Consider the following 57,671-nt stretch of genomic DNA (forward strand, 5'->3'; position numbering starts at 1 on the left):
GAGATGAGATTTCCCACAGAGTTAATCTGGTAAGACCCCTCATAGACGATGAGGTTGATAGGTTCGGTGTGGAAGCGCGGTAACGCGTGGAGCTGACGAATACTAATCGGTCGAGGGCTTATCCACAACAATCCATAGCAATGACTTGCGTATCCAGTTTTGAAGGAACAACCGGAAGCCATCTTGATGAAGATGGGTTTTTTTTTGTATGTCAAAAGGAGCCTATGCCGAGCGGGAGCATGAAAATATGAAGAATGGTTTCGAATGTGCAGAGACAATGAAGTGGTAATAGGCTGGTGGCAACGTTTAGATAATGGGCAGGATAATCCCATTAGGTGATGGAATATGTTGGATTCAATATGAAACCTTGGGAGGATCTAGTACATGTTGGAATCCATAAAGGAAGACTATCTTTTATCCAATAAGAAAAGTTGGGATGAAGTGGCTCCACGATTTTTTGGCAGGACTGCCCTTCCGGTTTACGGCCCATTCGCGCCTACAGAGAATGAATTAAATCTGTTTGGTGATGTAGTGGATAAGAAGGTCCTGGAAATCGGTTGCGGGAGTGGTCATTCTCTAAAATACATGGCGGCTCGTGGAGCCTCAGAGCTTTGGGGGATTGATTTATCCGATACTCAAATAGAGACTGCACGGGAATTACTTTCAGCACATAGATCAAAATTGAATCTTTTCCAAGGTCCAATGGAAAAGAACCCCGGAATTCCGAATGAGTATTTTGATATCGTTTATTCCATCTACGCAATTGGTTGGACCGTGGACTTGCCAATGACATTACAGCAAGTGTTCAGCTACTTAAAACCTGGTGGGACTTTTATTTTTAGCTGGGAGCACCCGCTACATAGCCGAATTGTACAGGAAGATACACAGTTGGTTGTTAAAAAATCTTACCATGATGAAGGTCTTCAACAATGTGAACCATGGAACTTGCCAGCTATGATGAATCAATTAAAACTCAGTACATATATAAATGAATTAATTAAATCTGGCTTTCAAATTGAGAGAGTGATTGAAGATGTTGTTATCACAGAGGAGATAAAATCAGCAGATTCTGCAGTATGGTACACACACCAAAAGGCATCATTAATTCCTGCTACATTCATTATAAAATGCACGAAAAAATATGGAGACCAGTGTTAGATAGTAATGCTTATTCAAATGGATATTGTCAATGTGCGGCTAGGTTGAGTTAGCTGGTATCTTGGGTGGGTTATTTTGATTCACCTCGAACATTTTCATTATAAAGATCGAAATTAAGGTAGTTGATATAGAAAAGAGTGGCGATTTTTATGTTGACTGAAAAAGCACGAGAGATAATTGTTGAATTCGAACGATTGTCTGATGAAGACAAAAGTCACTTATCTGTAACCTTTATGAATATTTACGGCAAACAAATTTTCTTTTCGTTGGATCAATTATGTGAGCTGGAGTATCAAGACCTAGAAACAATTAAATCAATGATAGGTGGCATAATTCTTACCAGAGAATACGTACCAGATATTCAAAACGCATATGAAGGATTAAAAGATAATGATTGGCCATCCACGATATCATTTGGATACTTGAATCTGCCTAAATAGAGAGACCGATCAATTAGATAGTAGACATGAACAAAACAAACGCCAGAACGGAGGAATTTCATTGAATGACTATATAAAAACGATGAGAAAACTAGTGGGAACAGAAACACTAGTAACTGTAGGCTGCGGCGCAATCATTGAGGATGAGAAAGGTAGAATTCTTTTACAGAGACGAAAGGATCAGAACAATTGGTGTCTTCCGGGAGGCGTAATGGAAATCGGTGAAACCTTTCTTGAAACGGTTATCCGTGAGGTTGAAGAAGAAACGAATTTGGTTATCTATCAACCAGAATTGTTCGGAATCTACTCAGGTCCTAGCTGCTTTAAAGAGTACCCGAACGGAGATAAAGTTTTTAGTGTCCAAGTCATTTTTCGCGTAAAACAATATTCTGGAGATTTAAAACAAGAGGGGCCAGAAAGTTTTGAGCATACATTCTTTTTGAATAATGAACTGCCGTCCCCACTTAATTCCAATCAAGCAGCCTTTATCTTGGATTGGGCAGAGAATCGAGCAATACCTGTAATAAAGTAATGGGGCATTATTTGTAAGCCCTCCCCCAATCATTCGAAAGCCGATCGTTTCCCAAACTGTCACAGACCATGGCACCAGGATATGGTTAAATAGGTCTATCACTTGCAGAGGCGAAAAAAGATGATTTTATGGGGGAAACCATAGAGATGGCGGAAAAAAAGATATTAATTGTAGATGACCAATACGGCATCCGTACCTTGCTGACTGAAGTGATGCAGCGTGACGGCTTTCACGTGCTGGATGCGAGCGATGGGAGCACAGCGCTGGACTTGTATCGACAGCATCGGCCCACCGTCATCCTGGTAGACATCCGCATACCGAATATGGACGGAATCGAGGTGATCGAGGCAATCCGGAATGAAGATCAGCATGTGCATTCCTTGGCGATGACGGCGTTTGACCTGACCGAACAGGAAACGGACAAATTACGTGAGCTGGGTGTTAGCACGATCTATCGGAAGCCATTCGACCTCGACAACCTTCGGGAGGATATCACCGGCCGTTTTCAAGAGATGACAACCCATGTATACAATAAACTGGTCAGAGATCGGATTCCACAGATCATCGAGGAGAAGGGGAAAACGTGCTCGATCAAAATTTTGGACGATGCCGCCTACCATCGCGAATTACGCAAAAAATTGCAGGAGGAGTGGCAGGAGTATTTAGCAGCAAGCCATGATGAGGAACGGTTGGAAGAGCTGGCAGATATGCTGGAAGTAATCTATGCGCTGGCAAATGAACACGGGGCCTCGCACGGCATGCTTGAGGAGCTGCGCCATAGGAAAGCCGAAATGAACGGTGCGTTCGCTGAAAAGCTTCTCTTGCTCGAAGTTGTGGAGAGGGGAAAACAACCGAACGAATAATCAACGAAGAAACAAAATGTTTGCAGACCTGCAACAGCACCAAGGGCCACCTCATGATTCGCCATTCCTCCTGATCGTTCATTGCTAACCGTTCGGCACCTGCAATGCAAAACAAGGCAAGCGAAGGCTCTATGCGGCCCACGCTTGCCTTGTATCTTTACAGCGTCAGTGCTGTCTCCGAGACGACGACGCCATCTTCATCCGCATAAGCGTAGTGTCCGGGCGTCCAGGTGATCCCGCCAAAAGTGAGCGGCACATCTCGTTCGCCCAAACCGTTTTTGGCGCTTTTTTTCGGCATGGTGCCCAGAGCAAAAATTCCCACGTTGGTCTGAGCGAGCTCTGCCGCGTCACGAACGCATCCATGGATGATCACCCCGGCCAACTTACGATCTGCTGCAATGCCCGCAAGCCGGTCACCAAGAAGCGCACATTGCCGGGACCCGTCGCCATCTACGACGAGCACGCTGCCAGCAGGGATGTCCTCCAGCGCCTGCAGGACAAGCACATTGTCGTCTATTACCTTGACGGTCCGAATCGGCCCATTAAAAGCGGGAATGCTGCCAAACGAGCGAAACGTAGTGGTGCAAATGTGCAAATGTTCCGAATGCTTATCACATAAGTCTGCGGTTTTCAAAAGCTTTTCCCCCTTCATAACAAAAAAATCGCTGATGATGACGCCACTGATTGCGAAGATTGGCATGATGTCGGTTTTGCTGAAGTTTAGTAGTATTTTACTATGAAGCAGATACAACTGACTAGCCTTTCTGCCGCTAGACACGAAGAAACGGCCGCCAGCAAGGCTGACAGCCGTATGATCTGATGTTGTACGTTTATCCGATGAACTCTTGTACCCAGTAGCCGTTGTAATAGCCGATGCCGATTTTCGTAAAGTTGGCATTCAAAATATTTTCACGGTGTCCTTGGCTGTTCATCCATTGCGTCATGACTTCCTGTGGGCTTGTTTGTCCCATAGCGATGTTTTCGCCGGCCGAGCTGAACTGAATGCCGTACTGCTGCATCATGTCGAATGGAGAGCCATAGGTTGGGCTCGTATGGTCAAAATAATGGTTGTTCGCCATGTCTTTCGCTTTGTCCAAAGCGACGGTCGAAAGCTTGGAGTCGAACGTCAGCGCTTTGAGGCCCGCTTTTGCGCGCTCTTGGTTAACCAGCGTCAGCACTTGATTTGCGTATGCGGAAGCGCTAGTTTGGTTTTGCTGCGCCTGATTTTGGTTATTGCTCGGTTTGGTCACTTGACCTTGGTTCCCGTTATTCACTGGCTTTGTGCTAGGCGGATTCACAGGCTTTTTCACCGGAGCAGTTGGTTGGTAAGGGATTGGCTGCTTGGCCGGCACCATGCCTTGTGTTGGATATTGAAATTTCTGGAAATTGAATTGGTTCGAATTCAGCATTTTTTCAAAATCCGCCCAAGAGATTGGTCCGTTTTGACCCGGCATATACACATACACGCCAGAGTATGCAGCCGGAGATTGGTAACCAAACGACCCTTGCGTAAACGGGCACTGCTGGTTGGCATTAGCTTGGGCTTGTACAGAAACAGGCGCAGCCGTTGCCGCGAATGCGGAAGTGGACAAGCTGGTAACGCCAATTCCCATGGCTAAAGCGAACAAAGATTTTGTGATTTTCTTCAAATCATTCAGCTCCTTTTGTATGATCCTACGAGGTTAGTTGTCGGGTTCGGATTAAGGATTCAACCTACGCGTTTTACTAGCGATTCACCCCAAACAGCCGAGCGCTTAGCGCTTTTGGCCGTAGTAAAGCGTCCCCCGCACCTCCTACTTACTTGGAGGTTTCGGCCCAAATAGCATATCGAATGTCGGAACGATTGAAAAGGAAAAGAATATGGGACTGTTTCTATAATTACCCAAATTGCGGCTATCTTCTATGTATTTGCCCGAAACACGAGTGCTTCGAGCAAGACCAAGGATTGGGTACAACGTAGAGAATTTCTTTCAGCTAGCATAACGGTGCTTCCAAAGAGTTAATTAATTGCAGCAGTGGCGTCTGCAAAAATTGCATGCTCTGCGGTCACCGGTAGCAGCGCAGCGAGAGCAGTTGGCGCAGCAAGGGTCGCAAACGTTGGAAGGTACTTGATTAAACGGACTGACGATCGGCGGTGGAACGGGTGGCCGGTTGAATGGACTGACAATCGGCTTTGGCGGGCACGGCCGGGCAGGTGCTTGGTTGAACGGGCTGACAATCGGTTTTGGCGGGCACGGCCGAGCTGGCGCTTGGGTAAACGGGCTGACGATCGGGCGCTGTGGCGCGGGCCCTTGACTAAAAGGGCTCACAATCGGTGGCGGCGTAGGAACCGGAATCGGCAGCGGATAAGGATAAATGTTGGACGGCAGCTGCTGTTGTGGAGGGATGCATGGCTGGCGTAATGGTCGGGCGCATCTCTGTTTCGGGCAGCATCTCCTGCGTCTCCGGGGGCGGCAGCATTCTGCGCTGGAGGAGGAGCTGCTTTCGCGGGCGCATGAAGAGACCAATCGCCCCTTTACGTTTATGAGGTCGTTATTCTTCTTATTTCTCAAAGTAACCACTCCCATAGGTAGAATGTACAATATGTATATGCACAGAATAGCCATGCGAATGGACGGATGCTTGTATGCGGACGTCTATTTTTCTACTGAATCGCAAACAAATCAAAACAGATGTGCAAATAGAATGAAAAGTAAGGAAACGACCTATTGACAGCAAAGATCAAAACGTTTAGTATTTTGCTTACAATCCAAATTCACTCCTAGAAAGATTACCTCTTTCAAGATCAGTGAATTGTTCTTGAACTCGACAGGTAAAACTTTGACTGCTAAATCTATGCGACTCCGAGGAATCGGAGCGGGTAAGTAGATACAAGCCAGTCCGATCGTTTAGGCATGCGCCTTAATGATTCGGCTGGCTTTTTTACTTGGTTCGGGGAAAAGAGATCAATCATTTATCTAATCGGAGGGAAAAGACTATGACAATCGTAAAAGAAACCAATGCCAAGAAGTACGTGCAAAAACAGGAAAAATTCGAAGTAAAACCGCACCCGCAGCACAGCCGCATGTATCATATCGAGCTCGCGAACGACGTGATCCGCGATTTGATCGCCGCATTCCCTGATGTAGATTCGCAACGCTTGATTTACGTGCCATTCATGCGCTATGTGGTGGCAGGAAAATTGCGCGAATTGTTGGGTCAATCGTTCCAAGACACGCTGCGTGGAATTTTGCAGGAGCGCGAGACAGGCGGTTTCACTATCGGTGTCCAAGGGCAAACGAATGAAACGGAAGAATTCGTTCTGTTCTCGACCGCGATCTCGCACCTTGTCGGCAGCCCGAACTTCGATGCGATGACAGGCACCTTTTTTGCACGCTTCACGGTAAAAGATACGGATACCAGCGATTCTTACCTCCGCCAGGCGTATCGACTGTTCACGCTGCATACGGATGGAACATTTGTTGATGAGCCGACAGATTGGCTGCTCATGATGAAAATGCAAGAAGTCAATGCAGTCGGAGGCGAATCGCGTCTGCTGCACCTGGACGATTGGGAGGAGCTGGAGAAATTCAGCAAGCATCCGCTCGCATCGCACAAGTTCACCTACCGTGCGCCAGCCAGCAAAAACGTCGAGCAAATTGTGCATCGTCCGACTTTCTTCCAACAAAACAACGGTACGTGCATCTGCTTCATCGACCAATTTGCGTATCCAGAAAACGTCGAGCAAGCGGTATACTTGAAAGAACTGTCCGATTCGATGGAAAACAGCGAAAGCACCATCGCATTGAAGCTGCCTATCGGCGATCTGGTGATGCTGAACAATACATTCTGGCTGCATGGACGCGCTGCATTTGAGAAAAATCCTGACTTGTTCCGCGAGCTGATGAGACAGCGCGGCGAGTTTGCCAAGTAAGGTTGAAATAACTTCTGAGCGAGACAAACCCCCCTGCCGATGTAGCAGGGGGAAGGGTGGGTGACGATGTATGTATGATTTCGCGATTGTGGGAGGAGGGATTGTTGGCCTCTCAACGGCGATGGAGCTGGGGCGGCGATATCCCCATGCGCGCATTCTGGTAGTAGAAAAGGAAGATAGCTGGGCGAAGCATCAGACCGGCCATAACAGCGGTGTGATTCACTCTGGCATTTATTACAAACCGGGCAGCTTCAAGGCCAAATTCGCCCGGGCAGGCAGCAATTCCATGGTGCAGTTTTGCCAGGAGAACGATATCGAGCACGATATCTGTGGAAAGGTCATCGTAGCGACGAAGCAAGCAGAGCTTCCGCTCATGGACAATCTGTACGATCGCGGCCTGGCAAACGGGCTGGCTATCCACAAGATCAGTGCCGAAGAGCTGAAGGAAATCGAACCGCACGTCAACGGGCTGGGTGCCATTCGCGTGCCGATGGCCGGCATCGTCAACTACAAGCAAGTGTGTGAAACATTCGCGGCGATCATCGGGCGGCAAGGCGGCGATCTGCGGCTTTCCACCAAAGTTGTGGACATTCGGGAGAAGCGCGGGGAAGTGGAGCTGGAGACGACCCGAGGGACGTTCCATACGCGCTTTCTCATCAACTGTGCGGGGCTGCACAGCGACCGTATCGCCAAGCTGGGCGGGGCAAAAGCTGATCTGCAAATCGTGCCGTTCCGCGGCGAGTATTACGAATTGAAGCCGGAAAAACGCTATTTGGTCAAGCATCTGATCTATCCGGTGCCAAACCCGGCGTTCCCGTTTTTGGGCGTGCACTATACCCGTATGATCGGTGGTCATGTTGAGGCGGGGCCAAACGCAGTCTTGAGTCTCAAGCGCGAAGGGTACAAAAAAACCGATATCGACCTGAAGGATTTGGCTGAAGTCATGGCGTTTCCCGGCTTCTGGAAGCTGGCGGGGAAATTTTGGAAGGAAGGGATGGAGGAGTACATCCGCTCTTTCAGCAAGGCCGCTTTCGTCAAAAGCTTGCAAGAGCTAATCCCGGAAATCAGAAGCGAGGATCTAGAGCCGGCGCCAGCGGGCGTACGTGCACAAGCTTTGAAGCCGGATGGTAGTCTCGTTGATGATTTCCATATCATTCGTGGCGCGAGCAGCATCCATGTCTGCAACGCACCATCGCCGGCTGCGACCGCATCGATTGAGATCGGGAAAGCGATTGCCGAGCAAATCCCAGAACCGCAACTAGCAAAACCGCAAGCCATTTCCTAAGTAGAGGTGAAAGAAGTGACGTTGCAAACGGGCACGGTTGTCTATAAAAATTTGATCAACGGTCGCTGGGTAGAATCAACATCAGGCAAAGTGCATCCAAGTATCAATCCGGCCGATACCCGCGACATCGTCGGCTATGTGCAAATGTCGGTAGCGGGCGAGGTAGAAGCAGCGGTTCAATCAGCTAAGCAAGCATTCGCTTCGTGGCGTAAGCTCTCAGGGACTGCGCGCGGCGAGTATTTGCGTAAAACGGCGGACATTATGGAGCGCCGCACAGCGGAAATCGCGGAGACTATGACGCGCGAGATGGGCAAAACGCTGGCGGAAGCCATCGGTGAAACCGCACGCGGTGTAGCGATTTTACGCTACTATGCGGGCGAAGGACAGCGGGCCAACGGAGAAGTGATTCCGTCCGCGGACGCGGATGCGCTCTTGTTTACAAGTCGCGTGCCACTCGGCGTCGTCGGGCTGATTAACCCGTGGAATTTTCCTGTGGCCATCCCGATCTGGAAAATGGCGCCGGCACTGATCTACGGGAACACCGTCGTGATGAAAGCGGCGCTGGAAACGACAGTAACCGCCGTCAAGCTGGTGCAATGCTTCTTAGAAGCGGGCATACCGGCTGGGGTGGTCAATCTGGTCAGCGGCTCCGGCTCGCTGATCGGCAATATTTTGTGCGAGCATCCTGATGTGAAAGCGATCAGCTTCACCGGCTCCAACGAAGTGGGCAAACAGATCGCCATGAAGGCGCTTGCCCGCGGTGCGAAGTATCAGCTGGAGATGGGCGGCAAAAACCCGGTGATCGTCACCAAGCATGCAGATTTGGACATGGCAGCAGAGCTAACAGTATCCGGCAGCATGAAATCATCGGGACAAAAATGCACCGCGACAAGCCGGGCGATCGTCGTAAAAGACGTGTACGACGAGTTCCGGGCAAAAGTCATCGAGAAAATGAAGCAGATCAAAACGGGCAATGGCCTTGACAACGACACGTACATGGGACCTGTCGCGTCCGAAAATCAGCTGAAAGGCGTTTTGGCCGCGATCGAAAAAGGCGTCAACGAAGGTGCGACCTTGGTATTGGGCGGCAAGCAGCTGACCGAAGGCGAATATGCGCACGGCTTCTATGTGGAGCCAACCCTATTCGACGACGTTGACCCGTCCATGTATATTGCCCAAGAGGAGATTTTTGGGCCAGTGCTGGCACTCCTCAAAGCCGATTCGCTGGAACAGGCGCTGGTGATCGCCAATGATGCTCGCTACGGCTTATCCGCTTCCATCTTTACCAACCGCCTCGATGAGGTAATGACCTACATCCACGAGATGGAGGCGGGCATGATCCGCATCAATGGTGAAAGCTCCGGAGTTGAGCTGCAGGCGCCATTCGGCGGAATGAAGGAGTCCAGCTCCCACTCACGCGAACAAGGTAGAGCCGCGATGGAATTTTTCACGGCGGTCAAGACGGTTACGATCAAAGCATAAAGCTGGTTTTTTATAAAGAAAAATCCCCTTACCGCTCAGTGTGTGGAAATGCACTGGACTGGGAGGGGATTTTGTTGTAAAATATGGAAACTTGAACGAGAACGGAGGGTTACGTGTGGCAAATTAATTTTTCGATGATCTTTAAGCGAACGAGCGAGGCTTAAAGGCTGTGCAATGTGCAGAGCAATCGGAAAATGGTTTGCCATATGGTGACCTATTTTTAGTCGTACCCGAATCCTTCCTTTCTGGATTTTGGGTTCGTACAACTTGAGCGAGAATCAAAATGCGTTCCTTTTTGTCAGCCACCTTAATGCTGGCATGGGGGGAGTTGCATTCTTTTTCTTGTTCCCGATTGCGAGAAGCACAGGCGCGCTGCCTGTGTTTTTTTTTGAGCGAAAAGGGAGGAGAAACAGAAATGGGCGAAAGAATTGTACAAGTGGATGGAATCGAATTGTGCACGGAAAGCTTCGGAAAGCCGGCTGATCCAGCGGTATTGCTGATCATGGGGGCAACTGCCTCGATGGTGTGGTGGGAAGAAGCGTTTTGTAGGCAAATCGCCAATAACGGGAGATACGTGATCCGTTATGACAATCGTGATACGGGGCGTTCTACGGTGTATCCGCCGGGAAGTCCGGCCTACACGTTTGAGGATATGAGCGATGACGCAGTCCGCGTGCTCGATGCGTACGGGATCGAGAAAGCCCACATCGTGGGAATGTCCATGGGCGGGATGCTAGCGCAGATGATCGCGCTGAAGCATGCAGATCGCGTGCTGACCGTCACCCTGACCGCCACGTCCAATTTCGCTCCGGAGCTTCCACCGATGGAAGAGAAGGTCGTGGCGTTTTTCGAGAATGCAGGCGCGGTGGAATGGACGAACGATCAGGCGGTGGCTGACTTCGCGGTGGAGAAGTGGCGCGTATTAGCAGGGAGCAGATACGACTTCCCGGAGGAGCGAATCAGGCAGTTGGCGGTAGAGGAAGTGCGGAGAGCCGCGAATCCGGCGAGCATGAACAATCATGGGCTCGTTTCCGGAGGCGAGACGTACTTGACCAGAACGCACGAAATCGCAGCTCCAGCCCTGGTGATCCATGGGACGGCCGACCCGATTATTCCATACCCACATGGGCAAGCGCTCGCCAAAGCGATTCCGGGTGCGAAGTTGCTTACGTTACACGAAACGGGTCATGAGCTGGCGCATGGCGACTGGGATGTGATCGTTACAGCGATCGCGGAGCATACCGCCAGCCCTGCCGAAAGATGAGGAACAGGAAAAAGGCAGCCGATGTAACACAACGGCTGCTTTTCTTTCAATTTTCATAGGGCACTTTACCACATGAAAGCCCTGTAATAATCATCCATTTCTTTTTTCATCTTCATTTTTTCCTGATCCAGCATGTGGCGGATCGCTTGCCAGTCCGTCTCTGCCGAGTCGGTATACGAGATCCCCTTGGCAGCCATAAAATTGTGGAGCATCTCTTGGTCGTTCCCTGATTCGTACATTTCGTGCCCGCCCCCGATTACCCGCAGATCATGCAGCGTCTGCTTGATGTCTTGTGGAATCATGATGGAATTCACTCCCTCAAACGGATCGTCATCTCAGTGTCTCCGTTTGGTCTCAAATTTATCCAGCTGCTTTGGGGAGACAAATTGACAAATAAAAACGAGAAGCCGATGATGAAAGATACGGTACAGTTTGGAAAAGAAAAGGAATGAATCGCATGCACAAATATGCCCGTTTGCTTACGGAGATCGAGCAGCGCATTGAGGCGGGGGAGTGGAAGGATGGCGAACGCCTTCCGTCTATTCGGGAATTCGCGAAAACACATCACGTGAGCAACAGCACGGTCATTCAGGCGTATGCGGAATTGGAGCGTCGCCATCTCATTTACGCGATCCCCAAAAGCGGTTATCGTGTGGTCAAGCAGACTAGAGAAAGGCAGCCCGATCAACACGCCCCGCTCGATTTTGCCTCTGCATCGCCTGATCCTGCCGTGTTTCCATACCTCGATTTTCAGCATTGCATCAACAAAGCGATCGACACGTATCAAAACGATCTGTTCACCTATGGCACAGCGTCAGGCTTGCCGTCGCTCGTGGCTGCGCTGCCCTCGCTTTTGGCCGATGACCAGGTGTTTACCAAGCCCCAGCGAATTGCGATCACTTCTGGCGTACAGCAAGCACTATCGTTGCTCGTAACCATGCCGTTTCCGAACAAGAAGCAGACGGTTTTGATCGAACAGCCGAGCTATCACTTGCTGATCAAGCTGCTTGCGATGTATAACATTCCGGTCATCGGGATCGAGCGAACAGCAGCCGGTATCGACTTGGATGAGCTGGAGAAGATTTTTCAAACGGAACCGATCAAATTTTTTTATACGATGCCGCGCTTTCACAACCCGCTAGGTACGTCGCTTTCCGCCAAACAAAAGAAAGCGATCGTCGAGCTTGCGCGTGCGTACGAGGTTTATTTGGTCGAGGATGATTATGTGGCTGACTTTGAGACGGATGCCAAAGTCGACCCGATGTACGCCTACAGCCCGAATGACACCGTCATTTATCTGAAAAGCTATTCCAAAATCTTGTTTCCCGGCTTGCGGGTGGGTGTAGCGGTTTTGCCTGAGGAGCTGTGCGAAATATTCGCCACACATAAACAGCTGCACGATATCGACAGCTCCATGCTGTCGCAGGCGGCGCTTGAGATCTATTACAAAAGCGGGATGTTCGCCCGGCACAAAGAGAAGATCCGCAGCAGCTATTCTAGTCGCAGCGAGCGATTGCGCAAGGCACTGGCCAAACAAGCGCATGATGGCGCCATCAGCATGCCTTTGCCGCATTTTGTGCATACATGCCTTTCGCTTGAAAAAGCTGGGGCCGTTTCGGCAGCGATCCAACGCTTGCGCAAACGCGGCGTGATCGCAAACAGCGCCGATGAATGTTTTTTGGCCGCAGGCTCGTCCAAGCCGTTGCTTCGTTTAAATGTATCACGAGTGCCGGAGGAGGCGATTGCGAGGGGTGTCGAAGAAATTTTTGCAGTGCTGGGCAATAAGCGTTAGAGGCGCAACGGCACGATCGAGAGAGGGAGAAACACGCGGATGAACACACAGGAAATGGTGCAGAAGCTATGGAATCTGTGTCACATCCTCCGCGATGACGGATTAACTATCACGAATATGTGACAGAGCGGGCAGTGGGCTTGCTCGGGGAAGTGCTGCGGGAATTACGAGAGTAACGAAATACATAATGATCCTATATCCAACCAGCCGGATAGACGGGCTGGTTTTTGCGTTTGTTGACAATTTTAGTTGTCTAGAATATAATTGCATAAGCAACTAAAAGAACGGATGGAGGGAACACCTTGACTGACACGACGCCGAAAATCAGTATTTTGGACAATTCGACAGGCTTTTTGATGGGAGTCATTTACCGTAAAATCTCCAACCTTTTGATGCACCGTTTAAAGGAGCACGATATCACACCGGAGCAATGGGCGGTTTTGTATCGCGTGTCGGAGCGTGAGGGGATGATTCAGAAGGAGATCGCCGAGCGTGCAGGCAAAGACAGGCCGACGACGACGCGCATTCTGGATGCGCTAGAGGCGAAAGGTTTTGTGGTGAAACAGGCCGGGGAGCAGGATCGAAGGTCTTTTTTGGTTTTCTCCACGGAAAAAGGGAGAGCGCTGATCGAGCAGATCGTGCCGATTGAAAAGCAGACGATCGCGGATGCGACAGACGGCATAAGCACCGCTGATGTAGAGCTATTGCATCGCCTGCTGCGCCAAATTGGGGAAAATATCGACCGTTTGACGTAAGAAAGAATAAGGAGAGTTGTGAGAGAAATGCCTACTCAACCAGAACATGCAAACGATGTGGATGCGCTGCAAAGACCGCAGCGTTTGTGGACTAAGTCATTTATTACAATGACACTTTGCAATTTTTTGTTGTTCCTCTGCTTGCAGATGCTCTTATCGCCTTTTCCCACCTATGTGAAGGATCGATTTCATCCGGATGACTTCATTGTCAGCCTTGTGACCAGTATGTTCGCGTTGGCAGCGATCGTAACCCGCTTCATCACGGCAGCCTTGATGCGCAAGGTGCACCGCAACGTGCTCTTGTTTTGCGGACTGCTGTTCGCTGCGATTGCGACCGCCTTCTATTCGTATCCGACGACGATTGCGGGTGTGCTTGCCCTGCGGATCTGCTTTGGGATCGGGTTCGGGATGTCGAGTACATTGATGCCGACGATCGTGTCGCAGATCATCCCTGCGCGCCGGATTGGGGAGGGCATCGGGTATTTCGGACTGTCGATGAGTTTGGCGATGTCGTTCGGCCCGATGATCGGACTGTCGATGCTGGCGAATTACGGTTTTGCGCCTTTATCTTATCTCGGTGCTGTCGCGGCCGCGCTGATCGTTCCGCTTTTGATCAGTACGCGCTCGCTGCCGCCGGAGCAAAAAAAGCCAGTTGCACGCAAGCCAGGGGAGAAAAAGCCCGGCTTTAATACGAAGCTGCTGTTTCCCGCGTTACTCAATTTTTTGATTTCCGTCACGTATGGCGGTCTCCTCAGCTTTTTGGCGCTGTTTGGGAAAGAGGTGCACTTAGCCAATATCGGGCTGTTCTTCTTGTTTAACGTAATCACGATCCTGATCGTTCGACCGATTTCCGGCCGTATTTTTGACAAAAGAGGGCATGGCGCGGTGCTCATTCCAAGTGCAGTGTTTGTAGTCGCCAGCCTTCTGGTGCTGTCGTTCACCACGACGCTGCCGATGCTGATTCTCTCTGCTTTGTTGTATGGATTGGGGTTCGGCGCAATTCAGCCGACACTGCAGGCATGGATGCTGCGCGTTTCTGCGCCGGAACAGCACGGGGTCGCCAACAGTATGTATTTCAATTCACTTGATTTCGGCGTTGCGATCGGGGCCATGGCGCTTGGGATTATCGCGTCTCACTCCAGTTATGCGATGATATACCGCACTGCATCGGGTGTCATGGTGTTGTTCTTGGTGATTTATACAATTGCGCAAGTGGTTGGGCGGGCCCGAAGAAAAGCAGCATTGCCAAAATTGCAGGAAGTAACACCTGAATAAAGAAACGAACAGCCGCTCCCGGATGAACTGTGACCCTCTTGTGGGTCATTTGTGTTTTAATCAATCTAATTAGAGAAGAGCGGGGGAAAAATTAATTGGTCAAAGACCAAGCCTTGCATAAGTTTTGACTTAGCCAGGCAGAGCGTTTTAAAGTTTAACGCTTCATGCAGTTCCATCGATTCGTGCGGTGCTAGCGTGGGCGTATTCATTTAAAAATTATTCTCTCCTTTTTTCATCAACGCTAGATTCTCCGACTCATCGGATCTTATACTAAAAATGATTGCCGGAGATGTGGGTCCGGATATTTCCCATGCAGTCGTAAGAATATAAACAAAATCTTAGCGCATACTTATTTCTGTTTAAGTTATTGATCTTTGCTCAAGGAAGGAGGACTCACCTTGCCCAATGAAAACAAAATCAATCTAGCTACCGAAAATGCAAGAAAACCGGCAGAAGGTGCACTTAACTCGAGCGGCAATACGCTGGAGCAGCATGCATCTAACGCGGTTTCTGCGGCGCAAACTGCTTTAAATCAGGCGATAAGCTCGATAAGTGAATCTAATGCGGCAACAAATTCACAAGCTTTGGAGACGGCCCGGCAGCAATTGACCCAAGCAGAGGAATTTTTAGATCAAGCGCAAACTTCAGCAAACGCATTACGTCTGCCGGACCAACAGTAAAACGGTAGCTTTGGTAGTGGCAGAGATTCTCCTTCTTTTTCGGATACAAGTGGAGTCAAGCTCACTAATGTCGAGGTATGGTCGTCTGTCTATGTAGGAGCTGCGTATGATGTTTTCCGAATTTACGCCGATACTCTCCGCATGGGCAAATGACCTGCGTTGACGTTCGGAGGAACGTATCTGCCATAGATACGGAGAGTCACCTTCAATAACCTCTTAATGTTGAAGACCACAATTTTAAGTGGATATAAGCAGACTAAGGAATTTGCCCTTTTTTTAATGAGACATTTTTGCACGTCGGAGAACGAGCTTGATTTTCCGGACCAGCGCTGCGAATCATGACAAGCGAAAGGGAGGCCCTTAAAGGGCCTCCCTCTTTCTTCTGCTTCCTATTATTCCGGGGTGGTCGTTAAAATGATGACGTTCTTCAGCACTACTGCACGGCAGCGCAAGCTGGGCGACGTATTCGGGGAGCCCCACATTTAGGAACGTGTCGTACTGGCTGCGTTCTTTTGTTTTGCCGCTTCCACTCGTGTACAAGGAAGGAGGATCCTATGCGTAGTGTACTTCTTTTTATTCATACTCCGTCATAGACACGGACTTGCGGGGTTCCCCTAAAAATATTTTATTAACCAGGCACTTGAACCACATTCAGTCATATATAGGTGATAGCAGTTCGAACTTGTTGAGGAGGATTTTATACAAGTGATGTTACCAAGTGAAAAGTATTTCGGTAAGTTTGAGGTGGTTTTTTTATTTTACGGAGCCATGCCTACAGGCGTTACTGTTTCTGAAACCGGACGTAATTTCATTTGCTTTCCGAAATGGGGAGACGACGTTAAATTTACTGTGGCTGAAATCGTTCACGATACATTACAGCCTTATCCTAGTTTAGAGGCTAATGTGGTAAGCCCATCGAATATCACAACGTCCTTCATTAGTGTTCAAAGTGTCGTTGCTGATGGAAATGGAACGCTTTGGGTACTGGATACAGGAGCTCCTAATTTCTCAGAGCCTATCAAAGGGGGGGCGAAGTTAGTCGCTGTAGATTTAAATTCAAATAAAATAAGAAGTGTGTATACATTTTCGGAAGATGTTGTCCTGCCAACCACTTATCTGAATGATGTCCGATTGGATTTTCGTGTTGGTAAAGCAGGTTATGCTTATATAACGGATTCGTCTTCCCGAGGACCAGGAGCCATTATTGTCGTTGATTTAGAAACAGGTTATGCTTGGAGACGGTTAAACGGGGCAAATTCAACTTCGCCCGATCTCTTTCTCTTACCGAAAGTTGAAGGTAAAATCCTGATGAATCGAAACAAAGACGGATCTACTTCACCCTTTAGATTGGCATCCGATGGTATAGCGATTTCCCCGGACGGCAAGATGTTGTATTTCTGTCCTCTCTCCAGTCGTCATCTGTACTCGATTTCAACGGAAGCCCTAAGAGACCGAACGATACCGGATATGAATTTAAAGTATCACGTAAAGTATTGGGGAGAAAAAGGTGCTTCAGATGGAATGATCACCGATGCAAAAGGAAACGTTTACGCTGGAGACTATGAAAACAATAGTATTCGAAAGATATTGCCGAATGGAATAATGGAAACCATCGCACATGATCCTAGAATTTTATGGCCGGATACTTTTTCTATTGGTCCAGATCAATACTTATATTTCATCGTGAACCAATTACATCGGCAGGCAAGATTTCATTATGGAAATGACCTGCGGCAGAAGCCTTATAGTTTACTCCGTATGAAAATAGACGAACCACCTGCTCCTACCTTTTAATAAAAATTTCACTTTACAAAGTGACTCTATTTGCATAGAAAATGTATTTTATGACTTTATGGTTATTAAGAACTTGGAGGCTGCCGCTCGGCAGCCTGTTCAGCTAACGGGATCGATATCCTAAGTAAAAAGAGGCAGTCAGGACCTTCTGACTGCTTCTAATTTTGATATTTAAGTACATATGCGATTTACATGTAGTTCTCACGTTTTGTAATAAAGAACTACAGAAAAACTTTATTATCGTGTTTAGACGGGCTTTTTGAATTCAACTATGTCGGTCTAACACTATCCATAGTAGCTTATTTTTCGTTCAATATGTAGCGGATGGTCCGTTTGGTGATGTTTAATTTGCGGCTCAAAAGCTCCCGATTGCCTCTCGTTTCGGCCAGGCCTTTTTCGATGATGCCGCGCCCCACCTCGCGCTCCAGCTGCTTAACCCGTTCCATCAGCTCGTCAAACGGCAGATTTTCCACGCTATCCACATGGCCGATGATCGAGCGCACGAATTGCTCAGCCTCCTGGTCCACGATGTCGGTGAGCGGGCGTACTGACACGGGTGAAGGGGTGGAAGAGGGGGGAAACGCTGTCTGCAGGAGCCTCGAATCGAGTGCAGCGACCGTATGGCTATGGAGGAAGGAGGGCAGATGCTCCGCGCTAAGCACCGGACATTCATGAATGGCGACCGACTGGTTGATCACATTCAGCAGCTGGCGCACGTTGCCGGGCCATTCGTAGCGCTGCAGCAAGGCGAGTGCGTCGCTTCCGAGCCGAGAGGTACCCGCGAACTTTTTCTCCAAGTAATCCGCAACAATCACCGCAATATCCGCCGGACGCTCACGCAATGGAGGAAGCGTCAGTTTTACCCCTTCGAGCCGATACAAAAGGTCGGAACGGAACCGCTTGCGCTCCACCTCCGCCTCCAGATTCCGGTTGGTCGCGGAGATAAAGCGAATGTTGCTCTTGCGCGTTTCCTCGCCGCCGATGCGGTTGAATTCACCCGTTTCCATGACGCGCAGCAGTTTGACCTGAATCATCAGCGGAGCCTCGCCGATTTCATCAAGAAACAGTGTGCCGTTATGCGCTAGCTCGAAAAAGCCGCGCCGTTCCTTCAGCGCTCCGGTAAACGATCCTTTTTCATGGCCAAAGAGCTCGCTCTCCAACAATGTTTGGGGCAGGGCCCCGCAGTTGAGACCGACGAACGGATGCTGGCTGCGCACACTCTCCCCGTGGATGAACCGGGCCAAAAGCTCCTTGCCGGTGCCTGTTTCCCCTTCGATCAGCACGTTGATCGCCTTTTTGGCAAGCTTGGCAGCCAGCGGCATGAACCGCGCCATCGGGCTGTTCGGTGCGTAAATAATGCCGTAATGCGCCGCGATTTGGGATAGATCATCGGCTGGCTCGGTCGGCTCGTCGAGGATCGGCAGCACGATCCGCTCTAATGCTTCCAGATTGTCGAACGGCTTCTCCAAATAGTCGCGAGCCCCGCGCTGCATCGCGGTGACGGCTGTTTTGATCGTGCTGTATCCGGTCATGATGATCACGTCGCAATCGGGACGAACGTGCTTGATCGCCTGCAACAGATCCAATCCGTTGGCGTCCGGCAGCTTCAGATCGACGAAAGCCAGATCAAAGGCAAAGCTGCCTTCTGCGATCAGTCGCTTGACGTCCGCTCCGGAATGGGCAGTGGTCACCTGACAGCGCTTGTGCTTCAGGAAATAGGAAAAAAAAGATGTTACTTCTACCTCATCATCCACAATGAGAACCTGTTTGCTGTTCATTCTTGTCCTCCTTTCAGCTTAGGATGGGCAAAAGCAGTGTGAATCGACTGAACGAGCCCGCCATGCTTTCTACGCGGAGGCTGCCGCCGTGCGACTCGGCAATACCCAGGCTGACAGACAAGCCAAGTCCGGTTCCTTTGCTGGTCGCTTTTGTCGTAAAAAACGGCTGGAAGATCTGATCGAGCAGCTCGGCATCGATCCCGGTCCCGTTGTCCGTAACCGACAGGCCGACCCAGTCCTGGTCGTCCTCCTGCACGAGTGACGTCTCGACCGTCAGCTCCGGCTGCGGCGTATCCTGAAGTGCATCACGCCCGTTCAGCAACAGGTTGATGATGATTTGCTCGATCTGGTGGCGGCTCGCCCTGACAAAGAGCGGCTTGTCCGACAGCTCCTTGCGCACGGACACCCCGGAGACGGCGAGCTGGTAGCCGATCAAGCCGAGCGCATCTTCGACCAGCTCATTAATATGGACGTCCTCAAAATGAAACTCTTCCTGGCGGGAAAAAATCAGCAGGTTTTGAATGATTTTTTTGCATCGGACGCCGCACTGGTAGATGTCCTGCATCATCTGCTGATAATCCGTAAGCTCCTGTTCCCGCTGCAACAGCTGGATATTGCCGAGGATGGCGGTGAGCGGGCTGTTCAACTCGTGGGCGACGCCTGCGGCCATTTCGCCTAAAGCCGCCATTTTGGCCGATTGGACGAGCTGTGCTTCCAGATTGACTTTTTTGCGCAAATCATTGTACAGCAGCATATTTTCGACGGAAACAGCGGCATGCTCAGCGATTTGCCTGAACAGCTGGAGCTTTTCCGGCGACAGTCCTTGCTTTTTGTCATGCAAAAGCGTCAGGAAGCCAAGCGCTTGATTGCGCTGGCTGATCAAAAGGACGGAACTGGTTGTGCGATGGGGAAAACGTTCGGCGAAGCGCTTGTCCAGATCATTTTCCTGTAGTGCAAGATGCTTCTCCAAAGGCAAAATAAAGCTTCCGCATTCCCAGCTTCCATCGGGCTGAGTCGGGGGCTCGCTCGCGGTATAGCAGCGCAGCACTCCGCCCTCGTGCAAGGTGAGGATGAAAGTCGCAAAGGAGAACAGCTGCGTCAGCTGGCGGGCGATCGATTCGCTGACGTCCGGCCATGTGGCGTTGATCTGGATTTTGGTCAAATGGTTGATGACTTCCAGCTGCTTGTTTTTCTGCTTCATCTCGTCGACAACCACCGTCAGCTCCTTGTAGTAGCTGCGTCGTGACGATTGAATGCCGGTGAGCTTTTCGAGTAATTCCTGTTTGGTGTTCATGGTGCCCCCTACAACGCATTTTGGAAAATCATTTTGACATCCTCTGCCGTCATATCCCGCGGATTGGTCGCCATGCAGACGTCGAGCACGGCGTTTTCGCTCAGCATATCGAGATGCTCTTCAAAAGAACCAAGCGCGGAAAGCGTGAGGGGTACATCGAGGTCGCGCAACAGCCGTGTGACGGCGCGCTGGGCGAGCCGTGACGATTCCGCCAGGCTGAGTCCCGCCGTGTTTTCACCCATCGCTTCGGCGATCTGCCGGTATTTTTCCGGCGCGGCAATATAGTTGTAGTCCAGCACATAGGGAAGCAGTACGGCGTTGACCTCGCCATGTGGTGTGTCCAATAATCCGCCGAGCTGATGGGACATGGCGTGCACTGCGCCCAAAATCGCATTCGAGAAGGCGATGCCGGCCTGCAAGCTGGCCATCGCCATCGCTTTTTTTGCCTCCGGGTTATAGCGGCTTGCGACGGATGGTCGCAGGTTCGCTGCGATCAATCGCATCGCCTGCAAGGAATAAATCTCTGTGAGCGGGTTGGCCGCAAGCGAGATGTACGATTCAATTGCGTGAGTAAGTGCATCGACGCCGGTATTCGCGGTCAGGCGGCTGTCCTTGGTCATCAGCGTCTGCGGATCGATAATCGCGATGTCGGGAATGAGCGATTTGGAGATGATGGCCATTTTGACCTTTCGGGCTGTATCGACGATGATCGAAAATTGAGACACTTCGGAGCCTGATCCAGCTGTGGTTGGAACCATTACCATCGGGGGAAGTGGACGGGTGATACGGTCGACTCCTTCATAATCGAGGATGCTGCCACCGTTGCTGCCCAAGAGCGCGATCGCTTTGGCCGCGTCGATCGCGCTGCCGCCGCCGATTCCTACGATTGCATCGCATTCGGATTCCCGATAAAGCGCAACGCCTTCATGCACCTCGAAATCTTTCGGATTGGGTGTCACGTTTGTCCACAGCTGATATGCAAGGCCGCTTTCCCGCAAATGTGCGATCACGCGCTCTACCCAACCGTATCCGACGACACCGGGGTCACTCACGAGAAAAACGCGGCTGGCTCCCAGCCTGCTCATGCTTTCTCCGACCTGGCTGATCGACTGCTCTCCGAAAATGATTTCGGGCGTCATAAACTTGGAAATCTGCATCCGAGCCCCTCCCTTATCCATGTACCCCTATTGTAAAGGAAAGCGTTTTGAGGCAAAAGGACAAAAAAGCGGCCGCATCGCCGCAAAAATGTCTCATAGGGCCGAAAAATCGGCTCGCTACGAAGGGAAGCGACGACAAACATACCGATTCCGGGCTGGCACGGTAATTGCGAATGTAAGCGTTAGCATGACAAAAACAAATCAAAGTGTGTAGGGGGAACGCGAGTATGAAAGCAGCGGTTGTCAATCAGTTCCATGAAAAGCTTGAGATCAAAGAAGTGCCGATTCCGGAGTTGGAGCATGGTGAAGTTTTGGTCAAAATCAAAGCGTGCGGCGTCTGCCACACCGATTTGCATGCGGCGCATGGTGACTGGCCGGTTAAGCCGAAGCTGCCGTTGATTCCTGGCCATGAAGGCGTAGGCGTGATCGAGAGCGTCGGTCCAGGCGTAACCTCGCTCAAAGTGGGTGACCGCGTCGGGATTCCATGGTTGTACTCTGCATGCGGGGAGTGCGAGTATTGCTTGAGCGGGCGCGAAACACTTTGCCAAAGCCAGCAAAATGCCGGCTATTCCGTTGATGGCGGTTATGCTGAATATTGCAAGGCGCCTGCCGCATACGTCGCGAAAGTGCCGGACAATTTGAGTTTTGAAGAAGTAGCACCGATCTTTTGCGCAGGTGTGACTACATACAAGGCGCTGAAAGTGGCGAATGTCGCACCGGGTGAATGGGTAGCGATCTACGGTATCGGTGGATTGGGCCATATCGCACTGCAATATGCCAAAGCAATGGGCATGAATGTCGTTGCTGTCGATATTCAGGATGACAAGCTGGAATTGGCGAAAGAACTGGGCGCGGATATCACGATCAACGGCCGCAACGTCGATCCGGTAGAAGCGATCGAGCAAGCGGTTGGCGGTGTGCATGGAGCAGTCAGCGTTGCAGTTACGAAAAAGGCGTTTGAACAAGCGTACCGTTCTGTTCGCCGCGGCGGTTCACTGGTCGTCGTCGGATTGCCGAACGATGAGCTGCCGATCCCGATCTTCGATACCGTACTGAATGGCGTTACCGTGAAAGGCTCGATCGTCGGCACGCGCAAAGATTTGCAAGAGGCGCTTGATTTCGCCGCACGCGGGAAAGTGAAAGCGATTATCGAAACGCAGCCGCTGGACAAAATCAATGAAATTTTCGACCGCATGGTGAACGGCCAAATCAACGGACGCGTCGTCCTCACATTGGAATAGAGAAAAAGCCCCGTGTGATAGCGGGGCTTTTCCCATGTTGCTGGCATGCGCGCTTATGTTAACAATCCACCGCTGCCTTTGTGATATTTGAGAATGCCTTCCGCTGTTCGGAACGCCAAAGCGCCCACGGTTCCGGTCGGGTTGTACCCACTGTTTTGCGGGAACGCGGAAGCACCGATGACAAACACGTTATCCGCATCCCACATTTGCAGCCAATGGTTGACCGCAGACGTGTCGGGACTTGTTCCCATGATTACCCCTCCGGTGTTGTGGGTAGATTGGTAAGGGGTAATGTCGTAAGGCCCAAGCTCCTTGGTTGCATCGATCGTTTTGGCGCCCATCTCTTTCAAGATTTCCTCGCACTTGGTGCCGAGGAAACGGGCAAGCTCGCGGTCCTGTTCTTCAAAGTCGAAGGTGATGCGGATCAGCGGATCGCCGAACGTATCCTTGTACGTCGGGTCCAGATCGAGGTAATGATGACGGAAGGAGAGGGAAGCTCCTTGTCCGCCTACGGAAAGCGAACGGTTGTAGTTGTTGATCGAGGCTGCTTTGAAGTCCTTGCCCCAGCTCGGCGTTCCTTTTGGCACCGGATTGTTTTGGATCGGGCGGCGTCCGGTTTGCGAATAGGAGATATTCCCGCCGTGCAAAAATTTAAGATCTTTATGGTCGAATGCATCGCCGTTGTAATCGTCAAGACAAATGCCGAGTGCACCAGCACCTGCGAACAGATTGAAGTCTTTGTCAAAATAGCCGGTTGCGCCGCCTTTGAGCACCTGGTACGCATAGTTTTTGCCGATAACGCCTTTGCCGGACGCCGGATCGTACGGTGTGCCCAGCTTGGATAGCAAAAGCAGGCGGGAGTTGTTGAACACATAGCTGCAAAGGACGACGATATCGGCGGGCTGCTCGATGTCCTCGCCTGTGGCAACATCGGTGTACAGTACCCCGGTTGCTTTTCCGCCTGTATGTAAAATGCGACGTACCTGGGAATGGGTGCGGATTTCGAATTTGCCGGTTTTCTTGGCTACGGGAATAACGGTGACGACTGGATCGGCTTTTGCTCCGTACTCGCAGCCGAAGCGCTCGCAGTAGCCGCAGTATTGACAAGCGGCGCGGGAGACGCCATCCGGGTTGGTGTAAGGCTCCGACAAGTTGGCCGATGGCATCATGTACGGATGCAGTCCCATCTTTTTGGTTGCATCGGCGAACATTTTCATGCCAGGCGCCATTTTCATCGGTTTGGTCGGATACGGTGCGGAGCGCTTTGTTCCGAGCTGTTGCTCCAGTGGATTCGGCTCACCGGAAATCCCGCACAGTTTCTCGAATTTATCATAGTACGGCTCTAGCTCATCATAGGTAATACCCCAGTCTTGAATGGTCATCTCTTTGGGGATTTTGGCTGCGCCATATCGTTCGGTCGTTTTACTGCGAATCTGGAAATCATAAGGGAGGTAGCGGTACGTCTGGCCATTCCAGTGCACACCGGCGCCACCGAGTCCGTCGCCTAGCAAAAAGGAACCGTAGGAACGCATCGGGAGCGCACGCACTTTTTCATTGCTGCGGAACGTGACGGTTTCCTTGGACAAGTCCTGCATCAGCTCGTAGCGTAGGGCATAGCGCAGCTCATCATGTACCATGAAATAATCCTCGGTTTTTCGTTCCTTTCCGCGCTCGAGCCCGAGCACATTCAAGCCTGCTTTGGTCAGCTCCTGCGCGATGATGCCGCCGCCCCAGCCAACGCCTACCAAAACCACATCTACTTTCGGTAATTTTTTTGCCATAAGTTTCACCTCGCAGTCCTTCTTGTTAGTGAGAAAGATGGTCTTTCAAACTTTTCGGTTCCATTTTGGTGAATGCGTCCTGCTCGATCACTTGGGCATAGGACATTTGATTACCCGGATAATTTTTCAGCTTCCAGCCGTCCATGTTGCTGTTGCCGCCATACAGCGGGTCTGCGTAAACGCCTTCAAGCGTGCTTGAGCGAAGCAGTTGGAAGAAACCGCTGGCAGAAATCGTCGTCAGCTTCACTTCATCTTTTTCGAATGCCGTCAGGACGGCGTCCTGCTCCTCGGGGCTCAGGTCGGCAAAGTTCTTTTTGTACTTCGAATTGCTGTAGTTCTGGATTTCTTGCAGTCCGATCGTAAAAATTTCGCGCCGTTTTAGCCGGCCTTGGTACCCTTGGACTTTTTCGCCATTGAAGAATGGCGCTTCCATGTAGTCACGGGAGTTGAAGCCCCATTCGCCGGCCAGCTGGTGGTCCATGAAAAAGGCGACGCCAAGCGCTTTGGCACCAGGTCCAAGATCATCCTGGGGAAATATCCGCTCGCTTACCGCTTCGGCGATCTTGAACTGCTCCTGTGTGAAAAACATGGTTGCCTGCGTATAGTTGGCAGGCTGGGCCGCCGGTTGGGTAGCGGGCGGGGCCGCATTGTTGGTTTGTTTTCGCGGGATCAGACTGCCCACCACACCCCCGACGATCAGTCCGCCAACGGTATAACCAGCGTTTTGCAAAAACTTGCGTCTGGATAATGTAGATTCATCAATTTGATCATTCTTGTTCGCCAACTGAATCCACCTCCTAGAAGTGGTTTGCTCAAATCAGCCAAATCTTAAACATACTGGAATCCAAAAACATCCTGAAAGAAAACAAAACGCGAGGGTGATGCTAAGAAAAAAGGAAGGCAGGCGAATGATCATGAGGAAATGGCAAGGCTGGGCGGTTGTTTCATTGGCGAGCGTAATGATAGTGACGGCATGTGGACCGCAGGCAAATAACGGAACGCGGACGCAGACGCAGTCGATGCAGGCGCAGACGACCAAGCCGCTTCATGATGCAACCGTGATTCCAAGCTACGATGGGCAAAAAACAGTCACAACGAATCAGCATGGCAGTACCTATAGCGGCATGGGCAGCTCGGTGCTAAGCCGAATTGGCAGCTCTGGACTCCATGCAGGCGGCATTTCCGCCAAACTCGAGTCGGTCCTCGGCAGTGCCGGAATCCACGGGATGAAAGTGTTCGTCATCGATGACACCGTGATTTTGGGGGAAACGGGCAGAGCGGGTATTCGGGCGACCCATTACGATGATTTACAGAGCAAAGTGCTCAGCAGTACGTCCGGAACTTCTGGAACAGGACGCAAACATGCCAATACCATGTCGGGCACGATGGGAACGCCACATAATCCGATGAACGATGTACAAAAGGCTAAGCGCGAAATTGAGCATTTTACAGGCGGCAATGTACGAGTGCTCGTCGTCACGCATGCGGAAGGGCTGAAAGCCATCGACCGTCTGCGTGCGAATATGCAGAAAAAGGGCGTTCCGATTCAAAAAGTGGCGGATGATGTGAGAACCGTGCTGAAATACGCAAAATAACGAAAAAACCGGTTTCCCGCAATGGAGGAACCGGTTTTTCATTTGGAAAACGGTTGAATGGTTTCACGGGGAACAATGGCAGGGTAGGGATTATATCCCAAATGGAGAGCCAAGTTTTACTGCACCCCAGCGGTTAATGGAGTAAGGCGCTTTTCTCGCGCTTGTTCCTGCAAGAGCGTCTTCATGATCTGCTGGATTTGCCATGATGAACTATCCATCCAGTCGGGATGGGCCAGGTTGATCCGTTCCTCTGGGTCAGCCGATAGATTATATAACTCGAATTCCTCGCAATCGGGCACGTCGGGTTCGAAATACCGAGAGTATTTCCATAGCTCCTCACCTACGGATGTTCGCAGCTGCGCGATGACGGTCTCGATCTGCTTTGGCCCTTTCACCGACGGATATGGCACGCCAAGCAAGCTCACTTGGTGGAGCCCGCTGGTCGGGTCATCCGATGTCATGAAATAGATCGGCTCCCAAGAGCGATCGACGGTTTGCTTGCCAAGGAAAGCATCAGCCAAATTTCTGCCCACAAACAGCCGCGTTTCGGTGTGCGTAAAGCGCAGTGTCGCTTGCAGCTTGGTAACATCTGCACCTGTAAGCCCAAGGATCGTCGGAACAAGGTCGATGTGGCTGGTCAGCAGCTCGCTTTGCCGCGGAACCGGAAACAGCTTCGGCTGGTGGATGATCAAAGGAACGTGCAGCGCTTCTTCATAAGCACAGTAAAATTTTTGATGCAACCGCCCGTGGGCCCCAAGCAAATCGCCATGGTCGGCAGTAAACACAATCAGCGTCTCGTCATAAAACGAGGAGCGCCGGAAGCGATCAAGGACACGCATCATCTGGTCATCGGCATTTTTAATCAGCTGGTAATAGAGGCGGAAGTAATAGCGTTCATCGGAAATTGGCTGAAAGGCGCGGTGGTAAAGGCGGCGGTAGCTTCGTTGGCAGCTGGGGCGGTCAGCCAATGTTTCCTCATAGGTAGGCGGATACGGAACGTCAGGGATCGAAGGCGCGACAGGAAAGGAAAACAGCGGAGACATCGTGCTGTAGTCGCCGTATAGGACGATGTCGTGGGGATTTACGAATGAGGTGACAATCAGCCACGGCGCATCGGTACGGGCAGCATCACCGCTCATGCGCTCCTGTTCAAGCTGATCGATGAGCGAGGTAAACAGGGATGCATACGTTTGGTCGCGTCCCCTCGGGCCGATAGCGGAAGACGAGCCGGAGTTGTGCGGATTTTTTCCGTGTGGCTCCGGGCCGACCCAATGGGAAAAGCCGTATTCATCCAGCCGATTGGCATGTAGGTAGAGCTGTTCCGACGCGGGATCAGGTATGCCGGTAGCGGGATTATAGCTGGGAAAAGAAAGGTGGCTGCCCGGGCGAATGATATCAGCGTTGGAAAAGTGCCATTTGCCCAAATAGTATGTCCGGTAGCCGTTTAGCCGCATGTAATCGCCTAAGGTCGGAACCGTATTGGGATCGAGCCAAAATTGGTCGGGATCAAACGCTGTTTTTGCAGCGCCAGGCGTTTGGCTGACACCATGCAAGGACGGATATTGTCCGGTGAAAAGGCTTGCGCGCGAGGGGCAGCAAGCGGAGGCGGCGATGTAATGACGGCAAAATTCAAGGCCATGCTGACGCAAAAAAGCGTGGGCGGGCAGCTGCGTGCGGCTCCATTCCGCGAGCGCTGCCGATTCATAGACGGGCGGAAAGCGTTCTTCATCGGTCAGGATGATGAGGATATTGGGGCGCTTCACAGCCAATCGCTCCTTTCGTAAGCAACATTCTCAATGTGACCTGCCATCCTAAGTGTATGCGGAGGCAAATGGAAAAAGCCGCGCACTGCGTCGAGCGTGCGCGGCTAGCATTCAGCTGTAGGGCGAGAATTTATTCAAAGTAAGCCCATTTGTACTGGGCATTCCCCATGCCAGAGATCACGACATCTTTCAGCTTCTCGCTTTGCGTATAGATGGAGCCGCGGAAATAGAACGGAAGCACCGGCATGTCGTCGATGAAGATTTTTTCTGCGTCTTGCAGAACCGCTTTGCGCTGGGCAGGGTCCTGTACGGTTGCGGATTTGTTCAACAGGTCCATGTATTGCTTGTTTTCCCAGTTAGTGTGATTGTTACCGCCCTTTGTTTTGAAAATTTCTAGGAAGTTGATCGGGTCGTTGAAGTCCCCAGTCCAGCCCATCCGCGCCACTTGGTAGTTGCCCTGCCTGATCGCGTCATAGTAAACGTTCCATTCCTGATTTTCCAGCTTGACGGAGACGCCCAGGTTTTTGCTCCACATATCCTGCACCGCTTGGGCGATTTTCGCCTGCGCGTCATCGGTATTGTAGGAGAGCGTGATCGCCGGCATCTTGTCAATGCTCGCGTAGCCCTCCTCCTTCATACCTTCAGCAAGCAGTTTTTTGGCAGTCTCCACGTCATTGTCTTTAAACAGTCCCTGTTCATTTTCAGGGAACATGGTTGGTGGGACGATCGCGGTGGCCGGGAGCTCGCCGCCTTGTGTAATGTTTTGCACGATGGACTTACGATCGATGGCATAGGCGAAGGCTTGGCGAATTTTTTTGTTGTTGAACGGCTTTTTGTCGACATTGAATTCGTACCAGTAAGTAGCCGCTTTCGGCTTGATGTGCAGCACGCCTTTGTCCTTTAGCGCCGTCATTGCGTCAAACGGGATGCTGCTCACAGGCGCGCCTGCCATATCCAGCTCGCCACCCTCGAACATGGACAGCTCGGTATTGGTGTCGTTGATCATGTTTAGCTCGATTTTGTCCAGCTTGACGCTCTGCGCATCCCAATAGTTTTCGTTCTTCTCTAGCACGATCTTGTCTTTGTGCTTCCAGTCAGCCAGCTTGAACGGACCGTCGCTGATGAAGTCGGCACCGGCGTTTTTGTACCAGTCGGGATTTGCCTTCGCTGTTTTGCTGTGGACCGGATAATAGGTGGAGAAAGCGGTCAGCTCCAGGAAGAATGGCGTTGGATTTTCCAGCTTCACTTCCAACGTCTTGTCGTCGATGACCTTTACCCCGAGCTGGTCGGCAGGCAGCTCGCCTTTGAACACCTTCTCGGCGTTTTTGATGTAATAGAGCATATAGGCGTATTCCGATCCGTTTTTCGAATTCAGCACCCAGCGCCATGCGTAATCGAAGTCGTTGGCAGTTACCGGATCGCCGTTGGACCATTTGGCATCACGCAGCGTGAACGTGTAGGTGGTCAAGTCATCGGACACCTTAATGTCCTGCGCGATCGCGTTTTCCGGCTTGTCCTCCTTGTTGATGCGGGTCAGCCCCTCGAAAACCTGTAGCAGCACGTTGTTGGAATAAATGTCGGTAGCGGCGTTTGGATTCAAATTCGTCGGTTCGGAGAAGTTGTTGGCACGCAAGACTTGTGCAGGTTTGGCGGCTTGTTCTGGTGCGGGAGAGGTCTCGGCACTCGGTTGCGGAGCTGGCTGTGTCTGTTGGTTGCTGGTGGCAGACTGGCTGCAGGCGGATAAAACGGTCGCGAATCCGACGGAGAGCGCCAGGGCACTGAACCAGCCGTTCGTCTTTTTGGTTTCGAACAAGTGTGATCACTCCTTTTTTCCTGTCGAACGAATGGATGATTCGGGAAAAAATGACAGGGAATAATGTACGAATTATACTGAATTTTCCTGACTTTAACCAGTGCCTTTGTGCCGAGAAGAAAGAAAATTCCCTCCATTACGAAAAATATGTGGCAGTGGTAGACTACGGATAAGAAATTAAGATACTAGAGACGTGGAACGGATCGAACAGCTGGTGCTTCGGCAAGCCTTTCAGGGAACCCTGCTGGATTTCCAAACGGCTCATGATTGATCCCTCTCTGGGAAAAGCTAACGGCAAACATGTCGTCATTTTTTCCAGAAAGGATGAGCACCATGAACAAGCATCGGCTATGGCTCAGCTCCCTTCTTGTCCTGACGCTCATCGCCTGCAGCCGTTCATCCACGCCCACCAAACCTCAGCAGGCGGCAGGGGAGAAGCCGCACACGGCAGCGAAAACAGCACCAAAGCAGCTCGCATCCCCGCAAATAATCGTCCACGCCAAAGCGCTCAATCCGATCACGCTGCAGCTAACCTTTGAAAAGCCGCTGCCGCCGGAGGATTTGGTGCTCAGGCATGCCCGCAACAATTTCGCGTTCACCGCCGGACTATCGATTCGCAATGTGCCACGACTCAAGTCCGGAACCAAATCAACGTACCTTATCCCGACCACCGTACAAAAAACGGGCAATCGCTACATCCTGACCTATAAAGGCAACACGACAGCCAGCTTTGATGCGAATCCACTCAAGCTCCCCTTTGCAGGCGTAAAGCAAGTGTCGCACGATACGTTCGAGGTCGAAAGCTTCCTCTCGCAGCGTGTCACCGATTATCAAAATGTGATCGCGGATACGGCGGGCAAGCGTATGGGCCTCAGCTTTGAGCTGGATGACCACAACCGCTTTCAAGGAAAAAGCTACCAGATCATTCCCTCTTTGCGAGACGCGCAGATTTTCGTGATCCCGAAGGGCGGCAACGCGATTATCACCGCTTCGTACGTCCCCCATACACAGTCGACAGACGGCCGGCAAGCCCCCAAATTCCGTCTGCCGGAAGGCGTCGTGTTCAAACCGGGTATCACGTACACCATCACCTCCGATTGGGCCACGATCGATCGTAACAACCTCCTCGCAGGCAAAATCGCCCCGCTGCAAATCAAGGCGGTGAAGAGGTTTACGCCATCTGCCGTGGAAGTCGTGCTGGCTATCGACCCGAAAGACGAGGTGTTTGCCTCGCGCAGCATCGTGCTGGCAGCACCGAATGGCCACCGGATGAAGGCGATCTACCGGGAGAACAGTCGGAAGGGTGCGAGCGGGATTTTTGATGTGCAAGCGGGTGCCACACTTGAGAACGGGAGGACCTATGCAGTGCAGCCGGCTGGAGCGTGGGCAATTGCCAATCATGTGAAAGTGAGGCCGTGAACAGAGAGCCTTTTTCGCCAAAGCTGGCGGAGAGGGCTTTTTTGCTGCGCGAACAATCCAAAAAGGATACGCTTTTGATATAGGAAGCAATATTTTGTCAGTACTGGAAAGGAAATTGGTACCACCAGCCGGAATACGTAACAGGAACATTGTCGAAAAAAGGAATATCGTGCGGCAGCGGTTGGCGATATCGGGAGAAGACTGCTGGCTGAAGACTCGCGCACACGGCAGTAGAATAAGAAAGGAAGACGCTTTTTAATGAAAAAATGGATGATTGCATTGCTGGTGCTGCTGCTTGCGTTACCGGCAGAAATAAGCCTTGCTATCGGCTCAAAAACCGCCAGCGTCCAACTGGCGACAGGCAAAAAATATGTCAGCTACGTATCGTTCTCCGCCTCCGAACCAGTTGAACTGCGCCCGGTTTTGGCGCAAAACAAAGTGGGGAAGACGCAGGAGCTGGCGCAAATGGCCAAAACTCACAAAGCGCTCGCGGCGATCAATGGGACTTATTTCAATCCGTACGATGAAAAAGATTTGCAGCCGATGGGCGGGATCGTCATCAATGGCGCTGTCCAGCATTTCCGTGGCGGGGCAGTCGCGATGGGGATTACTGCGCAAAACGAGCTGATCTTCTCCGAAGGTAACCCGTATTCGCTGGTCGGCACGCTGAATGCCGGCACGCCGCAGGAAAAAAGCTGGTCAGCATTCAACGTCAACCATTTGCCGACCTCGCAGGCTGAGGCTGTGCTGTTCACGCCTGCATTCCGGACGGCAACGCTGTCCATCGCCGGCTTCCGCTTTGTCGCGGTTAGCGAAGGCAAAGTGAGCGCAATCACCAAGGACAACGCCGTGATTCCGGCGAATGGCTTTGTCGTCGCGTACGGCTCGCAGCGAAGAGACAGCGACAACTTCCACATCGGCGATACGGCGGTATACCGATTGCAGCCGTCACCTGGTTTCGAAAAAGCGGTGCATATGATCAGCGTCGGGCCGCGGTTGGTCGCAGCGGGTAAATCGGCTGTGGATCTGTCATCGTTCACCGAAGCCAAAATCACGACGCAAAAAGGCCAGCGCAGCTTTATCGGGATGAAGGCGGACAAGACGATCGTGATGGGCACGGTGAGCAACGTCACCATACTTGAGCTGGCTGAAATTGCCGTGAAGCTGGGCTTGGCCGACGCGATGGCCTTGGATGGCGGGGCATCTTCCGGCTTGTACTACGATGGATCATACGTCACCAAGGCGGGGCGCAATTTGAGCAATGCGCTGGTTGTGGTGAAAAAGCAGCAAGCGACGGTTCTGGCGCCTAAGAAGTGAGTGGGGAAAGGCGCATTTTTGATGTTTTTGGAGGGGAAAGAAACGTGCTTGTGAATGAACGAGAAGTAACGGCTGAAACGCAGCCATGTCCGAGCTGTGATGGACCGGTCAGCATTGTAAAAGGATACAATCCGTGGTGCCCAGCCTGTAACTGGAACTTGAATCCGCTGCGGAAAGAAGAAAACGATACGCTAATTCAAAGGTATTACCGAAAAGCAGGGAAATATTTTGGGGATGGGCTGCTTCAGTCAGTGATACAGGACCCAACTCGGAAAACGCATGCGCTCTCGACCGTATTCGCCTACATGATCGCGAGCATGGTTCACATCATCGGCGTATTGGTTTTGCTGTGTGGGGTATGGTTGGCGATTGTTGGCTGGGGCAAATTTTTCTTTTTGTTGGGAGCAGGGGTGTGTCTTTTGATTGCATGGGTCACCCGACCGCGTTTTGGCAGACAGCGTGAAGAAGTGCTAGAAAGGAGCGAATGCCCGACTCTCTACAAAATCGTCGATGAAATGGCCGTGCTCATGGGGGCGAAGCGGATCAGAGGCATTGCAGTCAATTTCGATTATAACGCCGCTTACGGAACCTATGGGCTGACCAGGAAATCCTACGTCCATTTGGGTCTCCCATTATTCAGCATCTTGCAGACCCAGGAGCAGATTGCGTTGATTGCACATGAGTTGGGGCATGGGGTGAATCGGGATACGTCGAGGGGATTTTTCGTAGGCACTGCGATCGACACGTTATGTGAGTGGCATTATTTAATTCGGCCCGATCGCATCATCGAGCAGGAGGGTAGCTTTATGGATATCCTGATGATACCGGTAAACGTGCTGCTGCTCGGTCTGTCAAATGTGGTTTTGGGATGCATTTATTTGCTGTCTCATCTGTTGTGGCGCGACAAGCAACGGGCTGAATTCTTTGCTGACTATTTGGCAGCATCGGTGAGTGGACTCGATGCCAAGCTTGGGCTCTTGGAAAAGCTTCATTTGGACCATATGTTTCGTTTTGCCGTCCAAAAGGTTGCAATCACCAAGCAGCAAGGGAACGCTTTCGACGAAATCAGGGCGCAATTCAAACAAATTCCCTTGTCTGAGCTTGAACGGGTCAAAAGAATCGAGCGCTTGACGGATGCGCGGCTCGATGCGACTCATCCTCCAACTTCATCACGCATCGAGTTCCTGGAGGCAAAAGGACAGCATCAGCCCGTTTATCAAATCTCGCAAGAAGACCAGATGCGACTGGAAGGTGAGTTGAGAAAGCTGGAAGAACGATTGACCGCCAAATTCGTTAGCTATTATCAAAATCATCCTGCCTTGATGTATTAATCCCATAACATGCACACCATTTTGTGAATTGTGCCCGAAAATGATAGAATAGGGAATTGGGAGCCATTTCTCCCGATTTGATTCTTGCACATGAACCGTGACATTGAGGTATAATAGATACTTGTGGATGGACGTGACGTTTGAAGCGAGGACTGGGCATGTGGCTCAATGGCCAAGCCCACGAACATCGTGTGAAAGAAGCGGTCAGCTTCTTCTACCTACATTTTGCGCAAGTGAAAGAGAGTGGAAATTATGGGTCGTAAGTGGAACAACATTAAGGAAAAGAAAGCATCCAAGGATGCAAATACCAGCCGCATCTATGCGAAATTCGGGAAAGAGATTTATGTGGCAGCCAAACAAGGCGAGCCAGACCCTGAATCGAACCGTGCCCTGAAGGTTGTATTGGAGCGCGCGAAAACGTACAGCGTGCCAAAAGCTATTATCGACCGTGCGATCGAAAAAGCGAAGGGCGGATCGGAAGAGATCTACGACGAGCTCCGCTATGAAGGCTTTGGTCCGAATGGCTCGATGATCATCGTAGACGCGCTGACCAACAACGTGAACCGCACCGCGCCTGAAGTGCGCGCCGCTTTCAACAAAAACGGCGGAAACATGGGCGTTAGCGGATCGGTTGCCTATATGTTTGACGCGACTGCGGTCATCGGGGTAGAAGGAAATAGCGCGGACGAAGTGCTCGAAATGATGATGGAAGCGGATGTTGACGTGCGCGACATCATTGAAGAAGGGGACAATCAGGTGATCGTCTATGCGGAACCTGATCAATTCCATGCTGTCCAAGAAGCGTTCAAAAAAGCAGGCATCACCGATTTCACCGTTGCCGAGCTGACCATGCTCGCGCAAAATGAAATCTCGATTCCAGAAGATGCACAAGCGCAATTCGAAAAGCTGATCGATGCGCTGGAAGATTTGGACGATGTGCAACAGGTGTACCATAACGTCGATTTGGGCGAATAAGTTTAAATATAAGGGAGCAAGCATCTAAGAGCTTGCTCCCTTGCTTATTTTACGATGGTGATGGTGCCGCTTCCCTGTCCTATGCGAGAATGCCCAGTGTCGCGCTCTCTTACTCGCGGCCGGGGAGCGAGGTGCTTTTTCCGATGTTATCAGCATTAGAATGCGGCTGTTTTTTACCGGCGCTTGCCTTGCTGCTGCGAAAAAGCGTGATGATGACGACAGCGGCAATAATAATCGCGGCCGCGACCCAGGCGCGGGGCGTCAGCTGTTCATTGGCCGCAAACCAGCCGAGAAACACGGCGACCACGGGATTAACGAAAGCATAGGTGGACACCCATGTCGGCTCTGCGTTCTTTAAAAGCCAGATGTATGCCGTATATGCGATGATGGAACCAAATACGATCAAATAAGCTAAGGCCAGATAAGAGCGGAGCGAGATTGCCGAGATGTGGAAGGATGACCAGTCGTCGAGAAAAAACGATGCGATGGCCAGCAAGATGCCGCCGCCGATCATTTGTAGCGCGGTTGACATGAGCGGTGATGAGGGAAGTTGGGCGCGGCGAGAAAACAAGGAGCCAGCTGACCACGAGATCGAGCCGAGCAAAAGTGCCAAAATGCCGAGTGTATCCATAGCGCGGGTGCCAGTACCGCCCGGCTGCAGCACCAGCACGGCGATGCCTAGAAAACCTAATCCCATGCCCGCGATGATGCCCTTTGACGGCTTTAGCCGGTTTGTTCCTACCGATTGAAACAAGAGAATCCACAACGGGACGGTCGCAACCAGAAGAGAGGCGATGGCGGAGGGGACCTTTTGTTCCGCCCAGGCCACGGCACCGTTGCCGCCAAGCAGCAGCAGTGCACCGACAATGCCCGCATTTTTCCACTCCGTCAAGCTGGGACGACTGTGACCCTGTGCGTGTGCAATCGCATAAAGGACGCAACCTGCGACAAAGAAACGAAACCCCGCCATGATGAAAGGAGGCATGGTTTCGACAGCGACCTTTATTCCCAAATACGTGCCTCCCCAAAATAGGTACACGGACAATAAAGCGATAATAATAACGGAATATTTCGAACTTTTCACAAGAGCGTGTACCTCTGCCTTATTCCATTTCGTCATGCCTATACTCCTTTCATGGATATTGTACGTCGCTAGGGCCGGTGTGCGACCGGCCAGCTCATGTACAAAGAATGCCATTCTCAAAATTCGTCGCGAGTATAAACGTAGTGGATGTTTCGCGGACCTCCGGCATTTTCACGATTTCATCGATAAGCGCAGTGATGTTTTCCGGAGCCCCAACGCGCACCTTCAGCATCATGCACCATTCGCCCGACAGGCGCTGGCATTCCATGATGGTTACACCCGATATGTGCAGCGAGACGATATTTTCCACGATTTCACGGAAGTTTTGGCATTTGGCTTTGACAAAGATCAAGGCCTTGATTTTTTCGTCCAGCTTGCTCCAATCGATGATGCCTCGATACCCTTTGATGACTCCGCTTTTTTCCAGCTTTCCGACCCTTTGGTGGACGGCAGGGCGAGAAATATGCAAAAGCTTGCTGATCTCCTCATGTGACAGCCTGCCGTTTTCTTCAAGCAGCTTGATGATGTTGCGATCGATTTCGTCCATAGCAACCCTCCTGAAAAAATCATAGCATAAAAGCGGATCGCGTAAACGATTCGTTATCTTAATGGACGAAATTCAAACGAAGCGAAAAAAAGACGCGCGTTATAAATGAGAAACGTCATTAGTGAGCGGGAATAACCGTGCTGGTCAAACGATTCGTAACCGAGCGAAACAAGGCAAAACGAAAAAGGGATGCGTCCAGTACAAAACCGAATGCATGCCGAATAATGCAGCGAAGAGAGTAACGAATTGGGGAGTAAAATACAAAAAAACCGCACAAAAACGTGCAGTTATCGTTAAATGGCACAATTTAAGCAGGGGTTACGTTCCTTAACCCTTATAATAGTAGTGTAACCGAAAGAAAATTATAAGTCTATACCTTTTTTGGGAAATTGTATAAAGTGAGAAAGCCAGGCCGGGAAAATGAGATTGGGAGGTGAATGGCTGTGCACTGGCGTTCATGGGATCTAAACCTGAAAACCAGGTTGATTGGGGAAACGCTCTTTCATACGTTGTTCTGGATGTACTTTCCGTTTATTACGCTTTACTTCAGCGCCGCTTTCGGCAAGCATGTGGCCGGGATGCTCATGTCAGTCCCGCCGCTTTTGGGTATTCTCGGCAACCTGACAGGAGGGTTCCTGGCTGACCGGATCGGCCGACGCCCTGTCATGCTGATGGGGGCATTCTTACAGAGCGGGATGTTCGCTTTGTTCGCCTGCTCGCTTTCCCCGTGGACGGATTATTTGGCGTTTATTGGGATCGGTGTGGGTGGTTCGCTTTACAGCCCCGCCAGCTCTGCTATGGTGGCAGACCTGACAACAGACAAAGACAGGCGGCTTGTGTTCGCTACTTTTGTCACGGCGACGAATATTGGTGCCGTTTTCGGTCCTGCCCTTGGCTCGATCTTTTTCTTTCACTATCGCAGTGAGCTGTTGTGGACATGCACCCTTGTCACACTGCTTTATGCGGTCGCAATTTTATTCATCGTCAAAGAAACGCTGCCCGCGCGAGCGATTCGGGAAGGGGAGCCAACGGGTTTTGCTTCCGCCCTGAAGGAGCAGTGGCGCAATTATGGCGTGATTTTCCGTGACAAAGCGTTTGCCACTTATATTGTGGCAGGCATTTTGGTCACCATCGCGTTCATGCAGCTGGACTTGTATTTGGCCGTCTACGTGAAGGAATTCGTGCCCACACAGGCGCTGATCGCGTTTTCGGGATGGTCGGTTTACCTCACCAGCGCCGAAGTGTTCGGTTTGATTCTCGGCTTGAATGGACTCATGTTTGTCTTGGGCTCCGTACCTGTTACCAAATGGTTTGAGCAGTGGAGCGACCGGGATATGTTCATCCTTTCTGCGCTCCTGTTCGGAATGGGGATGTTTCTCGTTGGGCTCACCACGAATGTCTGGCTGCTGCTTTGCTTCATGATCGTCCTGACAGTTGGCGAAGTGTTGCGTTCCCCAGTAGCACAGGGCTTCGTCAGTAAATATGCACCCGAGGAGGCGCGGGGGCGATATATGGGGGCGTCGAGCCTGCAGTTTTCGATCGGGCGCTTTCTCGCGCCGCTGACGGTCATCTTGTCAGAGTGGCTACCGTCTATCGGGGTGTTCGGCTTCATTTTTCTTTGCACGATCGTTAGCGCTGGGCTTTATGTGAAGCTCTTTCGCATCATACCGGCCCGCTATGCAGACGTAGGATGACTCTGTCACGGGGAAAAGATGACCGCCTGGAACAACTGCCGAAAGCAGCGGATGTTCCAGGCGGTTTCTTCGTTTATTTCCCGACGAGCACAGGCTCACGGACTGGCTCGGCAGCCTGTGCACTGACTGAGACTTTGTGCGCCAGCTCAAAGGGTAGGCACAGCGGCACACCAGTACGTGGGTCCGGGATAATGTCCGCTTCGATGTTGAAGACCTCGCGCAATACATGCTGGGTCATCACCACCGCGGGCGAACCTTCCGCGACCACCGTTCCTTTTTTGATCGCCACCATGTGCTGGGCATAGCGGGTGGCGTGGTTCAGATCGTGGACGACCATGACGATCGTGCGTTGCTGCTCTTGGTTCAACTGCTGCAGCAGCTGCAAGACCTCCAATTGATGAGCCATGTCGAGAAAGGTGGTCGGTTCATCGAGGAACAGCATATCGGTCTCCTGCGCCAATGCCATTGCGATCCATGCGCGCTGACGCTGGCCGCCGGAAAGCTGGTCGACCGGATGATCGTAAAATTGGCTCAAGCCGGTCACTTCCACAGCCCACTGAACGATTTTTTTGTCCTCGGCGGTCAGCGAGCCGAAGCCTTTTTGGTGCGGAAAGCGACCGTAGGAAATCAGCTCCGATACTCTCAAGCCTTCCGGCGCAGTCGGATTTTGCGGCAAAATGGCAAGTTGCTTGGCGACCTCCTTGGTGGACTGGCTGTGGATTGATTTGCCATCGAGGAAGACGGTGCCTCCTTTTGGTTTCATAATGCGGGCCATCGTTTTTAAGATCGTCGATTTACCCGAGCCGTTGGAACCGACGAGTGCGGTAATTTTATGCGCAGGGATCGAGAGGTTGAGGTTCTCCACAATGGTGCGCTCGGAATAGGCGATATGCAGTCCTTCTGTGTAAAGTTGCTGATCGCTCATCAATCATTCTCCTGCCTTTCGGATGGTTTCATCAAATCATGCTTTCGATTTGGCGAGCAAATATAAGAAGTACGGAGCGCCGATGACAGCGACGACGATCCCCGTTGGAATTTCCGTTGGCTGCATGATGGTGCGACCCAGCGTGTCGGCGACCAGGAGCAGCGAGGCGCCGGCCAAGGCTGAAATAGGGAGTAGGAACTGATGCGCAGGTCCAATCAGGCGCCGCGCGATATGCGGTGCGATCAAGCCGACGAAGCCGATTCCGCCACCGGCAGCCACGCAGGAGCCAGCAAGTCCGACAGCAGCCGCGATCAGCCAGATTTGCTCGCGCGCGATGGAGGTGCCGAGTCCTGTTGCAAGCTGGTCGCCTAGGTTGAGGATGTTAAGCACGCGCGCTTTCATGATCGTTAATGGAATCAGTACCACAATCCATGGCAGCAAAGACAAAACGAATGTCCAGTTGGAGCCCCAGATGCTGCCCGCCAGCCAAATGGCGACAAATTGATAGTTTTGCGGATTGAGCCGCAAGGACAGGACGACGGTGGCGGCCGAGATGGCTGCTGCGATGGCGATCCCGACTAAAATGAGGCGGACAGGCGACGTGCCTTGCCCTTTTTTGTAAGCCAAAAGAAAAATGATAGTGGCGGTTGCCGCAGCACCCACCAATGCGAGAAACGGCATCAGTGCGACGGAAGCCGATTCTTTGGCAGGGAAGAACGAAATATAGACGATTACCATCAGCCCCGCGCCCGCGTTGATCCCGAGAATGCCCGGATCAGCCAGCGCATTGCGGGAAATGCCTTGCAATATAGCACCCGCAGTCGCCAGGCCAGCGCCAATTAAAAGCGACAGCACGATGCGCGGAAGGCGGAATTCGAACAAAATCAATTGCTGCTTAGCCGTGCCGCCGCCGAAGAACGTTTGCATCACCTCTAGCGGAGATAGGCGTATAAAGCCGGTATTCATGCTGATGATGAGCGCGAGCACGATCAGAGCGGCGAAAATCACCATGATTGCGATAAAGCGTACGGTTTTTTTACGGGTTACAAACTCTGGCATCATCATGACAATTCCCTCCTTTCCCGACGAGCGAGATAGAGGAAGAACGGCACACCGATCAATGCGATCAATGTTCCTACTGGCGTCTCATACGGCGGATTGATCATGCGCGCCGCGATGTCGGCCAGTAGCATGAGCAAGCTGCCCAAAACAGCCGAGCAAGGAATGATCCAGCGATAATCGACGCCCACTAAATAGCGCGCCACATGGGGAATGACCAGGCCGATAAAGCCGATGGCGCCCACCGCGGAAACTGATGCCCCTGCCAAAACGAGTACCAGCAGGATGATGATCAGCTTGATCAAGCCGGTGCGCTGTCCGAGTCCGGTAGCGACTTCCTCACCCAAGCTCAGCATCGTCACCGACCGTGAGACGGCAATGGAGCCGATCAGCCCGACGATGATCCACGGCGTCATGATCTGCAGCTGCTCCCATTTGGTCCCGGCTACACCTCCGGCATACCAGAATGCGAGATCTTGCGCAATTTGAAACGAGATGGCGATCCCTTCGCTGAGCGCCACCAGCAAGCTGCTTACCGCAGCGCCAGCCAACGCGAGGCGGACGGGGGAAAGCGTTCCTTTTGACAAAGAGGTGACGCCATACACGAGTCCCGCCCCAATGCCGGCTCCGAGAAACGAAATGAGAATCAGCTCATTGAACATGAGGTTGCGGAAAAAGGCGAAGCAGATCGCTAAGGCAAACGCGGCCCCCGCGTTGATTCCGAGCAGTCCCGGATCGGCGAGCGGATTGCGCGTCATGCCTTGCATGAGCGAACCGGCGACAGCGAAGGCGGCACCGACGAGCATTCCGGCAATCGCCCGTGGCAGGCGCAATTCGTAAATGATCTGATGCTGGGTGACATCAGGGTTAAAATGAAAAATCGCGTCCCAGACGGTTCCCAGGCTAATGTCGGCAGCCCCCAAAGAAATGGAAAGAGCCAAACTGAAAGCAAGGGCGACGCATCCTCCGATTATGATGGACACAGCGGTAAAAGGACGGCTCTTCTGAACCAGCTGTGTATCAATCTGCGTATTCAAGATGGTCAGTCCTCCAATTTTGTTTTTTATAATGATAAAGATTATCATTCTCGATTAAAAAATACTACCCCTAAATTGGATAAATTAGCCTGAAAGGACTGGTTGTGCTTTACAGAGCAAGTGAGCTATTTCTTTTTCTTGAGAAATCAGATTCTATTGAAAACTCAAACGAAATTTTGTATAGTGAATATGGGTCATGATTTTTGTAAACACGCACACCAGATGAAAATGGGAAGTCGGGGTTCCAATGGCGGGCAGCTCATGTCAGGCCGCCGGGACTTACGGACCAGGCTAAAACAATCACCCTCGTAACGACGGGTGAATTTGTTTTTGTCTGGTCTTTTTCTTAAAATCGAATTGGTTTTAAAAGAGACAAACGAATAGAATGCGATAGACGGTCACGCCAGAAAAGGTGACCGTCTTTTTTATTTGGTAGTCTTATTTTTTTCCTCATTCCCGCCCTTGTTTTACTTCCATCTCTCAAAAGTGTCTTTCCCACTGCAGCGAAGGGTATTGCGAAAAAAAGCGGAGCGTAGCCTTTAGGCAGCCCACCCAGGCGGAGCAGACAAACGGAACGGCTTTCGCGCCTCACATCGTCTTTGAGCTACTTCCGCCGCGCAGCGAGTGGCTTTGGGGCGCGGTTCCGTTTGCCTGCGGAGCCGGACGCACCTGGCTCCCTTGCGGGAAGCCTAACAGCGAAGCGCCGCTTTTTTTCGCAATGCCCCTAAGTCTCCGCTAATACCCACTCATAGCCCAAATGGAAGCAAAACAGTCATAACCCCCCCTTCCCCCCCATACAGTAGAAAATAAAAAGAGACAACCTTGCATGTACCAGTGGCTAAAGGAGCGATGCACATATGCTTCATATCGTTGCCTGTATCAAACAGGTGCCGGATACAAAAATCATCAAAATGAACCCGAAAACCAACACGATGGACCGTTCGAGCGCGCCCGCCATCTTGAATCCGTATGATGCCCATGCCGTGGAGGAAGCGGTCCGGCTCAAAGCCCGTTATGGCGGTACCGTTTCTGTCGTGACGATGGGACCGCCGCCAGCGGTCAAGGCGATCAAAAAATGCATCGAGATTGGAGCGGACGAGGGGTATTTGGTCACTGACCGAGCATTCGCCGGAGCGGACACGCTGGCGACCAGCTACACCGTGACAAAGGCGCTGGAAAAGATCAGCAAAATCAAACCGATCGACCTGATCCTTTGCGGCAAAATGACGATCGACGGCGACACCGGACAAGTGGGGCCCGGGATTGCCCGCCGTTTGGACATCCCTCCGTTGACCAATGTGAAAAAGGTGGAATCCGTCAACAAGGAAGAAGGGTATTGTGTCATTCACCGCAAGCTCGAAGACGGCTATGAGGTGATCCAGTCCACACTGCCGTGCCTGTTTTCTGTGGAAAAAGACATCAACGACATTCCGTACTCGACCATGCCGAATATGCTGCGGGCCGCACGCTACAAGCCGGTGGTCTGGTCGGTCAACGACCTCGAGGATGTGGATCGGACGCTATTTGGGCTGAAAGGTTCCCCGACGATCGTCGCCAAAGTATGGCCGCCGGAAAAACCGAAGGGCGGGGAGATGCTGGCAGGCGGATCAAAGGAACAAGTCGCGCGTTTGCTAGAAATTTTATGGGAGAAAAAAGAGCTGTTTGGGATGAAGGAGGGGGCGCGATGAGCCTTCAAGCGTACAAGGGCGTCTGGGTGTTTATCGAGCAGCGCGATGGTGTGATCGCGCCTGTTTCGCTGGAGCTGCTGGGGGCGGGCCGCAAGCTGGCTGACAAGCGGAATGTCCCGTTGGCAGGTATTTTGATCGGGGATGAGGTCGGCAAGCTGGCACCTGTCGTCATTGAGTATGGCGCCGATATCGTCTACTTGTACGATGACCCGATCTACCACGACTACCGCACCGAGTCATTCATGAAAGCCGTCATCGATTGCGTAGAGAAGCACAAACCGGAAATTTTCCTTTACGGGGCAACATCGACGGGCAAAGACTTGGCGAGCGCCGTGGCCACCGACCTTGCGACAGGGTTGACCGCAGATACGACCATGCTGGACGTGGATGTGGAGACCGGTCTTTTGGAGGCCAGCCGTCCGGCATTCGGCGGCAACATCATGGCAACGATTTTGTGCAAAAAGCATCGCCCGCAAATGGCGACCGTGCGGCCAAAAGTGATGAAAGCGCTCGCGCCCGACAAAAAACGGACGGGTGGCATCATCGCCGAATCGCTGTATATTCGCGAAGAAGATTTGCGGACAAAAGTGCTCAAAATCGTCAGAGAAGCATCGGATAAGGTGCGACTCGACGAGGCTGATATCATCGTGGCAGGCGGCAAGGGGCTAGGCGGCAAAGAAGGCTTCGAGATGATCAGCCAGTTCGCCAAGCTGATCGGCGCGTCAGTCGGAGCCAGCCGCGATGCGGTCGAGGCGGGCTGGATGGATCACCATCATCAGGTCGGTCAGACAGGCGTGACGGTCACGCCCAAAATTTATTTTGCTATCGGCATTTCCGGGGCGATCCAGCATATCGTCGGCATGCAAAACTCAGGCATGATCATCGCCATCAACAAAGATCCCAATGCGGCCATTTTTCAATCGTGCCATTACGGCATCGTCGGCGATGCATTCGAAATCGTTCCGCTTTTGACCCAATGTTTTGCCCAAGTCTTGCAGAAAGAGGTGCAGTATGGCGGAAAAATTTGATGCGATAGTCGTCGGAGCAGGCCCAGCTGGAACAGCCTGCGCCTATACACTGGCGAAGGGCGGTGCCAGTGTGCTTTTGCTGGAGCGCGGCGAGTACCCCGGCTCCAAAAACGTAATGGGCGGCGTGCTGTACCGTAAGACGCTGGAGGACATCATCCCCGGCTTTTATAAGGAAGCGCCAGTCGAACGGCCGATCGTCGAGCAGCGCTTTGTCATGCTGGATAAGGAATCGGCAGTCACCTTTGGCTACAAAGGGTTGGAATGGGGACGCGAGCCTTATAACAACTTCACGGTGCTCCGCGCCAAATTCGACCAATGGTTCGCGGACAAAGCGGTGGAGCAAGGCGCGTTGCTGGTGAATGAAACCGTCGTGCTCGAGTGTATCGTCGAAGACGGCAAAGTGGTCGGCGTTCGAACGGATCGACCGGATGGCGAGCTGTACGCCGATGTGGTGGTGTTGGCAGACGGAGTGAACTCGCTCTTGGCTAAATCGCTCGGCTTCCACAAGGAGTTCCGCCCCGATGAAGTCGCACTGGCCGTCATGGAAGTGCTCAAGCTGGACAAAAAAATCATCGAGGACCGCTTCAGTCTCGAAGAAAACCAAGGCTGCACGCTGGAGATTTTCGGTGACTCGACCAAAGGAATTCTCGGCACTGCATGGCTCTATACCAACAAGGACAGCCTCAACATCGGCGTAGGAGCGATGCTGTCTGGTCTGATCAAGCACAAAATTAAGCCGTATGAGCTGCTCGAATATGTGAAAAAACATCCCATGATCAAAAACTACATCCAGGGAAGCGAGCAGCAGGAATACTTGGCCCACCTGATTCCTGAGGGCGGCCTCAAATCGATGCCAAAGGTTGTCGGCAATGGCGTTTTGGTCGTCGGCGATGCCGCGCAGATGGTCAATGCCATTCACCGGGAAGGTTCGAATATGGCGATGGCTTCCGGCGTGCTCGCCGCCGAAACGATCCTGGAAGCGAAAGCAGCGAGCAACTTCTCTGAGGAAATGCTGGACCGTTACCGTGAGCGCATGCTGGAGAGCTTTGTTGGTCAGGATTTGAAAAAGTACAAGGAAGCGACACACCATTTCGAAAAATATCCGCATTATTTCGAGAAATACATCCCGTTGATGAACAAGGCGGCAAGCCAGATGTTTACCGTAGACGGCAGCTCCAAATGGGAGAAGCAGCGCAAAATTTGGCGTGATATGGGCACCACCGGCGAGAAATTCAAGATCGCGCGCGACTTGTTCAAAGCATGGAGGGTGATGAAGTGATGAGCGAGCAAGGAAAAGGCGAGTCCATTGAGGAAAAGCAATACTTGATCCGCTTCAAGGCCGACACCAAATCGCATTTGCATGTGCTGGACGCAGACATCTGCATGGACAAGTGCCCGGACAAAATTTGCACGATCTTTTGCCCGGCTGAGGTATACAAATGGGAGGAAATCCGGATGCATGTCGGCTACGAAGGCTGTCACGAATGCGGCAGCTGCAGGATCGGCTGCCCGCACCAAAACATCAAGTGGGAGTACCCTAAGGGTGGTCACGGGATCATCTTTAGGCTGGGATAATGGTATGTTCAACGCGGGCGATCATGTCGTATTCGTGTTGGATGGGGCTGTTGGCGTCGTCTTGAATGTGGATGGCGGCCGGGTCCAGGTGCTCTGGGAGGATCATTTTGTCAGCTGGGAGAAGGCGGAGCTGCTGCGGCTATTGGAAGAAAAGCAAGCTTAACGGGAGCAATCCCTGATGAGAGCCAAGGAGGCGCTTGTCAGGGATTTTTGTCTTTCACCATCGATCAGCCGCGCCCAGAAAACGAAACCGAGCAGAAAATCAAGCGGCTTGTAAACGGATGAACATGACAAAAAAGCCGGGAGAGGAGTGCCTCAACCGGCTTTTCGCCTATACATCGCATTACTTTTGTTATTGCAGTTTGACCCCTTTGAGCATGTCCTGGAACGACCAGAGTGGAACGATTTTATAGCCTGTGACATTTTTGCTTGTGGCCATGATCTGCTTGTTGTGCGAGAGCATCACCCATGGGGAGTCGTCCGCGATCAGTTTGGCTGCTTGGATCAAGAGATCGGCACGCTTTTCGTCATCGGTCAGACGAACCTGTTCAGCCAGCAGCTTGTCGACTTCCGGGTTTTTGTAGTTGGCATAGTTGGCGCCGCCGTCTGCCGCATTATCGGAATGGAACAGCGGGAGCAGTGTGCCCGACGGGTCTGGGAAGTCCGAGCTCCAGTTGTTTACGATGATATCGTAGTCGCGCGAGCCGGAAAAACCACGGGTCGTCAGCTCTTCACCCGTTACCTTTTCGATCTCAAGATTAATACCGAGCGGTTTGACCGCTGCTTGGAGCGCCAGTGCCGAGTTGATGCGCAGGCCGTCGTTGTCGGTCAAGATTTTCGCGGAAAAGCCGTTCGGTACGCTCGATTCCGCCAACAGCTGCTTGGCTTTTTCAAGATTGTAGGCATAATCCGGTATTTCCTTAAATGCAGCTTCCCATTTGGCTTTGCCGATCGTCCAGAGCGCCGGCGGGACTGGGATGGCATGACCGGCGATGCCGTTGTCATGAACCAAGAGATCGATGATCTTTTGCTTATCAAGCGCATAGTTCATCGCCTGGCGCACCTTTTTGTCCGTAAACGGCGGGCGCTGGGTATTGAACTCGATGGCATCGTTCATGTAGCTGTCGACTTTTTGCACATTGACGCTGTCCATACCTTCGACGACTTTGACCAAGTCGAGCGGCAGGTTGATCGCCATGTTGATCTGGCCGGTTTTCAAGCCGGTGATAACGGTTGTCCCTTCCGGAATAACCTTGTAGATGACTTTGTCCAAGTAAGGTCCGCCGGTTTTGTCCCAATAGTTTTCATTTTTCTCAAGCACGATCTCGGAGCCAGTTTGCCAGCTCACGAATTTGAACGGTCCTGTGCCGAGCACACCGCCATCCGGCTTGCCAAAATTGTCCTTATGCGCTTCGTAATACTTCTTGCTGATGATTTGCGTGGCGGCGGTAGCAGTTGCATAGCGCCACATTGCGTCGGGCTGCTTGAGCGTCACTTTGACGGTGGAGTCGTCGACGGCCTCGATTTTGTCCACGTTGCCGTAGAGCCAGCTCAGATAGGAGGCGGTTTTCGGGTCACGCGTGCGCTCCATGGAGAAGACCACGTCGTCCACCGTCATTGGCGAACCGTCGGAGAAGACGACGCCTTTGCGCAAATGGTACACATACGTTTTGTCATCGGTCATCTCCCATTTTTCAGCGAGATTCCCGACGAGCTGCATGTTTTCATCGTAGCGGCAAAGACCCTCTGTAATCTCGTTGACAACCGGGCTAGTGGAAAAATCGTAGTTGAAAGCAGGGTCAAGCGAAACGATATCGGAATTGAGCGCAAAAACAAGCGTCCCACCCGGCTTCGCCGCCTCTGTACTACCGCTTGTCGAGGTCGAACCACTGGACTGTCCACCGCTGTTTCCCGCGGGAGCGGAAGAACAGGCTGTGGTGACAAGCGCGAGCACGGTAGAGCAAATGGCCAAAACGTTGAGGAGAGGATTTTTTTTCACCATGATTCCTCCAATGAAGGGAAATGAATACCTATGAATGATTATAAGCATGAAAGCGCTTTTTAAGTTTAAATATTCTATCAATTTACATGTGATATACAAGCATTTTCAGCTTATCAAAACACAGAGCGTTGAACAAAACTGTGCAGAAAAAGTGTAAAAAATAATGGATCAATCAAACAATTATGTACAATATTTTTGACAGTCGGTTTGCCTAAAAGGGGGCAAAACGCAATCACAACAGCGTTGGGCAGCAATGGTATGGGAATTGCTACGCAAGCTCGAGTGGAGCACTACATACATGGGAGGAACGAATCAATGGAAAAGCTGACAAAACTGCGGGAGCATTTCGCGACGATGGGTATCGACGCACTCCTGGTCACCAACGCGCAAAACCGTCGTTACCTGACCGGATTCACCGGAAGCGCCGGGATCGTGTTGATTACGAAAACGGAAGCGTTCCTGTTCGTTGATTTTCGCTATGTTGAACAGGCACATGCACAAGCGAAAGGTTATACGATCGAGTATCTTGTCGCCAAAGAAGACGTTTATCGGGAGGTGGCAAGACGCGTGGAGGAGCTGGGCATAAAAGCGCTCGGCTTTGAGCAAAGCCAGCTCAGCTTCGAGCTGTATAACAAGTATGCGGACACGGTTCGCACAGAGCTTGTCCCCCTCTCTGGCGCCGTAGAACGTTTACGTATGATCAAGGACAGCGCAGAGCTTGCCCTCATCCGTAAAGCGGCGGAAATCTCCGATGCGGCATTCTCGCATATCACCGGGTTTATCCGCCCGGGAGTCACCGAGCTGGATGTGGCCAATGAGCTAGAGTTCACCATGCGCAAACTGGGCGCGAGCTCTTCCGCCTTCGATATCATCATCGCGTCCGGCGCCCGCTCCGCGCTGCCGCATGGCGTGGCGAGCAGCAAAGTGATCGAAAAAGGCGATATGGTGACACTCGACTTCGGCGCGTATTATCAAGGATACCGCTCGGACATGACCCGCACCTTAGCTGTGGGCGAGCCACGCGAGGAGCTGAAGAACATTTACAAAATTGTGCTTGAGGCGCTGGAGCGCGGCCTTGCCGGAATCAAACCAGGTATTACCGGACGCGAGGCGGATGCGTTCACCCGCGATTTCATTACACAAAAAGGATTCGGGGACAAATACGGACACGGTTCCGGGCATGGCATCGGGCTGGATATCCACGAGGAACCGTTCATGTCGACCAAATGCGATGTCGTGCTGGAGCAAGGTATGGTGCTGACGGTAGAACCGGGTATTTATTTGCCGGGCATCGGCGGAGTACGCATCGAAGACAATATTGTGCTAACGGAGTACGGAAACGAAAGATTGACCTCCTCACCGAAAGAGCTGCTGATCCTGTAAAAAAACACCCGCTGCTTCCTCATCAAAGGGGGCAGCGGGTGTTCTTGCTTTTCTTCATCGTTTGCTTTTTTCCGCGTGCGCCGCGATCCGTTCATACAGAAGGCGCCAGGCAGGCGACATCTCCTTGATATGCTTGCCATGCAGCGGTTTTGGTTCCGGCGCTTGCTCCACGGCCGCAGGAGCTTTTTTCTTCGCCATCTATTCGATCCACTCCCTTCGCAAAGCAAAAAGGTCGCGCAGCTCTTCTGTGGACAGCTCGGTGATCCAGTTTTCACCGCCGTTCATGATCTGGTCGTTGATGCCTTGCTTGCGCTCCAGCATCTCGTCGATCCGCTCCTCGAGCGTGCCCAGAGTGACGAACTTGTGCACCTGCACATTGCGCGTCTGTCCGATGCGGTACGCGCGGTCGGTGGCCTGGTTTTCAACAGCCGGATTCCACCAGCGATCGACGTGGAAAACATGGTTGGCCGCCGTCAAATTCAATCCCGTACCACCCGCCTTGAGAGACAGCAGGAAGATGCCGCATCTCTGTTCCGCTGGCAGAGACAGATCCTGGAAGTGGGAGATCATTTCGTCGCGCTTTCCTTTCGGCACACCGCCATGGAGGAAAAAGACTCTCTCTTTCCGTTCCTCTTCCAAAATCGCCTGCAGCAGATGGCCCATCTCGACAAACTGGGTGAAAACCAGACACTGCCCGCCTTCTTGCCGCAGCTCTTCAATTTGTTCGAGCAAACGCTCGATTTTGTTGGAACGCCCACGCCATTGCGCGTTCTTTTCACGCAGCAAGAGAGCGGGATGATTGCACAGCTGCTTGAGCTTGGTCAATACGGCGAAGATGAGACCGCGCCTTTCCATCGGCGATGCGGATTCAATCCGGCTAAACATGTCTTGAATGATGTTTTCGTACAGCGCCGCTTGCTCCGCCGTAAGCGAGACGTATTCCTTCGCCTCGTTTTTGTCGGGCAAATCGAGCTGGATCGACGGATCGTTCTTGACGCGGCGCAGCAAAAACGGACGAACAAGCCGTTGCACGCCTTCAATCGAGCGGCTATCGTTGTTTTTCTCAATCGGAATCACGAAACGATGCTGGAACGTGCGCAGACTGCCCAAATAACCCGGATTTAAAAAGTCGAATATTGACCACAGCTCCGTCAGGCGGTTTTCGATCGGCGTCCCTGTGAGCGCGATCCGGTGATGACCGTCGAGGCGGCGGATCGATTGAGCTTGCTTCGTATGGACGTTTTTGATGTTTTGCGCTTCATCCAGACAGATCGTATTCCAGTAGACGCCAGCCAGCTCTTCGGTATCGAGATGGGCCAGTGTGTACGATGTCAAAACAAGGTCAGCATCCCGGATGGAAGCCGGGAAGTCATGTTCTTTCGCGCGGTTCGTTCCATAATGGAGATGCACCTTCAATTCCGGCGCGAAACGCTGCAGCTCTTTTTGCCAGTTGCCCAAAACCGATGTCGGACAGACCAAAAGCGACGGAGTGCCAGCCGATGCGCCTTGCTGTTGGTCCGATTCCTTAACATGCAGCAAATAGGCGATGAACTGCACCGTTTTTCCTAATCCCATATCATCGGCGAGACAGCCGCCTAAGCCGAATCGGCGTAAAAAGGTGAGCCATGAGCTGCCTGCCAGCTGGTAGTTGCGCAGCGTTCCGCGGAAGGTATCGGGCGGTGTGATGGAAGGCATGTGCTCATGTGTGGTCAACTGCTCGATCATTTGGGACAGATGCTGATTGAGCTCGACGCTGACTTGCAGGATGGAGGAAAGGTCTTCCACCTCTTGACCACCAAGCTCATCCGGCAATGTTCCGAGCAGATGCATCTCCAGCACGTCGCGAAATGTCAGCCCGTTTTTCTTTTCCGCTTTGGAAATAACCTGTTGGACGCGACGCAGCAGCTCCTGATCCACTTGGACCCATCTGCCACGGATGTAGGCGAGCCGCTTTTTTTGTGCCAACAGCTCGTTAAATTCGTCATCCGTCAATTCCACATCATCAACCGCGAGCTTCCAATCGAATTGCATGATGCTGTTCAAGCCAAGCAACGACTCTCTTGGCGAGCCGATGTTTTGCGCCATGCTCGCTTTTAACCCAATCTGCGCTTTCTTCAATTTTTCCCACCAGGAGGGTAAAAACAAGGTGTAACCCGCTTCAGCCAGGCGAACGCTCCCTTCCGAAAGCAAGGTCCACGCCATATCATCGTCCAATGTCGTGCGCAGCGGATGGGCCGGGTCGCTGCCAGCAAGCCAAGGCAGCAGCTTTATCCAGCGCTGGACATCCTTTTCGACACGATCCAGCCACCCGCTCCAATGCGGCGGAAAAGGGTCATCGATCGCTTCCCCGGACGGCGAACAGGCGATGAGCGCACTTTCCAGATCACGGTCCTGCAGCCAAATCGACAGCTTCCAGCTGCCCGTGCCAAACGCCGGCTCATCCAGCTTCAAACAAGTACGAAACGGGGCGGCATCCTGCTTCCATCCGACTGTGACCAGCCATTCATCCTCCAGCCAGCGATCACGGTCGGCATTTGTTGTCTGCAGCAGCGGATAGGCAGACACGATACGGTCCCAAGCCTGGCGAATGTCCGGTTTGTCGCGCAACAGCTGCTGCAGCGCGCTGCTCAGCCAATCGTTGGCAAGGCGCAGGTCGCTCTCGCTCCACTCTGCCGGCGGTTCAAACAGTTTCCAACGCGAGCGCTCGGGGTCCCAGCCGAACGGATCGGGAGCATACAAGCCTTCGCGCAAAGACTGAGAGAGGATGGGGGCGAGCCTCGTCAAGGAAACAGCGGTTTCATCCCACGTCACATAGGCATGCTCCAGCACGGTTGGAGACGCGAAAAAATCGAGCGCCATCGAGGCGTCCAGAATGAGTCCCCTCTGATGGCGCTCATCCGTTACAGGAATAAGCGCGCCGTAAAACGATTCGGCATGCCAGCCAAACAAGATGTTCCGTGACAGCTCCGGCTGCAAATCCTGACCATCAGGGCCAAGTGCACGGATGAACACGGAACCATCCTCGATCCATTGCGCATGTATGGTAACGGTGTGCAATGCAGTCATGTGGTGAAATTTCCTTTCTTCAGCTCTTCCTGAAATGCGCGGAGGCGGCCGGTCTGACGTTCAACATGTTGATAGTAACGGTTCCAACGATCCGTGAGCTGCAATTGTTGATAGAGGGCTTGCAATTTTTTCAAAAGCCGGATCGCCATGCGGTAGGAATCACGGTTTTTTTCACCGATATGCCGCTCAATGGCTGTGTGGTAAAGCGGCAGCAGAAGCGAGCGGTCGTATTCCTCGATTTTATTCAAGTCACCAGGAGCAATCGACAATGGCGAATTGGCCATGGCGATGTGCAGATCGGTCCAGCTCTTGAACCGGTTCGTTTCCAGCAAATACTGTGCGTACGCTTCATAGGAATGAGGGAGCAAGCGTTTTTGCGCCTCCAGCCATTCTTCGTCGGACGGCAGGTGGGCGGCGGCTTTTTGCCAATAAGCGCTCGTAGTAGCGAAAGCCTCTAGATCTGCATGGGATAGATGCGGCAGCGACCAGCGCAGCCAGATTAGCAGCCGCTCCCATTCTTCATCCAAGCAAAAGGATTCGAAATAGACGATGCCATACTTCAGCGTGAAGCTGGTCGTATCAAAAATCTCCATCGCTTCCCGGTCCTTGCCCTCGATCACATCAAGATGGGCGAGCCGGAAGAGCAGCCAATCGCGCTTCTGCCCGTCATCCATGCTCTCGGGAGCCACCTGATTGAGCCTGTCGCGCTCTTCGCTGAGCCATTCAGGCCGGTTTAAGAGCTTCCACCAAAGCTTTTGGTACAGAATTCGCCAGTCCATGTACCGTTCATTCGCCGGGTATGGGAACTGAAAAAAAGCGTCGGCAATCGTACGGACATACGTCGGGTAACGCAGCTTAGCCTCATCCGCCTGTATGCGGGAAATTGCCTGCTTCAACCGGTTCGTACACGTCTCCACAGCCGAATGAAAGGACATGTATTGGGCATAGGAAAGATGGGCCGGGCGCCATTTATCGTGCAAATACGTTTCCAAGCGAGAAAGATAATACAAGACGCCGTTTAGTTCAAACAGATAGCGGAGCTGTGAGTTCCATTGAAAGGAGGCCTGGTGCAGCGAACGCAAATAGAGCGCGTACTCCTCGATCATCCGATACGATTCGTACAGGCGTAGCCGTTGGAACTGTTTTTCGAAATAAGCGATCCATTCATCAACAGAGCTGTGTTCATCGAGGCTTGCTTGCTCCAACCATGCCGCTGGCTTGAGCGGCTGCTTGGCTGCGGTAATGACCACTTTGCGCTCACTTGCGGGGATCATGGTTTCCTTGAGCTGTCCGAACAGCCGGTTGGCCGAATCGATTTGGTCGTACAAAAAGAAAAAGGTCGCCGCCATGTGCTTGCAAAAATGCTCATACGGGCAACTGCAATCGCTGTTCATAAAAAAATCGAGATCAAGAATGACGCGGTAAGGATCGTTTCCATTCACTGTGGCCACAACTCGTGTGCCATCCAGAATCTCATTCATTTCAATCCGTTCGTTGCGGTAATACTCAAATCCACGTTCAATAATATGGAATTGAAAATAAGTTGGAATCTGCTCAGCGATAAACCGCAGTGATTCGTGAGAGACCTGACTCTCCTGCATGGGCCAATCCTCCGTTTTCGTAGCTCCCTCTATTGTAGCCGGATGCACACAAAAATCAAAGCGATTGAAAGATGAATCGTCTTGGCGGCAGATTTATTTGTACAAAAAAAAAGGCTGCGCCACAAGACGGGCGCAGCCATATGATTAAATCGCTTCTTCAAAATCCATTTTCGGCGGCTTTTTAGTAAAGCCCTTGGTCGAATAAAGCAGGTACCCGAGACCAAGCGCAGCCCAGATCAAGCCAAGTGTGATCGATTGCACATCGAGGCTCACCCACAGATAACCAACGAAGCCAGCGCCCAATGCTGGGAACAATACGTATTGGATCAGCGAACTGAGCGAGTTCTGCTTTTTCCGTACCACAAAGTAAATGACGACGGAAATGTTTACTGCGGTGAAGGCAGTGAGTGCACCAAAGTTAATGAAGGAAAGTGCAGTGTCCAGGTCAAACCAGACGGCTGCCAGACAGAACACGCCAGTTACGATGATACTGTTGATCGGCGTCGAGTAACGCGGATGAACATAAGCTAGGAATTTGCCTGGCAGAACTTTTTCGCGACCCATCGCAAACAGCAGACGGGATGCGCTGGTGTGCGATGCGAGACCAGATGCGATTGTCCCGGTGATCGCGCCGGCAAGGAACAACGATTGGAAGAACGCGCCACCAAGCAGGTACGCGATCTCAGGCGATGGCGAATCCGGATTTTTCAAAATCGAAACGTCCGGAATGACGGCAGTCGCAAAATACGATGCGGTGGTAAAGATCAATCCGCCGATCAGTGCAACGAGCACAATCCCGCGAGGAATCGTTTTGGTCGGGTTGACCGCTTCTTCGGTATATGTTGTAACGGCGTCAAAACCGAGGAAGGAGAAGCAAAGAACGGCAGCTCCAGCCATCAAGTGCGGCATGGTCATCCCGGTAGAGAAAAACGGTTCAACGGTTGCGACGGTTCCAGCGCCTTTTCCGGCCATCAATGCTTTAATGGAAAGGATGACGAAGAACCCGGTGACAAGAATCTGGAAGATGACTAGCAAAGTATTAAAGTTCGCAGTCAAGTTAACGCTGCGAATATTAACAAGTGTGAAAAGTAAGGTAACGGAAACGACCCAGATCCATTCCGGTACGCCAGGGAAGGCGGCGGACAAATAAATCTTGGCCAAAAGCACATTAATCATAGGAAGAAAGAAATAGTCGAGCAACGAAACCCAACCTACCATAAAGCCGAGGTGAGGGTTTATGGCTTTACTTGTATAGGAGTAGGCAGAACCCGCAGTCGGGAACTCCTTCACCATTTTGCCGTAGCTGGCAGCTGTAAATAACATCGCGATCAACGCAATCAAATAAGCAGTAGGCACATGGCCATCGGTATCTTGGGATACAATACCAAATGTATCAAACACGGTCATTGGCGTTAAGTATCCAAGACCCAGAACGACGACATGCCACAGTTTGAGTGTCTTCTTGAGAGACCCTGCTTGTTCGTAGGTAGTGTGAGAATGTTGCATGTAACGATCTCCATTCTGTAGTAGAATTTGTAAGCGCTTAAAAAGGCGGCGTCGGCGTCTGTCACGATAACCTCCCTTCTGGTACATTTTGGCTTGCTTACTGAATCGGAAGCTTGAGATAACTCATCAGCTAGTACGTAATCCAGCAATCAGATCCCGCCTCTTCCATGAGGACATATCTTGGAAGAATTAGACTGGAAAGAGGCATTGCTCAGCGAAAAGCAGTGACTCGACAATTTTCCGATGTTACAATAAGCAAGTGCTGTGCCAAAAACTAAATATCGAAATTTCGCGAATAAGGTCGAACATAGAGCCTTTTTGCTAGAATAGCAAGTATGCAGTAATGATAATATTCTATGCAAATGTGAATAACTACCCATCAATGCATAGCTTGCTTGTATAGTAAAACTATCATAGCGGAAAGATAAAAGATATGGACATATTTTGGCACGCGAATTGCTAGTATTAATTTACGGTGTGACCCAAAAATCTGATGAGGTGTTTACAAAATGAGTACAGCAACTTCAAATCATGCAGAAGCAAATCCATTAGTTGAGTTTCAACACAATTTAAAAGACGCGTGCGAGCTGCTGCGTTATCCAGAAAACGTTTACGATTTCTTGAAGGAGCCTATCCGTTTCCTCCAAGTTCGTATTCCAGTGAAAATGGACGACGGCACAACGGTAACGTTCACAGGCTACCGCGCCCAACATAATGATGCAGTAGGACCAACAAAGGGTGGCATTCGTTTTCACCCTGAAGTAGATGCCGATGAAGTAAAAGCGCTTTCAGGCTGGATGAGCTTGAAATGCGGTATCGCTGACCTGCCATATGGCGGCGGTAAAGGCGGAATCATTTGCGACCCACGTAAAATGAGCATGAACGAGCTCGAGCGTTTGAGCCGCGGCTATGTACGCGCAATCAGCCAAATCGTAGGGCCAACAAAAGATATCCCAGCTCCAGACGTATTCACCAACGCGCAAATCATGGCGTGGATGATGGACGAATACAGTGAAATCCGCGAGTTCGAATCCCCTGGCTTCATTACAGGGAAACCAATCGCACTGGGCGGTTCCGTAGGCCGTGAAACAGCGACTTCCAAAGGCGTGTTCCACGTGTACAACATGATCTGCAAAATCAAAGGAATCGACGTGAAAAACTCGCGCGTAATCGTGCAAGGTTTCGGTAACGTAGGTAGCTACCTGGCGCTCTTTTTGCACGAGCAAGGTGCAAAAGTTGTTGGCATTGCAGACGCAAATGGCGGTGTTTACGACGAAAACGGCCTGGATATCCCTAGCCTGATGGATCGCCGTGATTCTTTCGGTACTGTAACGCACCTGTTCAATAATGTAATCCCGAACAAAGATCTGTTGGAAAAAGAGTGCGACATCCTGATCCCAGCTGCATTGGGCGGACAAATTACGAAAGACAACGCAGATCGCCTGAAGTGCAAAGTGGTAATCGAGGCAGCGAACGGACCAACAACTCACGAAGCTGGCGAAATCCTTGAAAAACGCGGCATCGATGTTGTTCCAGACGTACTGGCTAACTCCGGCGGCGTAATCGTTTCCTACTTTGAGTGGGTACAAAACAACCAAGGTTACTACTGGTCGGAAGCAGAAGTTGATACGAAGCTGCAAGAGAAAATGGAAGCAAGCTTCCACAAAGTGTACAATACCGCTCAAGAATATAAAGTAAACATGCGCAAAGCAGCGTACCTGGTATCTGTTCGCCGTTTGGCGGAAGCAGGCCGCCTGCGCGGATGGGTTTCCTTTTAAGTAAAGACGAAGTGTAAAAAAGGAGGGCATTAGCCCTCCTTTTTTTATTTGATATTGGCACTGAAAAACCGGGTTGTTGCAAAAATGGGTAACAAAGCGACGGTATATATGCGGATAACGGCCCGGAAAAGCGTAAATTGAGCATCGATCGTACGACACGATTAGTCAGCAAACGAGCAGACAACTACCCAGTTGTTATTATTCACCATTGCATAAGCTATTCATAATTGGGTAATATGAAGGAGCAGATAAACGAAAAACGCTTGTTCAGACGGTATTCATTGTTTGGCACGCGACTTGCTTATACCTAAAAGTGAATAGGTAACGATGCGAAGGGAGTGAATATCTTCATGATAAATTTGAAAATGTACATCAATGGTGAGTGGGTAGATGCACAAAGCGGTAAAACGCGTGACATCGTGAATCCTGCCACAGGTGAAGTCATTGCAAAAGCAGCTGAAGGTGATGTAGCAGACGCCAAGCATGCAGTACAAGTTGCGCGTGAAGCATTCGATAGCGGTGTATGGTCTGACCTTCCAGCCGCACAACGTGCCAACTACTTGCTTGCAATCGCTACCAAGCTGGAAGAGCGTGCGGAAGAGATCGGTCGTCTGGAAACAATGGACAACGGTAAACCACTCCGCGAGACAGCATTCGACGTAGCCGATGCAGCTGCATGTTTCCGATACTATGCAGGAATCGTTACGAAGCCAGATGGCCAAACCTATCATGTATCCGATCCGATGCAAGCTATGGTTGTACGCGAGCCTGTAGGTGTTTGCGGCTTGATCGTTCCTTGGAACTATCCGCTGCTGATGTCCGTATGGAAAATCGCTCCTGCGCTTGCAGCAGGCAATACGATTGTGTACAAACCTTCCGAGGTTACACCAGTCACAGCAAAAATTCTATTCGAAATTATTGAAGAAGTCGGAATTCCAAAAGGCGTTGCCAACCTCGTAATGGGCCCAGGCGCTACAGTGGGTAACGAGCTGGCGGAAAGC

General features: G+C 51.6%; 50 protein-coding genes, 1 rRNA gene, 2 pseudogenes and 1 riboswitch (1 of these 54 running past the window's edge). Of the genes and pseudogenes, 31 read left to right on the top strand and 22 right to left on the bottom strand.

The features are described from left to right. From EDM56_RS06870 to EDM56_RS06895, 6 genes and pseudogenes are all read left to right on the top strand, one after another. A 23S ribosomal RNA gene (locus EDM56_RS06870) occupies positions 1 to 126 on the top strand; the annotation flags it as partial. A 258-nt stretch (positions 127 to 384) separates the two neighbouring features. Continuing rightward, positions 385 to 1,158, top strand: coding sequence for a class I SAM-dependent methyltransferase (locus EDM56_RS06875; protein ID WP_122917168.1), 774 nt, complete (start codon positions 385 to 387; stop codon positions 1,156 to 1,158). Between the two features lie 149 nt (positions 1,159 to 1,307). Next, positions 1,308 to 1,598: a hypothetical protein gene (locus tag EDM56_RS06880; RefSeq protein WP_122917169.1), complete on the top strand. Its 291-nt coding sequence runs from the start codon at positions 1,308 to 1,310 to the stop codon at positions 1,596 to 1,598. 61 nt (positions 1,599 to 1,659) lie between these two features. Next, the gene (locus tag EDM56_RS06885) at positions 1,660 to 2,130 is read left to right on the top strand and encodes an NUDIX hydrolase (RefSeq protein WP_122917170.1); all 471 of its coding nucleotides are present in this window, start codon (positions 1,660 to 1,662) and stop codon (positions 2,128 to 2,130) included. A gap of 146 nt (positions 2,131 to 2,276) precedes the next feature. Further along, positions 2,277 to 2,612 (top strand): annotated as a pseudogene (locus EDM56_RS31810) (response regulator); the annotation flags it as partial. 30 nt (positions 2,613 to 2,642) lie between these two features. After that, positions 2,643 to 2,993, top strand: coding sequence for a nucleoside triphosphate pyrophosphohydrolase (locus EDM56_RS06895; RefSeq protein ID WP_122917633.1), 351 nt, complete (start codon positions 2,643 to 2,645; stop codon positions 2,991 to 2,993). Positions 2,994 to 3,150: 157 nt separating this feature from the next. Here the strand turns inward: EDM56_RS06895 and rraA are convergent, their stop codons facing one another. Together rraA and EDM56_RS06905 are read right to left on the bottom strand one after the other, a co-directional pair. Then, positions 3,151 to 3,645 carry a ribonuclease E activity regulator RraA gene (rraA, locus tag EDM56_RS06900; RefSeq protein ID WP_122917634.1) on the bottom strand — a complete coding sequence of 165 codons (495 nt, stop codon included), beginning with the start codon at positions 3,643 to 3,645 and terminating at the stop codon, positions 3,151 to 3,153. A 178-nt stretch (positions 3,646 to 3,823) separates the two neighbouring features. Then, on the bottom strand, positions 3,824 to 4,642 hold the full coding sequence (locus tag EDM56_RS06905; RefSeq protein ID WP_246009295.1) for a CAP domain-containing protein: 819 nt from the start codon (positions 4,640 to 4,642) through the stop codon (positions 3,824 to 3,826). A gap of 7 nt (positions 4,643 to 4,649) precedes the next feature. Further along, positions 4,650 to 4,819: riboswitch (cyclic di-AMP (ydaO/yuaA leader) on the bottom strand. Between the two features lie 325 nt (positions 4,820 to 5,144). Between EDM56_RS06905 and EDM56_RS31390 the strand changes: the two genes are divergently transcribed. Beyond that, positions 5,145 to 5,288, top strand: coding sequence for a hypothetical protein (locus EDM56_RS31390; RefSeq protein ID WP_183192324.1), 144 nt, complete (start codon positions 5,145 to 5,147; stop codon positions 5,286 to 5,288). Here the strand turns inward: EDM56_RS31390 and EDM56_RS31395 are convergent, their stop codons facing one another. Next, positions 5,289 to 5,426, bottom strand: a complete 138-nt coding sequence (locus tag EDM56_RS31395; protein WP_183192326.1) for a hypothetical protein — start codon at positions 5,424 to 5,426, stop codon at positions 5,289 to 5,291. 544 nt (positions 5,427 to 5,970) lie between these two features. Here EDM56_RS31395 and glaH point away from each other — a divergent pair. From glaH to mle, 4 genes are all read left to right on the top strand, one after another. Beyond that, a complete protein-coding gene (gene glaH / locus EDM56_RS06915; RefSeq protein ID WP_122917172.1) occupies positions 5,971 to 6,906 on the top strand; it encodes a glutarate dioxygenase GlaH in 936 nt (311 codons plus the stop codon). A gap of 70 nt (positions 6,907 to 6,976) precedes the next feature. Beyond that, positions 6,977 to 8,191, top strand: coding sequence for an L-2-hydroxyglutarate oxidase (gene lhgO / locus EDM56_RS06920; protein ID WP_122917173.1), 1,215 nt, complete (start codon positions 6,977 to 6,979; stop codon positions 8,189 to 8,191). 15 nt (positions 8,192 to 8,206) lie between these two features. Then, positions 8,207 to 9,673: an alpha-ketoglutaric semialdehyde dehydrogenase GucD gene (gene gucD, locus EDM56_RS06925; RefSeq protein ID WP_246009296.1), complete on the top strand. Its 1,467-nt coding sequence runs from the start codon at positions 8,207 to 8,209 to the stop codon at positions 9,671 to 9,673. A gap of 415 nt (positions 9,674 to 10,088) precedes the next feature. Next, a complete protein-coding gene (gene mle, locus EDM56_RS06930; protein WP_122917174.1) occupies positions 10,089 to 10,937 on the top strand; it encodes an alpha/beta fold macrolide esterase in 849 nt (282 codons plus the stop codon). A 65-nt stretch (positions 10,938 to 11,002) separates the two neighbouring features. Here the strand turns inward: mle and EDM56_RS06935 are convergent, their stop codons facing one another. Next, the gene (locus EDM56_RS06935) at positions 11,003 to 11,239 is read right to left on the bottom strand and encodes a hypothetical protein (protein WP_122917175.1); all 237 of its coding nucleotides are present in this window, start codon (positions 11,237 to 11,239) and stop codon (positions 11,003 to 11,005) included. Positions 11,240 to 11,394: 155 nt separating this feature from the next. Between EDM56_RS06935 and EDM56_RS06940 the strand changes: the two genes are divergently transcribed. The 3 genes from EDM56_RS06940 to EDM56_RS06950 all read left to right on the top strand — a co-directional run bounded on the left by EDM56_RS06940 (position 11,395) and on the right by EDM56_RS06950 (position 14,759). Further along, the gene (locus EDM56_RS06940) at positions 11,395 to 12,729 is read left to right on the top strand and encodes an aminotransferase-like domain-containing protein (protein WP_122917637.1); all 1,335 of its coding nucleotides are present in this window, start codon (positions 11,395 to 11,397) and stop codon (positions 12,727 to 12,729) included. Positions 12,730 to 13,031: 302 nt separating this feature from the next. Next, a complete protein-coding gene (locus EDM56_RS06945) occupies positions 13,032 to 13,484 on the top strand; it encodes a MarR family winged helix-turn-helix transcriptional regulator (RefSeq protein ID WP_342772372.1) in 453 nt (150 codons plus the stop codon). A 27-nt stretch (positions 13,485 to 13,511) separates the two neighbouring features. Beyond that, positions 13,512 to 14,759 (top strand): MFS transporter, encoded by a 1,248-nt coding sequence (locus EDM56_RS06950; RefSeq protein WP_122917176.1) that lies wholly within the window; start codon positions 13,512 to 13,514, stop codon positions 14,757 to 14,759. Between the two features lie 95 nt (positions 14,760 to 14,854). Here the strand turns inward: EDM56_RS06950 and EDM56_RS31815 are convergent. Next, positions 14,855 to 14,968, bottom strand: a pseudogene (locus EDM56_RS31815) (spore gernimation protein GerQ); the annotation flags it as partial. 189 nt (positions 14,969 to 15,157) lie between these two features. On the opposite strand from EDM56_RS31815, the gene EDM56_RS06960 reads away from it, so the two are divergent. Next, positions 15,158 to 15,439, top strand: a complete 282-nt coding sequence (locus EDM56_RS06960) for a hypothetical protein (RefSeq protein WP_122917177.1) — start codon at positions 15,158 to 15,160, stop codon at positions 15,437 to 15,439. 708 nt (positions 15,440 to 16,147) lie between these two features. Beyond that, positions 16,148 to 17,233, top strand: a complete 1,086-nt coding sequence (locus EDM56_RS06965; protein ID WP_183192367.1) for an L-dopachrome tautomerase-related protein — start codon at positions 16,148 to 16,150, stop codon at positions 17,231 to 17,233. Positions 17,234 to 17,532: 299 nt separating this feature from the next. Here EDM56_RS06965 and EDM56_RS06970 read toward each other — a convergent pair whose 3' ends face one another. Genes EDM56_RS06970 through EDM56_RS06980 form a run of 3 tightly spaced genes read right to left on the bottom strand, consistent with a single transcriptional unit; the run spans position 17,533 to position 21,462 of the window. After that, positions 17,533 to 19,011, bottom strand: a complete 1,479-nt coding sequence (locus EDM56_RS06970; RefSeq protein ID WP_122917179.1) for a sigma-54-dependent transcriptional regulator — start codon at positions 19,009 to 19,011, stop codon at positions 17,533 to 17,535. A gap of 13 nt (positions 19,012 to 19,024) precedes the next feature. Then, the gene (locus tag EDM56_RS06975; protein WP_122917180.1) at positions 19,025 to 20,305 is read right to left on the bottom strand and encodes a sensor histidine kinase; all 1,281 of its coding nucleotides are present in this window, start codon (positions 20,303 to 20,305) and stop codon (positions 19,025 to 19,027) included. Between the two features lie 8 nt (positions 20,306 to 20,313). Then, positions 20,314 to 21,462: an iron-containing alcohol dehydrogenase gene (locus tag EDM56_RS06980; protein WP_122917181.1), complete on the bottom strand. Its 1,149-nt coding sequence runs from the start codon at positions 21,460 to 21,462 to the stop codon at positions 20,314 to 20,316. A 227-nt stretch (positions 21,463 to 21,689) separates the two neighbouring features. Here EDM56_RS06980 and adhP point away from each other — a divergent pair, with 227 nt between their 5' ends. Further along, positions 21,690 to 22,703: an alcohol dehydrogenase AdhP gene (gene adhP / locus EDM56_RS06985; RefSeq protein ID WP_122917182.1), complete on the top strand. Its 1,014-nt coding sequence runs from the start codon at positions 21,690 to 21,692 to the stop codon at positions 22,701 to 22,703. Between the two features lie 53 nt (positions 22,704 to 22,756). On the opposite strand, the gene EDM56_RS06990 is transcribed toward adhP, so the two are convergent. Continuing rightward, complete coding sequence (locus EDM56_RS06990) at positions 22,757 to 24,484, bottom strand: GMC family oxidoreductase (RefSeq protein ID WP_122917183.1); 1,728 nt, start codon at positions 24,482 to 24,484, stop codon at positions 22,757 to 22,759. Between the two features lie 25 nt (positions 24,485 to 24,509). Further along, entirely contained in the window at positions 24,510 to 25,268 is a 759-nt protein-coding gene (locus tag EDM56_RS06995) for a gluconate 2-dehydrogenase subunit 3 family protein (RefSeq protein ID WP_122917184.1), read from the bottom strand. A 124-nt stretch (positions 25,269 to 25,392) separates the two neighbouring features. Between EDM56_RS06995 and EDM56_RS07000 the strand changes: the two genes are divergently transcribed. Then, complete coding sequence (locus EDM56_RS07000) at positions 25,393 to 26,079, top strand: hypothetical protein (protein ID WP_122917185.1); 687 nt, start codon at positions 25,393 to 25,395, stop codon at positions 26,077 to 26,079. Between the two features lie 116 nt (positions 26,080 to 26,195). On the opposite strand, the gene EDM56_RS07005 is transcribed toward EDM56_RS07000, so the two are convergent. Next, positions 26,196 to 27,842 (bottom strand): sulfatase-like hydrolase/transferase, encoded by a 1,647-nt coding sequence (locus EDM56_RS07005; RefSeq protein ID WP_246009297.1) that lies wholly within the window; start codon positions 27,840 to 27,842, stop codon positions 26,196 to 26,198. A 130-nt stretch (positions 27,843 to 27,972) separates the two neighbouring features. Continuing rightward, positions 27,973 to 29,655, bottom strand: coding sequence for a peptide ABC transporter substrate-binding protein (locus tag EDM56_RS07010; protein WP_246009298.1), 1,683 nt, complete (start codon positions 29,653 to 29,655; stop codon positions 27,973 to 27,975). 333 nt (positions 29,656 to 29,988) lie between these two features. Between EDM56_RS07010 and EDM56_RS07015 the strand changes: the two genes are divergently transcribed. The 4 genes from EDM56_RS07015 to EDM56_RS07030 all read left to right on the top strand — a co-directional run bounded on the left by EDM56_RS07015 (position 29,989) and on the right by EDM56_RS07030 (position 34,697). Next, positions 29,989 to 31,074, top strand: a complete 1,086-nt coding sequence (locus tag EDM56_RS07015; protein ID WP_122917187.1) for a hypothetical protein — start codon at positions 29,989 to 29,991, stop codon at positions 31,072 to 31,074. Positions 31,075 to 31,332: 258 nt separating this feature from the next. Next, a complete protein-coding gene (locus EDM56_RS07020; protein ID WP_122917188.1) occupies positions 31,333 to 32,391 on the top strand; it encodes a phosphodiester glycosidase family protein in 1,059 nt (352 codons plus the stop codon). 44 nt (positions 32,392 to 32,435) lie between these two features. Next, positions 32,436 to 33,722, top strand: a complete 1,287-nt coding sequence (locus tag EDM56_RS07025; protein WP_122917189.1) for a M48 family metalloprotease — start codon at positions 32,436 to 32,438, stop codon at positions 33,720 to 33,722. Positions 33,723 to 33,974: 252 nt separating this feature from the next. After that, positions 33,975 to 34,697 carry a YebC/PmpR family DNA-binding transcriptional regulator gene (locus EDM56_RS07030; protein WP_122917190.1) on the top strand — a complete coding sequence of 241 codons (723 nt, stop codon included), beginning with the start codon at positions 33,975 to 33,977 and terminating at the stop codon, positions 34,695 to 34,697. 109 nt (positions 34,698 to 34,806) lie between these two features. Here the strand turns inward: EDM56_RS07030 and yedA are convergent, their stop codons facing one another. Beyond that, positions 34,807 to 35,817, bottom strand: coding sequence for a drug/metabolite exporter YedA (gene yedA, locus EDM56_RS07035; protein ID WP_122917191.1), 1,011 nt, complete (start codon positions 35,815 to 35,817; stop codon positions 34,807 to 34,809). Positions 35,818 to 35,875: 58 nt separating this feature from the next. After that, on the bottom strand, positions 35,876 to 36,328 hold the full coding sequence (locus EDM56_RS07040; RefSeq protein ID WP_122917192.1) for an Lrp/AsnC family transcriptional regulator: 453 nt from the start codon (positions 36,326 to 36,328) through the stop codon (positions 35,876 to 35,878). Positions 36,329 to 36,771: 443 nt separating this feature from the next. Between EDM56_RS07040 and EDM56_RS07045 the strand changes: the two genes are divergently transcribed. Next, the gene (locus EDM56_RS07045; RefSeq protein ID WP_122917640.1) at positions 36,772 to 38,022 is read left to right on the top strand and encodes an MDR family MFS transporter; all 1,251 of its coding nucleotides are present in this window, start codon (positions 36,772 to 36,774) and stop codon (positions 38,020 to 38,022) included. A 73-nt stretch (positions 38,023 to 38,095) separates the two neighbouring features. Here EDM56_RS07045 and EDM56_RS07050 read toward each other — a convergent pair whose 3' ends face one another. From EDM56_RS07050 to EDM56_RS07060, 3 genes are read right to left on the bottom strand one after another with little or no spacing between them, the layout of a single operon-like run. Beyond that, positions 38,096 to 38,947, bottom strand: coding sequence for an ABC transporter ATP-binding protein (locus EDM56_RS07050; RefSeq protein WP_122917193.1), 852 nt, complete (start codon positions 38,945 to 38,947; stop codon positions 38,096 to 38,098). 36 nt (positions 38,948 to 38,983) lie between these two features. Then, positions 38,984 to 40,006, bottom strand: coding sequence for a FecCD family ABC transporter permease (locus EDM56_RS07055; protein WP_425456288.1), 1,023 nt, complete (start codon positions 40,004 to 40,006; stop codon positions 38,984 to 38,986). A 2-nt stretch (positions 40,007 to 40,008) separates the two neighbouring features. Beyond that, a complete protein-coding gene (locus tag EDM56_RS07060) occupies positions 40,009 to 41,043 on the bottom strand; it encodes a FecCD family ABC transporter permease (protein ID WP_246009299.1) in 1,035 nt (344 codons plus the stop codon). A gap of 857 nt (positions 41,044 to 41,900) precedes the next feature. Between EDM56_RS07060 and EDM56_RS07065 the strand changes: the two genes are divergently transcribed. Genes EDM56_RS07065 through EDM56_RS31400 form a run of 5 tightly spaced genes read left to right on the top strand, consistent with a single transcriptional unit; the run spans position 41,901 to position 45,497 of the window. Next, positions 41,901 to 42,731 carry an electron transfer flavoprotein subunit beta/FixA family protein gene (locus EDM56_RS07065; RefSeq protein WP_122917196.1) on the top strand — a complete coding sequence of 277 codons (831 nt, stop codon included), beginning with the start codon at positions 41,901 to 41,903 and terminating at the stop codon, positions 42,729 to 42,731. After that, positions 42,728 to 43,759, top strand: a complete 1,032-nt coding sequence (locus EDM56_RS07070; protein WP_122917197.1) for an electron transfer flavoprotein subunit alpha/FixB family protein — start codon at positions 42,728 to 42,730, stop codon at positions 43,757 to 43,759. The genes EDM56_RS07065 and EDM56_RS07070 overlap by 4 nt, the downstream gene beginning before the upstream one ends. Next, positions 43,743 to 45,038 (top strand): FAD-dependent oxidoreductase, encoded by a 1,296-nt coding sequence (locus EDM56_RS07075; RefSeq protein ID WP_122917198.1) that lies wholly within the window; start codon positions 43,743 to 43,745, stop codon positions 45,036 to 45,038. The genes EDM56_RS07070 and EDM56_RS07075 overlap by 17 nt, the downstream gene beginning before the upstream one ends. After that, positions 45,038 to 45,334, top strand: coding sequence for a ferredoxin family protein (locus EDM56_RS07080; RefSeq protein ID WP_122917199.1), 297 nt, complete (start codon positions 45,038 to 45,040; stop codon positions 45,332 to 45,334). The genes EDM56_RS07075 and EDM56_RS07080 overlap by 1 nt, the downstream gene beginning before the upstream one ends. A gap of 4 nt (positions 45,335 to 45,338) precedes the next feature. Then, positions 45,339 to 45,497 (top strand): hypothetical protein, encoded by a 159-nt coding sequence (locus EDM56_RS31400; RefSeq protein ID WP_183192327.1) that lies wholly within the window; start codon positions 45,339 to 45,341, stop codon positions 45,495 to 45,497. 189 nt (positions 45,498 to 45,686) lie between these two features. Here the strand turns inward: EDM56_RS31400 and EDM56_RS07085 are convergent, their stop codons facing one another. Continuing rightward, on the bottom strand, positions 45,687 to 47,333 hold the full coding sequence (locus tag EDM56_RS07085) for an ABC transporter substrate-binding protein (RefSeq protein WP_183192328.1): 1,647 nt from the start codon (positions 47,331 to 47,333) through the stop codon (positions 45,687 to 45,689). 318 nt (positions 47,334 to 47,651) lie between these two features. Between EDM56_RS07085 and EDM56_RS07090 the strand changes: the two genes are divergently transcribed. After that, the gene (locus EDM56_RS07090; RefSeq protein WP_122917201.1) at positions 47,652 to 48,719 is read left to right on the top strand and encodes a M24 family metallopeptidase; all 1,068 of its coding nucleotides are present in this window, start codon (positions 47,652 to 47,654) and stop codon (positions 48,717 to 48,719) included. A gap of 54 nt (positions 48,720 to 48,773) precedes the next feature. Here the strand turns inward: EDM56_RS07090 and EDM56_RS31405 are convergent, their stop codons facing one another. The 4 genes from EDM56_RS31405 to EDM56_RS07105 form a co-directional block, all read right to left on the bottom strand. After that, a complete protein-coding gene (locus EDM56_RS31405) occupies positions 48,774 to 48,917 on the bottom strand; it encodes a hypothetical protein (RefSeq protein WP_183192329.1) in 144 nt (47 codons plus the stop codon). Next, positions 48,918 to 51,785 carry a DEAD/DEAH box helicase gene (locus EDM56_RS07095; RefSeq protein WP_122917202.1) on the bottom strand — a complete coding sequence of 956 codons (2,868 nt, stop codon included), beginning with the start codon at positions 51,783 to 51,785 and terminating at the stop codon, positions 48,918 to 48,920. Then, positions 51,782 to 53,386 (bottom strand): SWIM zinc finger family protein, encoded by a 1,605-nt coding sequence (locus EDM56_RS07100; RefSeq protein WP_122917203.1) that lies wholly within the window; start codon positions 53,384 to 53,386, stop codon positions 51,782 to 51,784. Before EDM56_RS07100 ends, EDM56_RS07095 begins: the two co-directional genes overlap by 4 nt. 144 nt (positions 53,387 to 53,530) lie before the next feature. After that, the gene (locus tag EDM56_RS07105) at positions 53,531 to 54,892 is read right to left on the bottom strand and encodes an APC family permease (protein ID WP_122917204.1); all 1,362 of its coding nucleotides are present in this window, start codon (positions 54,890 to 54,892) and stop codon (positions 53,531 to 53,533) included. Positions 54,893 to 55,401: 509 nt separating this feature from the next. Between EDM56_RS07105 and EDM56_RS07110 the strand changes: the two genes are divergently transcribed. After that, a complete protein-coding gene (locus EDM56_RS07110) occupies positions 55,402 to 56,670 on the top strand; it encodes a Glu/Leu/Phe/Val family dehydrogenase (RefSeq protein ID WP_122917205.1) in 1,269 nt (422 codons plus the stop codon). Between the two features lie 350 nt (positions 56,671 to 57,020). Then, positions 57,021 to 57,671, top strand: the 5' portion of a protein-coding gene (locus tag EDM56_RS07115) for an aldehyde dehydrogenase family protein (protein ID WP_122917206.1). It continues 822 nt past the right edge of the window; only the first 651 of its 1,473 coding nucleotides appear in the window; it begins with the start codon at positions 57,021 to 57,023; the stop codon falls past the right edge of the window.

This window comes from Brevibacillus fluminis (assembly GCF_003710825.1).
GTDB lineage: Bacteria > Bacillota > Bacilli > Brevibacillales > Brevibacillaceae > Brevibacillus_D > Brevibacillus_D fluminis.

Bases quoted from the DNA above. Each gene is read 5' to 3' on its own strand.
- EDM56_RS06875 (WP_122917168.1), top strand. From the start codon at position 385: ATGTTGGAATCCATAAAGGAAGACTATCTTTTATCCAATAAGAAAAGT.
- EDM56_RS06880 (WP_122917169.1), top strand. From the start codon at position 1,308: ATGTTGACTGAAAAAGCACGAGAGATAATTGTTGAATTCGAACGATTG.
- EDM56_RS06895 (WP_122917633.1), top strand. From the start codon at position 2,643: ATGACAACCCATGTATACAATAAACTGGTCAGAGATCGGATTCCACAG.
- rraA (WP_122917634.1), bottom strand. From the start codon at position 3,645: ATGAAGGGGGAAAAGCTTTTGAAAACCGCAGACTTATGTGATAAGCAT.
- EDM56_RS31395 (WP_183192326.1), bottom strand. From the start codon at position 5,426: ATGCTGCCCGAAACAGAGATGCGCCCGACCATTACGCCAGCCATGCAT.
- glaH (WP_122917172.1), top strand. From the start codon at position 5,971: ATGACAATCGTAAAAGAAACCAATGCCAAGAAGTACGTGCAAAAACAG.
- lhgO (WP_122917173.1), top strand. From the start codon at position 6,977: ATGTATGATTTCGCGATTGTGGGAGGAGGGATTGTTGGCCTCTCAACG.
- mle (WP_122917174.1), top strand. From the start codon at position 10,089: ATGGGCGAAAGAATTGTACAAGTGGATGGAATCGAATTGTGCACGGAA.
- EDM56_RS06935 (WP_122917175.1), bottom strand. From the start codon at position 11,239: ATGATTCCACAAGACATCAAGCAGACGCTGCATGATCTGCGGGTAATC.
- EDM56_RS06940 (WP_122917637.1), top strand. From the start codon at position 11,395: ATGCACAAATATGCCCGTTTGCTTACGGAGATCGAGCAGCGCATTGAG.
- EDM56_RS06950 (WP_122917176.1), top strand. From the start codon at position 13,512: ATGCCTACTCAACCAGAACATGCAAACGATGTGGATGCGCTGCAAAGA.
- EDM56_RS06965 (WP_183192367.1), top strand. From the start codon at position 16,148: ATGTTACCAAGTGAAAAGTATTTCGGTAAGTTTGAGGTGGTTTTTTTA.
- EDM56_RS06970 (WP_122917179.1), bottom strand. From the start codon at position 19,011: ATGAACAGCAAACAGGTTCTCATTGTGGATGATGAGGTAGAAGTAACA.
- EDM56_RS06975 (WP_122917180.1), bottom strand. From the start codon at position 20,305: ATGAACACCAAACAGGAATTACTCGAAAAGCTCACCGGCATTCAATCG.
- EDM56_RS06980 (WP_122917181.1), bottom strand. From the start codon at position 21,462: ATGCAGATTTCCAAGTTTATGACGCCCGAAATCATTTTCGGAGAGCAG.
- adhP (WP_122917182.1), top strand. From the start codon at position 21,690: ATGAAAGCAGCGGTTGTCAATCAGTTCCATGAAAAGCTTGAGATCAAA.
- EDM56_RS06990 (WP_122917183.1), bottom strand. From the start codon at position 24,484: ATGGCAAAAAAATTACCGAAAGTAGATGTGGTTTTGGTAGGCGTTGGC.
- EDM56_RS07000 (WP_122917185.1), top strand. From the start codon at position 25,393: ATGATCATGAGGAAATGGCAAGGCTGGGCGGTTGTTTCATTGGCGAGC.
- EDM56_RS07015 (WP_122917187.1), top strand. From the start codon at position 29,989: ATGAACAAGCATCGGCTATGGCTCAGCTCCCTTCTTGTCCTGACGCTC.
- EDM56_RS07020 (WP_122917188.1), top strand. From the start codon at position 31,333: ATGAAAAAATGGATGATTGCATTGCTGGTGCTGCTGCTTGCGTTACCG.
- EDM56_RS07030 (WP_122917190.1), top strand. From the start codon at position 33,975: ATGGGTCGTAAGTGGAACAACATTAAGGAAAAGAAAGCATCCAAGGAT.
- yedA (WP_122917191.1), bottom strand. From the start codon at position 35,817: ATGACGAAATGGAATAAGGCAGAGGTACACGCTCTTGTGAAAAGTTCG.
- EDM56_RS07040 (WP_122917192.1), bottom strand. From the start codon at position 36,328: ATGGACGAAATCGATCGCAACATCATCAAGCTGCTTGAAGAAAACGGC.
- EDM56_RS07050 (WP_122917193.1), bottom strand. From the start codon at position 38,947: ATGAGCGATCAGCAACTTTACACAGAAGGACTGCATATCGCCTATTCC.
- EDM56_RS07055 (WP_425456288.1), bottom strand. From the start codon at position 40,006: ATGCCAGAGTTTGTAACCCGTAAAAAAACCGTACGCTTTATCGCAATC.
- EDM56_RS07065 (WP_122917196.1), top strand. From the start codon at position 41,901: ATGCTTCATATCGTTGCCTGTATCAAACAGGTGCCGGATACAAAAATC.
- EDM56_RS07070 (WP_122917197.1), top strand. From the start codon at position 42,728: ATGAGCCTTCAAGCGTACAAGGGCGTCTGGGTGTTTATCGAGCAGCGC.
- EDM56_RS07075 (WP_122917198.1), top strand. From the start codon at position 43,743: ATGGCGGAAAAATTTGATGCGATAGTCGTCGGAGCAGGCCCAGCTGGA.
- EDM56_RS07080 (WP_122917199.1), top strand. From the start codon at position 45,038: ATGAGCGAGCAAGGAAAAGGCGAGTCCATTGAGGAAAAGCAATACTTG.
- EDM56_RS31400 (WP_183192327.1), top strand. From the start codon at position 45,339: ATGTTCAACGCGGGCGATCATGTCGTATTCGTGTTGGATGGGGCTGTT.
- EDM56_RS07090 (WP_122917201.1), top strand. From the start codon at position 47,652: ATGGAAAAGCTGACAAAACTGCGGGAGCATTTCGCGACGATGGGTATC.
- EDM56_RS31405 (WP_183192329.1), bottom strand. From the start codon at position 48,917: ATGGCGAAGAAAAAAGCTCCTGCGGCCGTGGAGCAAGCGCCGGAACCA.
- EDM56_RS07095 (WP_122917202.1), bottom strand. From the start codon at position 51,785: ATGACTGCATTGCACACCGTTACCATACATGCGCAATGGATCGAGGAT.
- EDM56_RS07100 (WP_122917203.1), bottom strand. From the start codon at position 53,386: ATGCAGGAGAGTCAGGTCTCTCACGAATCACTGCGGTTTATCGCTGAG.
- EDM56_RS07105 (WP_122917204.1), bottom strand. From the start codon at position 54,892: ATGCAACATTCTCACACTACCTACGAACAAGCAGGGTCTCTCAAGAAG.
- EDM56_RS07110 (WP_122917205.1), top strand. From the start codon at position 55,402: ATGAGTACAGCAACTTCAAATCATGCAGAAGCAAATCCATTAGTTGAG.